At 71.9% G+C, this 57671-nt stretch carries 49 protein-coding genes (2 of these 49 running past the window's edge); 30 read left to right on the plus strand and 19 right to left on the minus strand.

Annotation, left to right across the window (positions count from 1 at the left end; genetic code table 11):
- The 5 genes from ACWEV3_RS03140 to ACWEV3_RS03160 form a co-directional block, all read left to right on the plus strand.
- A protein-coding gene (locus ACWEV3_RS03140; protein ID WP_452612293.1) for a purine-cytosine permease family protein crosses the window boundary here: on the plus strand, nucleotides 1-45 show its end. 1344 nt of this gene lie to the left of the window's left edge; the window shows 45 of its 1389 coding nt (coding positions 1345-1389); the start codon falls outside the window, past its left edge; its stop codon occupies nucleotides 43-45.
- Between the two features lies 1 nt (nucleotide 46).
- Nucleotides 47-835 (plus strand): IclR family transcriptional regulator, encoded by a 789-nt coding sequence (locus tag ACWEV3_RS03145; protein ID WP_452612294.1) that lies wholly within the window; start codon nucleotides 47-49, stop codon nucleotides 833-835.
- Nucleotides 836-947: 112 nt separating this feature from the next.
- A complete protein-coding gene (gene hutU / locus ACWEV3_RS03150; protein ID WP_452612295.1) occupies nucleotides 948-2603 on the plus strand; it encodes a urocanate hydratase in 1656 nt (551 codons plus the stop codon).
- A 220-nt stretch (nucleotides 2604-2823) separates the two neighbouring features.
- A complete protein-coding gene (gene hutG, locus ACWEV3_RS03155) occupies nucleotides 2824-3774 on the plus strand; it encodes a formimidoylglutamase (RefSeq protein ID WP_452612296.1) in 951 nt (316 codons plus the stop codon).
- Nucleotides 3775-4373: 599 nt separating this feature from the next.
- Nucleotides 4374-5768 carry an APC family permease gene (locus ACWEV3_RS03160; protein WP_452612297.1) on the plus strand — a complete coding sequence of 465 codons (1395 nt, stop codon included), beginning with the start codon at nucleotides 4374-4376 and terminating at the stop codon, nucleotides 5766-5768.
- Between the two features lie 42 nt (nucleotides 5769-5810).
- Here the strand turns inward: ACWEV3_RS03160 and ACWEV3_RS03165 are convergent, their stop codons facing one another.
- Nucleotides 5811-7430, minus strand: a complete 1620-nt coding sequence (locus ACWEV3_RS03165) for an ABC-F family ATP-binding cassette domain-containing protein (RefSeq protein ID WP_452612298.1) — start codon at nucleotides 7428-7430, stop codon at nucleotides 5811-5813.
- A 347-nt stretch (nucleotides 7431-7777) separates the two neighbouring features.
- Nucleotides 7778-9046 carry an amidohydrolase family protein gene (locus ACWEV3_RS03170; RefSeq protein WP_452612299.1) on the minus strand — a complete coding sequence of 423 codons (1269 nt, stop codon included), beginning with the start codon at nucleotides 9044-9046 and terminating at the stop codon, nucleotides 7778-7780.
- Nucleotides 9047-9317: 271 nt separating this feature from the next.
- Here ACWEV3_RS03170 and ACWEV3_RS03175 point away from each other — a divergent pair, with 271 nt between their 5' ends.
- The 7 genes from ACWEV3_RS03175 to ACWEV3_RS03205 all read left to right on the plus strand — a co-directional run bounded on the left by ACWEV3_RS03175 (nucleotide 9318) and on the right by ACWEV3_RS03205 (nucleotide 16800).
- Complete coding sequence (locus ACWEV3_RS03175) at nucleotides 9318-10235, plus strand: alpha/beta hydrolase (RefSeq protein ID WP_452612300.1); 918 nt, start codon at nucleotides 9318-9320, stop codon at nucleotides 10233-10235.
- 357 nt (nucleotides 10236-10592) lie between these two features.
- A complete protein-coding gene (locus ACWEV3_RS03180) occupies nucleotides 10593-11888 on the plus strand; it encodes an MFS transporter (protein ID WP_452612301.1) in 1296 nt (431 codons plus the stop codon).
- Between the two features lie 40 nt (nucleotides 11889-11928).
- Nucleotides 11929-12405, plus strand: coding sequence for a nucleoside deaminase (locus ACWEV3_RS03185; protein ID WP_452612302.1), 477 nt, complete (start codon nucleotides 11929-11931; stop codon nucleotides 12403-12405).
- Entirely contained in the window at nucleotides 12402-13346 is a 945-nt protein-coding gene (locus ACWEV3_RS03190; RefSeq protein WP_452612303.1) for a polysaccharide deacetylase family protein, read from the plus strand. Before ACWEV3_RS03185 ends, ACWEV3_RS03190 begins: the two co-directional genes overlap by 4 nt.
- On the plus strand, nucleotides 13343-14710 hold the full coding sequence (locus ACWEV3_RS03195) for an amidohydrolase family protein (protein ID WP_452612304.1): 1368 nt from the start codon (nucleotides 13343-13345) through the stop codon (nucleotides 14708-14710). Before ACWEV3_RS03190 ends, ACWEV3_RS03195 begins: the two co-directional genes overlap by 4 nt.
- Before the next feature lie 20 nt (nucleotides 14711-14730).
- The gene (locus tag ACWEV3_RS03200) at nucleotides 14731-16089 is read left to right on the plus strand and encodes an amidase (protein ID WP_452612305.1); all 1359 of its coding nucleotides are present in this window, start codon (nucleotides 14731-14733) and stop codon (nucleotides 16087-16089) included.
- Between the two features lie 24 nt (nucleotides 16090-16113).
- Nucleotides 16114-16800, plus strand: a complete 687-nt coding sequence (locus ACWEV3_RS03205) for a GntR family transcriptional regulator (protein WP_452612306.1) — start codon at nucleotides 16114-16116, stop codon at nucleotides 16798-16800.
- On the opposite strand, the gene ACWEV3_RS03210 is transcribed toward ACWEV3_RS03205, so the two are convergent.
- Nucleotides 16797-17807, minus strand: a complete 1011-nt coding sequence (locus tag ACWEV3_RS03210) for a hypothetical protein (protein ID WP_452612307.1) — start codon at nucleotides 17805-17807, stop codon at nucleotides 16797-16799. The genes ACWEV3_RS03205 and ACWEV3_RS03210 overlap by 4 nt on opposite strands.
- A 124-nt stretch (nucleotides 17808-17931) precedes the next feature.
- On the opposite strand from ACWEV3_RS03210, the gene ACWEV3_RS03215 reads away from it, so the two are divergent.
- On the plus strand, nucleotides 17932-18726 hold the full coding sequence (locus ACWEV3_RS03215; RefSeq protein ID WP_452612308.1) for a hypothetical protein: 795 nt from the start codon (nucleotides 17932-17934) through the stop codon (nucleotides 18724-18726).
- The gene (locus ACWEV3_RS03220; protein WP_452612309.1) at nucleotides 18716-20548 is read left to right on the plus strand and encodes a hypothetical protein; all 1833 of its coding nucleotides are present in this window, start codon (nucleotides 18716-18718) and stop codon (nucleotides 20546-20548) included. The genes ACWEV3_RS03215 and ACWEV3_RS03220 overlap by 11 nt, the downstream gene beginning before the upstream one ends.
- A gap of 126 nt (nucleotides 20549-20674) precedes the next feature.
- Here the strand turns inward: ACWEV3_RS03220 and ACWEV3_RS03225 are convergent, their stop codons facing one another.
- Nucleotides 20675-21379 carry a TetR/AcrR family transcriptional regulator gene (locus ACWEV3_RS03225; RefSeq protein WP_452612310.1) on the minus strand — a complete coding sequence of 235 codons (705 nt, stop codon included), beginning with the start codon at nucleotides 21377-21379 and terminating at the stop codon, nucleotides 20675-20677.
- A 175-nt stretch (nucleotides 21380-21554) separates the two neighbouring features.
- Here ACWEV3_RS03225 and ACWEV3_RS03230 point away from each other — a divergent pair, with 175 nt between their 5' ends.
- Both ACWEV3_RS03230 and ACWEV3_RS03235 read left to right on the plus strand, forming a co-directional pair.
- Complete coding sequence (locus tag ACWEV3_RS03230; RefSeq protein ID WP_452612311.1) at nucleotides 21555-24257, plus strand: MMPL family transporter; 2703 nt, start codon at nucleotides 21555-21557, stop codon at nucleotides 24255-24257.
- Between the two features lie 18 nt (nucleotides 24258-24275).
- On the plus strand, nucleotides 24276-26231 hold the full coding sequence (locus ACWEV3_RS03235; RefSeq protein ID WP_452612312.1) for a YhgE/Pip domain-containing protein: 1956 nt from the start codon (nucleotides 24276-24278) through the stop codon (nucleotides 26229-26231).
- Nucleotides 26232-26366: 135 nt separating this feature from the next.
- Here ACWEV3_RS03235 and ACWEV3_RS03240 read toward each other — a convergent pair whose 3' ends face one another.
- Nucleotides 26367-26813, minus strand: coding sequence for a universal stress protein (locus tag ACWEV3_RS03240; protein WP_452612313.1), 447 nt, complete (start codon nucleotides 26811-26813; stop codon nucleotides 26367-26369).
- Nucleotides 26814-26872: 59 nt separating this feature from the next.
- Complete coding sequence (locus tag ACWEV3_RS03245) at nucleotides 26873-28336, minus strand: phosphatase PAP2 family protein (RefSeq protein ID WP_452612314.1); 1464 nt, start codon at nucleotides 28334-28336, stop codon at nucleotides 26873-26875.
- Nucleotides 28337-28403: 67 nt separating this feature from the next.
- Between ACWEV3_RS03245 and ACWEV3_RS03250 the strand changes: the two genes are divergently transcribed.
- Nucleotides 28404-31514, plus strand: a complete 3111-nt coding sequence (locus ACWEV3_RS03250; RefSeq protein ID WP_452612315.1) for a BTAD domain-containing putative transcriptional regulator — start codon at nucleotides 28404-28406, stop codon at nucleotides 31512-31514.
- Here the strand turns inward: ACWEV3_RS03250 and ACWEV3_RS03255 are convergent.
- Nucleotides 31456-32616, minus strand: coding sequence for an FAD-dependent monooxygenase (locus tag ACWEV3_RS03255; protein WP_452612316.1), 1161 nt, complete (start codon nucleotides 32614-32616; stop codon nucleotides 31456-31458). The genes ACWEV3_RS03250 and ACWEV3_RS03255 overlap by 59 nt on opposite strands.
- A 110-nt stretch (nucleotides 32617-32726) precedes the next feature.
- On the opposite strand from ACWEV3_RS03255, the gene ACWEV3_RS03260 reads away from it, so the two are divergent.
- Nucleotides 32727-33164, plus strand: coding sequence for a MaoC/PaaZ C-terminal domain-containing protein (locus ACWEV3_RS03260; RefSeq protein WP_452612317.1), 438 nt, complete (start codon nucleotides 32727-32729; stop codon nucleotides 33162-33164).
- A gap of 43 nt (nucleotides 33165-33207) precedes the next feature.
- The gene (locus tag ACWEV3_RS03265; protein WP_452612318.1) at nucleotides 33208-34002 is read left to right on the plus strand and encodes an MBL fold metallo-hydrolase; all 795 of its coding nucleotides are present in this window, start codon (nucleotides 33208-33210) and stop codon (nucleotides 34000-34002) included.
- 5 nt (nucleotides 34003-34007) lie between these two features.
- On the opposite strand, the gene ACWEV3_RS03270 is transcribed toward ACWEV3_RS03265, so the two are convergent.
- From ACWEV3_RS03270 to dctA, 3 genes are all read right to left on the minus strand, one after another.
- A complete protein-coding gene (locus tag ACWEV3_RS03270; protein WP_132483773.1) occupies nucleotides 34008-34418 on the minus strand; it encodes an archease in 411 nt (136 codons plus the stop codon).
- The gene (locus tag ACWEV3_RS03275; RefSeq protein ID WP_452612319.1) at nucleotides 34415-35827 is read right to left on the minus strand and encodes an RtcB family protein; all 1413 of its coding nucleotides are present in this window, start codon (nucleotides 35825-35827) and stop codon (nucleotides 34415-34417) included. The genes ACWEV3_RS03270 and ACWEV3_RS03275 overlap by 4 nt, the downstream gene beginning before the upstream one ends.
- A 74-nt stretch (nucleotides 35828-35901) precedes the next feature.
- On the minus strand, nucleotides 35902-37239 hold the full coding sequence (gene dctA / locus ACWEV3_RS03280; protein ID WP_358574241.1) for a C4-dicarboxylate transporter DctA: 1338 nt from the start codon (nucleotides 37237-37239) through the stop codon (nucleotides 35902-35904).
- Between the two features lie 314 nt (nucleotides 37240-37553).
- On the opposite strand from dctA, the gene ACWEV3_RS03285 reads away from it, so the two are divergent.
- Nucleotides 37554-38042: a GtrA family protein gene (locus tag ACWEV3_RS03285; RefSeq protein ID WP_452612320.1), complete on the plus strand. Its 489-nt coding sequence runs from the start codon at nucleotides 37554-37556 to the stop codon at nucleotides 38040-38042.
- Between the two features lie 157 nt (nucleotides 38043-38199).
- On the opposite strand, the gene ACWEV3_RS03290 is transcribed toward ACWEV3_RS03285, so the two are convergent.
- From ACWEV3_RS03290 to ACWEV3_RS03305, 4 genes are all read right to left on the minus strand, one after another.
- Nucleotides 38200-39006 (minus strand): IclR family transcriptional regulator, encoded by an 807-nt coding sequence (locus tag ACWEV3_RS03290; protein ID WP_452612321.1) that lies wholly within the window; start codon nucleotides 39004-39006, stop codon nucleotides 38200-38202.
- A gap of 64 nt (nucleotides 39007-39070) precedes the next feature.
- A complete protein-coding gene (locus ACWEV3_RS03295; protein ID WP_452612322.1) occupies nucleotides 39071-40354 on the minus strand; it encodes an MFS transporter in 1284 nt (427 codons plus the stop codon).
- 40 nt (nucleotides 40355-40394) lie between these two features.
- Entirely contained in the window at nucleotides 40395-41162 is a 768-nt protein-coding gene (locus tag ACWEV3_RS03300) for an SDR family NAD(P)-dependent oxidoreductase (protein ID WP_452612323.1), read from the minus strand.
- Nucleotides 41163-41191: 29 nt separating this feature from the next.
- Entirely contained in the window at nucleotides 41192-42025 is an 834-nt protein-coding gene (locus ACWEV3_RS03305) for a sugar phosphate isomerase/epimerase family protein (protein WP_452612324.1), read from the minus strand.
- Between the two features lie 136 nt (nucleotides 42026-42161).
- Between ACWEV3_RS03305 and ACWEV3_RS03310 the strand changes: the two genes are divergently transcribed.
- Nucleotides 42162-43034: a LysR family transcriptional regulator gene (locus ACWEV3_RS03310; protein WP_452612325.1), complete on the plus strand. Its 873-nt coding sequence runs from the start codon at nucleotides 42162-42164 to the stop codon at nucleotides 43032-43034.
- Here ACWEV3_RS03310 and ACWEV3_RS03315 read toward each other — a convergent pair whose 3' ends face one another.
- Entirely contained in the window at nucleotides 43035-43910 is an 876-nt protein-coding gene (locus ACWEV3_RS03315; RefSeq protein WP_452612326.1) for a nuclease, read from the minus strand.
- A 221-nt stretch (nucleotides 43911-44131) separates the two neighbouring features.
- Between ACWEV3_RS03315 and ACWEV3_RS03320 the strand changes: the two genes are divergently transcribed.
- Nucleotides 44132-47308, plus strand: a complete 3177-nt coding sequence (locus ACWEV3_RS03320) for an arabinosyltransferase domain-containing protein (protein ID WP_452612327.1) — start codon at nucleotides 44132-44134, stop codon at nucleotides 47306-47308.
- Between the two features lie 187 nt (nucleotides 47309-47495).
- Entirely contained in the window at nucleotides 47496-48416 is a 921-nt protein-coding gene (locus ACWEV3_RS03325) for an AEC family transporter (protein ID WP_452612328.1), read from the plus strand.
- A gap of 54 nt (nucleotides 48417-48470) precedes the next feature.
- On the opposite strand, the gene ACWEV3_RS03330 is transcribed toward ACWEV3_RS03325, so the two are convergent.
- Nucleotides 48471-48986: a lytic polysaccharide monooxygenase auxiliary activity family 9 protein gene (locus ACWEV3_RS03330; RefSeq protein ID WP_358574220.1), complete on the minus strand. Its 516-nt coding sequence runs from the start codon at nucleotides 48984-48986 to the stop codon at nucleotides 48471-48473.
- Nucleotides 48987-49316: 330 nt separating this feature from the next.
- On the opposite strand from ACWEV3_RS03330, the gene ACWEV3_RS03335 reads away from it, so the two are divergent.
- From ACWEV3_RS03335 to ACWEV3_RS03345, 3 genes are all read left to right on the plus strand, one after another.
- On the plus strand, nucleotides 49317-49616 hold the full coding sequence (locus tag ACWEV3_RS03335) for a hypothetical protein (RefSeq protein WP_452612329.1): 300 nt from the start codon (nucleotides 49317-49319) through the stop codon (nucleotides 49614-49616).
- Nucleotides 49613-50458, plus strand: coding sequence for a PhzF family phenazine biosynthesis protein (locus ACWEV3_RS03340; protein ID WP_452612330.1), 846 nt, complete (start codon nucleotides 49613-49615; stop codon nucleotides 50456-50458). The genes ACWEV3_RS03335 and ACWEV3_RS03340 overlap by 4 nt, the downstream gene beginning before the upstream one ends.
- A gap of 111 nt (nucleotides 50459-50569) precedes the next feature.
- Nucleotides 50570-51001 carry a protein-tyrosine phosphatase family protein gene (locus tag ACWEV3_RS03345; protein WP_452612331.1) on the plus strand — a complete coding sequence of 144 codons (432 nt, stop codon included), beginning with the start codon at nucleotides 50570-50572 and terminating at the stop codon, nucleotides 50999-51001.
- Nucleotides 51002-51005: 4 nt separating this feature from the next.
- Here the strand turns inward: ACWEV3_RS03345 and ACWEV3_RS03350 are convergent, their stop codons facing one another.
- Nucleotides 51006-51281 carry a hypothetical protein gene (locus ACWEV3_RS03350; protein WP_452612332.1) on the minus strand — a complete coding sequence of 92 codons (276 nt, stop codon included), beginning with the start codon at nucleotides 51279-51281 and terminating at the stop codon, nucleotides 51006-51008.
- A 116-nt stretch (nucleotides 51282-51397) separates the two neighbouring features.
- Complete coding sequence (locus ACWEV3_RS03355; protein ID WP_452612333.1) at nucleotides 51398-52243, minus strand: hypothetical protein; 846 nt, start codon at nucleotides 52241-52243, stop codon at nucleotides 51398-51400.
- Between the two features lie 263 nt (nucleotides 52244-52506).
- Here ACWEV3_RS03355 and ACWEV3_RS03360 point away from each other — a divergent pair, with 263 nt between their 5' ends.
- The 3 genes from ACWEV3_RS03360 (at nucleotide 52507) to ACWEV3_RS03370 (ending at nucleotide 55757) form a co-directional block, all read left to right on the plus strand.
- The gene (locus tag ACWEV3_RS03360) at nucleotides 52507-53706 is read left to right on the plus strand and encodes an MmgE/PrpD family protein (protein WP_452612334.1); all 1200 of its coding nucleotides are present in this window, start codon (nucleotides 52507-52509) and stop codon (nucleotides 53704-53706) included.
- A 28-nt stretch (nucleotides 53707-53734) separates the two neighbouring features.
- On the plus strand, nucleotides 53735-54904 hold the full coding sequence (locus tag ACWEV3_RS03365; RefSeq protein WP_452612335.1) for an acyl-CoA dehydrogenase family protein: 1170 nt from the start codon (nucleotides 53735-53737) through the stop codon (nucleotides 54902-54904).
- Nucleotides 54905-55007: 103 nt separating this feature from the next.
- Entirely contained in the window at nucleotides 55008-55757 is a 750-nt protein-coding gene (locus ACWEV3_RS03370; protein ID WP_452612336.1) for a GntR family transcriptional regulator, read from the plus strand.
- Between the two features lie 40 nt (nucleotides 55758-55797).
- Here ACWEV3_RS03370 and ACWEV3_RS03375 read toward each other — a convergent pair whose 3' ends face one another.
- Nucleotides 55798-56760: a LysR substrate-binding domain-containing protein gene (locus ACWEV3_RS03375; protein WP_452612337.1), complete on the minus strand. Its 963-nt coding sequence runs from the start codon at nucleotides 56758-56760 to the stop codon at nucleotides 55798-55800.
- A 135-nt stretch (nucleotides 56761-56895) separates the two neighbouring features.
- On the opposite strand from ACWEV3_RS03375, the gene ACWEV3_RS03380 reads away from it, so the two are divergent.
- On the plus strand, nucleotides 56896-57671 hold the 5' portion of the coding sequence (locus ACWEV3_RS03380) for a PrpF domain-containing protein (protein ID WP_452612338.1). It continues 343 nt past the right edge of the window; 776 of the gene's 1119 nt are visible here — the first part of the coding sequence; its start codon is at nucleotides 56896-56898; the stop codon falls past the right edge of the window.

Below are 57671 nucleotides of genomic sequence, written 5' to 3' on the forward strand. Positions count from 1 at the left end.
CGCAACCGGATCCGCGAGAACCGTCCCGTCGCGGGAGGTGCATGAGGTGGCCGAGTCGAGCGCGTCACCGGCCGTCGGGCGAGCGCTGGACGTCCTCGTCCGGCTCGCCGAAGGACCCGGGCCCGTGCGCGCGGCGAGCCTCGCCCGGGATCTCGGCATTCCGCGCTCGTCGCTGTACCACATCCTTTCCGTCCTGGTGGACAAGGGATTCGTGGTGTACCTGGAGGCGGAGCAGGCCTACGGGCTCGGGGTGGTGTCGTTCGAGATCGGCTCCGCCTACCTCCGGCACGAGCCGCTGGAGCGGCGGGCCGCGCCGATCCTGCGCCGGCTGGCCCGCAGCCTCGGGCAGACCGTGCACCTCGGCATCCTGCACGGCGCGGAAACGGTGTACCTGCTGAAGGAGCAGCCGACCTCCGGCGCCGACGTCTCGCTGATCACCGACGTCGGGGTGCGGCTGCCCGCGCACCTGACCGCCAACGGCCGCGCGATCCTCGCCGGCAGCACCGAAGCGCAGATCCGCGCCCTGTTCCCGCACCGCAGCGACTTCATCACCCGCACCGGCCGCGGTCCCCGGACCCTGGCGGAGCTGGGGGAGGGGCTGGCGGTCGACCGGGAGCGCGGCTGGTCGGAGGAGGTGGAGCTGGTCGCGCCCGGCCTGCGCTCCGTGGGCGCCGCGGTGTTCGACCACAGTGGACGGCCGGTGGCGGCGTTGAGCACCACGTGGAGCCGGTTCCACGAGCGCCACGAACCGGCCGTGGTCGGCGAGGCGATGCGCGGCGGCGCCGCCGCGCTGACGGCGGCCATCTCCGGCCGCGAGCCGCGCCCGGTCGCCTGAGCGCCGGAAGCAGGTGTCTCGGATCCGAGAAAGACCCGGCTCCGTGCTGTCGGCCGGGCGCGGTGCGGGGTCTGATGGGACCAACGAGAACGGCTCGAACCTGGAGCAGCACATGACCAACGAAGACGCCCGCACCGTCCGCGCCCCGCGCGGCACCGACCTGAACTGCCGCGGCTGGCAGCAGGAAGGCGCCCTGCGGATGCTGATGAACAACCTCGACCCCGAGGTCGCCGAACGCCCCGACGACCTGGTCGTCTACGGCGGCACCGGCAAGGCGGCGCGGAGCTGGGCGGCCTTCGACGCGATCACCGAGACGCTCAAGACCCTGGAGAAGGACGAGACGCTGCTGGTGCAGTCCGGCAAGCCGGTCGGCGTGCTGCGCACCCACGAGTGGGCGCCCCGGGTGCTGATCGCCAACTCCAACCTGGTGGGCGACTGGGCGAACTGGGAGGAGTTCCGCCGCCTCGACTCCCTGGGCCTGACGATGTACGGCCAGATGACCGCCGGGTCGTGGATCTACATCGGCAGCCAGGGCATCCTGCAGGGCACCTACGAGACCTTCGGCGCGGTCGCCCGCAAGCGCTTCGACGGCACCCTCGCCGGCACCATCACGCTGACCGCCGGGCTCGGCGGCATGGGCGGCGCGCAGCCGCTGGCGGTGACCATGAACGAGGGCGTGGCGATCTGCGTGGAGTGCGACCCCTCGCGCATCGAGCGCCGCATCGCCCACCGCTACCTCGACGTTCGCGCCGACGACATCGACGACGCGCTGCGGCTCGCGGTGGAGGCCCGGGACCAGCGCAAGCCGCTGTCGATCGGGCTGCTGGGCAACGCCGCCGAGGTGTTCCCGAAGCTGCTGGAGATGGACGCGCCGATCGACATCGTCACCGACCAGACCTCCGCGCACGACCCGCTCTCCTACCTGCCCGTGGGCGTCGAGCTCGACGAGTGGGCCGCGCTGGCGGAGCAGGACCCGGCGGCGTTCACCGAGCGGTCCCGCAAGTCGATGGCCGCCCAGGTCGAGGCGATGGTGGGCTTCCTTGACAAGGGCATCGAGGTCTTCGACTACGGCAACTCCATCCGGGACGAGGCCCGCAAGGCAGGCTACGACCGGGCCTTCGCGTTCCCGGGGTTCGTGCCCGCGCACATCCGGCCGCTGTTCGAGGAGGGCCTCGGCCCGTTCCGGTGGGCGGCGTTGTCCGGTGACCCCGCGGACATCGCGGCCACCGACAAGGCGATCATGGAGCTGTTCCCGGAGAACGAGCACCTGCACCGGTGGCTGACGATGGCCGGCGAGCGGGTCGCCTTCGAGGGCCTGCCCGCCCGGATCTGCTGGCTGGGCTACGGCGAGCGGCACCGCGCCGGCCTGAAGTTCAACGAGATGGTCGCCTCCGGCGAGCTGTCCGCCCCGGTCGCCATCGGCCGCGACCACCTCGACTCCGGTTCGGTCGCCTCGCCCTACCGGGAGACCGAGTCGATGCTGGACGGCTCCGACGCGATCGCCGACTGGCCGCTGCTGAACGCGCTGGTCAACACCGCCTCGGGTGCGTCGTGGGTGTCGATCCACCACGGCGGCGGCGTCGGCATGGGGCGCTCGATCCACGCCGGGCAGGTCTGCATCGCCGACGGCACCGAGCTGGCCGCCGAGAAGCTGACCCGGGTGCTCACCAACGACCCGGGCATGGGCGTGCTGCGCCACGTCGACGCCGGCTACCAGCACGCGACCGACGTCGCCAGGGAGCGCGGCGTGCGGATCCCGATGCTCTAAGAGGGTCTCCGGGCTCGTTTTGCGCGGCGGTGCGGGTAGCGGAACCTCAGAGGCCGCCTCGGCTGTGGGATCCCCGACTTGCGTATGTCCAATACGCGGCGTCGGGGCTGGCCTCGCGAGGCGACCTCTGAAAACCCGCGGCTGCGCCGCTTGCCCGACGCCGGCCTGCGGCTTCGCTGAGTGCGGCCCTGGTACACATTGGACTTGCAGGAGTGGGAAAGTGATCGTTGAGGCGGTGAACCGCGCGCCGCAGCGCTGGAGCGGCCGCGACGACGGACCGGGGCCCGAACACCTCAGGTGGCACCACGTCGTCGGCGCCGGGGGAGCGGCGGACGTCGCGTTCCTCGGGTTCCGCAGCGATGAAGGCGTCCGCCGCAACAAGGGCCGCCAGGGCGCGGCGGACGGCCCGCGCGCCATCCGCGAGGCGCTGGCCTCGATGGCGCTGCCCGCGCCGGCGCGAGCCGTGGACGCGGGCGACGTCGAGGTCACCGGCGGTGCGCTGGAAGCCGGGCAGGAACGGCTCGGCCGGGCCGTGACGGACCTGCTCGACGACGGCCGGTTCGTCGTCGTCTTCGGCGGCGGCCACGAGATCGCCTACGGCAGCTACCTCGGCATCGCGGAATCGGCGCGGGTGCGCTCCGGCGCGAAGCTCGGCGTGCTCAACCTCGACGCGCACTTCGACCTCCGCGCCGACGAGACACCGAGCTCCGGCACGCCGTTCCGGCAGATGGCCGACCGGGAGCGGCAGCGTGGCGAGCACCTGCACTACGCGGTGCTGGGCATCAGCCAGCCGAGCAACACCAAAGCCCTGTTCGACACCGCCGACGAGCTGGGCGTGGACTACCTGCTCGACGACCACTGCGGCCCGGCGAACCTGGCCGCCGTGGACGGGTTCGTGGACCGGTTCCTGACCGGCTGCGACGTGGTCTACCTGACGATCGACCTCGACGTGCTGCCCGCGGCGGTGGCGCCCGGCGTCAGCGCCCCGGCGGCCTACGGCGTCCCGCTGGAGACGATCCAGCACGTGTGCGAGCGGGTGGCGGCCAGCGGCAAGCTGGCGCTCTGCGACGTCGCGGAGCTCAATCCCGGGCTCGACATCGACAACCGCACCGCCCGGACCGCGGCCCGCCTGGTCCACCGGACCGTCACCGCGCGACGCACTCACCAGTAGGGGGAGGAATGCCAGAGCACGAAACCGCGGATCCCCGCGAACTCTCCGACGAGGCGTTCACGACCATGCTCGAAGAGGAGCAGGGCACCGTCCAACGTGGACTGGAATAGCGGCCGGGGAGGCGGCTGCCGTGCCCGCGCACGATGCGCTCTGCATCGCCTACCTGGTGCGGTCGAAGATCATCACCGCCTCGGGCTCGTACCACGTGGACGTGGAGACCAACGGTGACCGGACGCTCGGTCAGCGGCACCCGTCACCGCCGCGGCCGACGTCTTCGGCGAGGGGCTGCGCGCCGCGTTCGGCAACACGGTGCGTGACCTGCGGGGTTCGACTAGCTAGACGCCGGGCGGCGGAGGACTATTTCCGGTATCCGCGTTCACGAAATTGGTCCGGGTGCCCGACTTGTTCGTGAGCGAACGGGACCGGTTCGCGGGGCGTCGCCCGGCGTTCGGCTATCCGTTCGAGCGCGAGCGTGAACCCACGGCCGACCCGGTCCGAGTCCGACCGAGGGGGCCGCGATATCCACTTCGGACAGCAAAGCCGGCAGCGACGACGCGCGGCTGAGCGAGCTCGGTTACGCCACGGAATTCCGCCGGGACATGAGCCTGTGGGCGAACTTCGCCCTCGGGTTCACCTACCTGTCGCCGGTGGTGAGCACCTACACGCTGTTCGGGGTCGCGCTGGCCGCCGGCGGGCCGCCGATGATCTGGAGCTTCCTGCTCGCCGGCGCCGGGCAGTTCCTGGTCGCCCTGGTGTTCGGGGAGGTCGTCGCGCAGTACCCGCTGGCGGGCGGCATCTACCCCTGGTCCCGGCGGCTGTGGGGAAAGCGCTGGGCGTGGATGTCCGGCTGGGTCTACCTGATGGCACTGCTGGTGACGATCACGAGCGTCGCCTACGGCGCCGGGCCCTACATCGCCCTGCTGTTCGGCTTCCACCCGACGGTCATCAACAACGTGCTGTGCACCGTCGCGCTGATCGTGGTGGCCACCCTGATCAACTACGGCGGCACGAAGGTGCTGTCGATGGCCGCGATCATCGGGTTCACCGCCGAACTGCTGGGCGCGCTGTTCGTGGGCGTCTGGCTGCTGACGACCCACCGCTTCCACGGCCTGGGGGTGCTGTTCGACAACTTCGGCGCCGGCGGGTCCGGCCCCTACCTGCCGGTGTTCCTCGCGGCCGCGATCATCGGCTTCTACCAGTACTACGGCTTCGAGGCGTGCGGCGACACCGCCGAAGAAGTCCCGCACCCGGGCCGCAACGTGCCGAAGGCGATGCGGCGCACCATCTACATCGGCGGTGCTGCCGCGACGTTCGCCTGCCTGACCCTGCTGCTGGCGGTGCCCGACTTCGGCAAGGTCATCTCCGGCGAAGACGCCGATCCGCTGATCAACGTGCTCAACAGCGCCTTCGGCGAGACGGGCGCGCGGGCGGTGATGAGCGTGGTGCTGATCTCGTTCCTGTCCTGCACGATCAGCCTGCAGGCGGCGGCCGGGCGGCTGACCTACTCCTACGCCCGCGACGAGATGATCATCGGCTACAAGCTGCTGCGCCGCTTCTCCCACGCCCGTCACGTGCCGCCGTACGCGCTCCTGCTGGCCGGCGTGGTCCCGGCGCTCATCGCGGTGGGGTCGCTGATCTCCACCGACGCGCTCACCAAGATCGTCTCGTTCGCGATCCTGGGGATCTACCTGGCGTTCCAGATGGTCGTGTTCGCCGCCCTGCGCGCGCGGCTGAAGGGCTGGCGGCCGACCGGCGAGTTCACCCTCGGCCGGTGGGGGCTCCTGGTCAACGTCGTGGCGCTGGCCTACGGCATCGGCGCGATGGTGAACATCTCGTGGCCGCGAACGCCGCAGGCCGCCTGGTACGACAACTACATCGTGCTGCTCTCCGGCGGAATCGTCGTCGGCATCGGCGTGATCTACATGTTCACCACGCACCACTACGGCCGCAGCAACGCCCCGGCCGGTGACGCCGTGCCCGCGGACAAGCGGTGAGGCGCGGCTCCACCCCGGTGCGGGTGGAGCCGCGCGAGGCGGTCAGAGCTGCAACCGCGGCCAGTTCGCGGTGTCGCGCAACAACTGCCTGTCGTGGGTGGCGACCACGATCGCGGCCGTGGTCGTGGTCAGCGCATCCGTGAGCTCTTCGACCAGCGTCATCGACAGGTGGTTCGTCGGCTCGTCGAGCAGCAGCACGTGCGGCCGTGCGGCCAGCGCGATCGCGAGCTGCAGCCGGCGTTGCTGACCGATCGACAACTCGGCGACCGGCCGGCCGGCGGCGGCATCGGGCAGCAGCCCGAGCTCCGGCAACGGGATCGCGTCGCCGTCGATCAGCCCGGACACGGCGAGCTCGTCGACGGCCCGCTGGTACGCCTCGCCGGCGGCCAGCCGTGCCGCAGCCGGCGATTCCTGCGCGAGCCACGAGACCCGCGCGGCGGCGTTGCGCACCACGGCACCCGACGTCGGCTGGAGCTCACCGGCCAGCAGCGAAAGCAGACTCGACTTCCCGGCCCCGTTGCGGCCGGTGACGACGAGGCGATCGCCGGATCGAAGCAGCAGCGACCGGGGGCGCTCCAACCGCCCGCGCAGGGTCACCTCGTCGGCGTGCAGGAGCGGAACCCCTGGCATGTTCCCGAGTTCCGGGGCCTGGAAGCGCAGTGGCGGCGCGGGCACGTCCACGCGGTGTGCGTCGAGGTCTTCCTGCCGCCGGTGGACCGCCCGCACGAGCGCGGGCGCCCGCGTGGCGCGGGTGTGCTTGCCGGTGCCCTTCTCCGGTCGCCACCCGGTGGACAGGCGGTCCTGCGCCGCCGAGAGGTCGTCGGCGAGCCGCTGGTGTTCGCGTTGCTGTGCGCGGTATTCGTTCTCCCAGCGCTCGCGTTCGGCACGCTTGTCCTGCTGGTAACCGGCATACCCGCCGCCGTAGGTCCGCGGGCGTCCGTCCCTGGTCGGGTCGAGGTCGAGCACCGAGGTGACGACGTCGGCGAGCAGCGCGCGGTCGTGGCTGACGAGCACGACGCCGCCCGGGTGTTCCCGCAGCCGCGCCGTCAGGTGTTCGAGTCCGGCCGCGTCGAGGTGGTTCGTCGGCTCGTCGAGCAGCAGCAGGTCGTGCCCGGCGCCGAGGAGGCAGGCCAACCGCACCCGGTAGCGCTGGCCGACCGACAGCGCGGCCAGCGGCCGGGCGCGGTCGGCGACGGCGCCGAGCGCGGCCAGCGAGATGTCGACCCGGCGCTCGGCGTCCCAGGCGTTGAGGGCCTCCGCGGCGGCCAGCGCTTCGGCGTACTGCTCGTCGGCGCCGGGACGCTCCTCGACCAGTGCCGCGGTCGCCGCTTCGAACTCCTGCTGGGCTCGGCGCGCGTCGGCGAGCTCGATGCCGATGAGGTCGCCGACGGTGCGCCCGTCGTCGACCGGGATCTCCTGGTCCGCGACGCCGAAGGTGCCGACCCGGTGCACGGTGCCGCTGTCGGGAACGAGGTTCCCCGCGAGCACTTGCAGCAAGGTGGTCTTGCCTGCGCCGTTGCCGCCCACCACGCCGAGCCGGTCACCCGGGGAAACCGCCAGGTCGACGCCGGTGAGCACGGCGCGACCGCCGCGGGCGAGGTGGATTCCGGCTGCGCTGAGGTGGGTTCGGGCGCGGGCCGGTAGGACGATGCGAGTGGACACGGTTCCTCCGAGACGGATCCCGCGAACACCGGGCACGGTCCAGCGCCGGGCGATGGGGGATCCGGAAAAGAAGTGCGTTCAACGACCGATGCGCTCAGCGCGGACCGGCCGAAGGCCGTCCGCCGCCGAGGTCGGCGCTCTCAGAGGAAGTAGTGGAATCGCACGAGCCGACTCTAGCAGGACCACGTCGCGGTTCGCCCGTGATTTCCGACTCGCGGGTCATGTCGAAGGACCGGCGGCCGTCCCGCGTGCACGTGCCGGAACCGTCCACAAAAGACGCCACGCTGCCGGAACGCCGTGGCGGGCCGGGGAATCGACCACGGCCCGCCACGGTGGAAGCGGTAGGACTAGACGACCAGCCCCGAACGAACGACGTGCACCGGCGACATCAGGACGGACAGGTCGCGCTGCGGGTCGCCCGAGACGACGATCGCGTTGCCCTGGAAGCCTGCGGTGAGCCGCCCCGCTTCGCGCTCCACGCCGAGGAGCCTGGCGGCGGAGGTCGTCGCGGTGCGGATGGCGTCGAGCGCGGGCAGGCCGGCCTCGTGCATCAGCTGCACCTCGCGGCCGATCGGGTCGACGGTGCCGCCGGAGGAGTCGGTGCCGGCGGCGAGCGGCACGCCCATCTCGTGGGCGGCGCGGACGGCGTCCTTGAGAATGGGCAGGTAGGTGCGCCCGCGTTCGGCCAGGACCGGGTTGGTGGACTCGGCGAGACCGGCCATCGCGGTGAGCGTCGGGGTGAAGTAGGTGTCCCGGCGGCGCATTTCATGCAGGGTCCGCTCGCCGACGAAGACGCCGTGCTCCAGCGAGCGGATGCCCGCGGTCACCGCGTCGTGGCAGCCCTTCTCGCTGTAGCTGTGGCACAGGACGCCCTTGCCGCGCTTCCGGGCCGCGCCCACCACCTCGGCGAGCTGCTCGTAGGAGTAGACCTGGGTCTGCGGATCCTGCTCGGGCAGCCCGGCCCGCTCGTTGACCCGCGTCTTGATCACGTCGGCTCCCCGGGCGAGGTTCACCTCGACGACGCGGCGCAGCGCCTCCGGCGAGCGGACGCCCTCCTTGAGCCGCGCCAGCGGCGTGAGGTCGGGGTCAGCGAGGACGGTGTCGCCGAGATCCGGGGTGACGAAGACGCCCGCGGCCTTCAGGTGCGGCGCCTGCTGCGGTGCCTGCCACGCCAGCTCGCGCACGGCGATGTCCTGGTAGAAGTTCGTGGAACCGCTGCGCGCGCTGGTCGCGCCCTTGCGGACCGCGTCGGCGGCCTCGGTCGCCGTGTTGAGGTGGATGTGCGCGTCGACGAGGCCGGGCAGGACCCACTTGCCGCGCGCGTCCAGGCGCGGGGCGCCGGCGGGTGCCTGGACGCGGTCGCGGGAACCGGCCGCGCGGACGATGCCGTCGCGGATCACGACGACGCTGTCCTCGATGACCTCACCGGTCGCCGGATCGAGCAGCGAGCCGCCCTCGATGACCAGGTCGCCGCCGTTCGAGCCGGGTCGCGGAGCGGCCTCGGCCGAGCGGGGCGCGGTGGTCAGGGCGGCAGTTCCGGCCAGCACGGCGGCTGCGGCGAGCACCCCGCGACGGGTGACGCTGCTGGGTGGCGGCGGGGTTGGGTCGAGGCACATCACGAGCTCCTAGAAGTCCAAGCTTGGGTGTTCTGTATACCAAATCATCCCTCAGGTTCGGAACATCCAAGAGAAGGAGTCGCCTCAACTTGATCGGATTAGCATTTGGTATACCCTCGACTATCGGGACGCGTTCCCGGGCCGCCGCGTCGCGAAGACTTCGCGCGCGAGCTCCAGGAGGTCCGGGATGGCCGGGTGCCCCAGCCGCCGCGGTGGCCGGGGCGGCCGCTCTGGCCGCACAATGCGGTGACGTCGGCGAGGGGGTGACGACGTGCACTTGGATCCCGAGCTCGCGGCGGCCCTGCCTGCGCTGCCCGATCTGCACATCCAGGACCTCGCCGGGGCTCGCGCCCGGATGCGGCAGCTGGCCGAGGGCGCGGCGCCCGGCGGGGTCGTCATGACCGACCACGCGGTGCCCGGCCCGGACGGCTCCGTGCGGGTCGGGGTCTGCCGGCCGCCCGATGTCACCGGCCCGCTTCCCGCCTTGTTGTTGTTGCACGGCGGGGGATTCGTGATGGGTGGCCTGGAGACGGTCGCCGCGCAAGCCGCGGAGCTGTGCGCCCAGGTGCCCGCGGTCGTCGTGGCCGTCGACTACCGGCTGGCTCCGGAGCATCCGTACCCCGCCGCCCTGCGCGACTGCGAGGCCGCGCTGCGCTGGATCGCATCCGAAAGCGGGGCGTTGGGCGTCGATGCGGGACGGATCGGGGCGTACGGGATGAGCGCAGGGGGCGGTCTCGCCGCCGCGCTCACGCTGCTCGTCCGCGACCGTGGCGGGCCGCCGCTGTGCTTCCAGCTGCTCGACGCGCCCGAGGTCGACGACCGGCTGGACACCGCCTCGATGCGGGCGTTCGACGACACTCCACTGTGGAACCGGCCCGACGCGGTGCTGAGCTGGCGGTACTACCTGGCGGACTGCGGCGGGGTCGTCCCGCCGTACGCCGCGCCGGCGCGCGCCGATGATCTCTCCGGCCTCCCGCCCGCGTACGTGTCGGTCTACGAGAACGACCCGCTGCGCGATGAGGGCTTGTCCTACGCGTCCGGCCTGTTGCGCGGCGGCTCATCGGTCGAGCTGCACCTGTTCCCCGGCACGTTCCACCGGTCTGCCGTCATCGCGAGCGCGGCCGTATCCCGCCGTCAGATCGCCGAAACCCTCAATGCTCTCCGCCGCGGATTGAGCCGGTTCGAATAGATCTGTAACGAAACAGATGGCGCCGGAAATGGCGCCCTTCTCGTTTTGTTTCTACTGGTGGATGCGATGTTTCCGGCTAGCGATCTTGCGTGAACGGATGGTATCCGGGATACGAAAATATTGACAGGGATCCGGGTCACTGCGAGTATCCGGGATACCAAATCTTCCTCTCAGTCCGGTGTACCAGTTCACCGCAGGACCTCCCGAACGTCCGGGATCCGGAGGCGGCATCGCCGTCGGCGCCGGTCCGCAGTTCTCGCGCCAGGTATCCACCTATTCGTTCTGCGCCGGGTCGCGGAACGACCGTTCCTCGGAGTGAGCATGACTTCTTCCTCGGACACGTCACAAGCACCTGCGATGGTTCGGCAGCGGGGTTCGTTTCGTCGTGTCATCGGGGCGAGCGTCGCCGGCACGACCCTGGAGTGGTACGACCACTTCATCTACGGATCCGCGGCAGCGCTGGTGTTCCCGGCCCTGTTCTTCCCGGCGGGCAATCCCGTCGCGGCGACGTTGTTGTCCCTCGCCACGTATTCCGTGGCCTTCGTGACCAGGCCGCTGGGGGCGGTGATCTTCGGCCACTTCGGCGACAAGCGCGGCAGGAAGGCGGTGCTGGTCGCGACGCTGGTGATCATGGGTGCGGCGACGACCCTCATCGGTGTCGTCCCCACCTACGGCCAGGTGGGGATCTGGGCGCCGGTGCTGCTGGTGGTGCTCCGCTTCGTCCAGGGCATCGGGCTCGGCGGCGAATGGGGCGGCGCGGCGCTGATGGTGGGGGAGAGCAGCAAGGACGGGCGGCGCGGCTTCTTCGGCGCGCTGGTCCAGATCGCCAGCCCGGTCGGCCTGCTCATCGCCAACGGGGTCTTCTCGCTGGTCACGTTCCTGGTCTCCGACGAGGCGTTCTTCGCGTGGGGCTGGCGGGTCCCGTTCCTGGCCAGCGGGATCCTCGTGCTCATCGGCCTGTGGATCCGCGTCCAGGTGCACGAGTCGCCGATCTTCGAAGAGGCCGGCGGCCGGCACGAGCAGTCGCGCGTGCCGCTGCTCGTCGTGGTGACCGAGCATTGGCGCACCGTGGCCATCGCGGTCGGTTCCCGCATCGGCAGCGACGTCACCTTCTACGTGTTCAACGTCTTCGTCCTGGTGTACGGCACGACCCAGCTGGGCGCGTCCCGGCAGCTGCTGCTCAACGCCGTGCTGCTCGGCGCCGCCGCGCAGGCCCTCGCCATCCCGGTGTGGGGCCACCTCGCCGACCGCCTCGGCCGCCGGCCGGTCCTGGCCATCGGCGCGCTCGGCTCCGCCGCGTGGGTGTTCGCCTTCTTCTCCTTCCTGCACAGCGGTTCCACCGTCCTGATGCTCCTGGCGCCGGTCGTGGGGAACGTGCTGATCGCGGCCATGTGGGGACCGCTGGCGGCCTACGTGCCGGAGCTGTTCCCCACCCGCGTGCGCTACACGGGCGCGGGTCTCGGCTTCCAGCTGGCCGGCGTGTTCGGCGGGGCGCTGGCCCCGATCATCACCGCGTTCTTCATCGCGCAGTTCGGCTCCTGGATCCCGGTGGCCGTGTACCTCGCCGCGCTGCTGGCGCTGATGGTCGGTTGCGTCCTGGCGGCCCGGGAGACGGCGCACGTGGACCTGCGCACGGTCGGGGAGGCGGGGTGACGTGCTAGCCGGGATCGATGCGAAGCCGGGAAGGAGCGACGTGGAACTCGACACGCAGCTGCTGTTCATGGAAGAAGCGCTCATCGAGGCGCGCGCGGCAGGCCGGCGCGGCGACCTCGCCGTCGGGGCGGTCGTGGTCGTGGGCGAGCGGATCGTCGGGCGCGGCGGCAACGAGGCGACCTCGTCCGGCGACCCCACGGCCCACGCCGAGGTCGTGGCCCTGCGCGACTTCGCCCGCCGGACGCCGGAGGCGATGTCCGCCGCCGCCACCATGTTCACGACGTTCGAGCCGTGCCCGATGTGCCTGGGCGCGTGCCTGCTCATGCGGCTGGAGGCGGTCGTCATCGGAGGCCGGCGACGCGCCGGCGACCGCGCCTGGGGCGACTACCGGCCCGAGCTGCTCGCCGCCATGTCCGCGACGGGCGGCCCGAGGCTGCAGGTGGGCCAAGGCCCGCTGGCCGACGAGTGCGTGGCGACCCGCGGGCCGGGCGGCCCGGGAGCGGAGGTTCGCAAATGACGGGCGAAGGCCGGGACCTCGTCGGCTACGGCCGGGCGGGGCTCCAGGTCCGGTGGCCGAACGGCGCCCGGGTCGCGATCTGCCTCGTGATCAACTACGAGGAGGGCTCGGAGTACTCCTACGCCAACGGCGACGGGCGCAACGAGATCCCCCAGGAGTTCGACTACCCGCCGCTGCCGGTCCGCGACCTGGGCAACGAGACGATCTTCGAGTACGGCGCACGAGCCGGGATCTGGCGCCTCCAGCGGATGTTCGACGAGCTGCGGCTGCCGGTCACGTTCCAGGCGTGCGCCACGGCGCTGGAGATGAACCCCGAGGTCGCGGCCTGGATCAAGGAGGCAGGCCACGACGTGTGCTGCCACGGCTACCGCTGGGAGAACGTGTCCACACTGGACCGCGAGACCGAGCGGCAGCGCCTGCGCATGGCGATCGAGTCGATCGCGGAGACCTGCGGCGAGCGGCCGCGCGGCTGGTACTCCCGGCAGCCGGCGTCGGTGAACACCAGGGAACTGCTGGTCGAAGAGGGCGGCTTCCGCTACGACAGCGATTCCTTCGCCGACGAGCTCCCGTACTTCGTGCCGGTGCTCGGCCGGGACCACCTCGTCGTGCCGTACTCCTTCGCGCTCAACGACGGCCGGTTCCTGCCGGGCCAGACCCTGTCGGGCCCCGACGCGTTCCTCGACCACTGCCGGCGCTCGCTGGACTACCTGTGGGAGGAGGGCGCCACCCGCCCGAAGCTGATGTCGATCGGGCTGCACCCGCGCATCATCGGCCAGCCGGCCCGCGCCCACGCGCTGCGGGAGTTCCTCCGGGAGGCGGTGGACCGGGGCGAGATCTGGTGGGCGCGCCGGCAGGACATCGCCGAGTTCTGGTGGGCGAACCACGCGCCCGCCACCGATCCGCGTAGACGCAATCTCAAGGACGAGGAAGGCGAGAAATGACCAAGCTGATCAGTGGCGCGACAGTCGTCCCCGTCGATGCCGAGCGCTCCGTCATCCGGGACGGCGCGGTCGTCGTCGCGGACGACGGCCGCATCGCCGACGTGGGCAAGCGGGCCGTGCTGGAGGAGGCGCATCCGGACGCCGAGCGCATCGATGCCCGCGGGCAGTTGCTCCTGCCCGGTTTCGTGAACCTGCACGTGCACTGCGCGCTCGCGGTCACCCGCGGCATCGGCGACGACATGGGCGGGGCACCCGTCTACCGCAAGGACATCCCGCAGGGCGTGATCCTCGGCCCGGACGACACCTACGTCTTCTCCCGGCTCGGTGCCCTGCAGGCGCTGGCGTTCGGTTCGACCACGATCGTGGAGAACTACATCCACTCGCTGTCCAACGTGAAGGCGCTCGCCGAGCTGGGGATCCGCGCCGTCGTCAGCGAACGCGTCCACGACGCGGACCTGTTCACGGTCCGCGGCGGCGAGTACAGCTACGACGCCGATCTGGGCAAGCGGCTGCTGGAGACCAACGCCCAGCTCATCGAGGAGTGGCACGGCTACGACGGCGGCCGCATCACCTGCCAGGTCGGACCGCACGGCCCGGACACGGCGTCGTCGCGGCTGCTCGAACAGGCGGCCCTGCTGGCCGAAGAACGCGGTGTCGGGATGTTCATGCACCTCGCCCAGACCGCGGGGGAGGTGGCACAGGTCCGGCGGCTCACCGGCCGGAGCTCCGTCCAGCACCTCGGGGACCTGGGGATCCTGGGGAGCGGGCTGATCGCCGGCCACTGCGCCTTCCTCGAGGACGGCGACGCCGAGCTCCTCGCGGAGTCGGGCACCAACGTCTGCCACATCCCGGTGGTGAACGCGAAGAGCGGCTGGATCGCGCCCGCCGCGCGGCTGCGCAGGCTGGGCGCCGTGGTCGGGCTCGCGACCGACAACATGGTGCACGACATGGTGGAGGCGATGCGGTTCGCGCTCTGCGTCAACCGCGTCGCCGACGGAGGGCCCACCGGCATCAAGGCGATGGACGTGCTCGAAATGGCGACGATCCAGGGGGCGCGGGCCATCGGCCGGGAGGCGGACCTCGGCTCCATCGAGCCCGGAAAGATCGCCGACCTGGTGTTCGTGGACCTCGAACGCCCGCACCTGGCGCCGCTGCTCGACCCGGTGGCGAACCTCGTCTACGCGGGCCAGTCCAGCGACATCCACAGCGTGATGGTGAACGGGGAGTTCGTGGTCCGGGACCGCGCCGTGCTGACGGTCGACACCGGCGAAGTCATGGCCGCGGCCCAGGAACGCGCCGAGGACCTGTGGCGTTCGGTCGCGGGCTGGGAGCCCGCCGACCGGGCGGTCTGCGGCCAATGCTGACCCCGGGAGGTGATGGGCCGGTGGAGTCGCTCGCAGATCTGACCATCGTCGGCGCTGCCGCGGAGCTGCGCGCGGGCCGGGTGAGTGCCGTCGAGCTCGTGGAAGCGGTGCTGAGCCGAGCCCGCGCGACCGAACCGCACGTGAACGCCTACGCGCACCTCGACTGCGACGCGGCGCTGTCGGCCGCGCGCGATGCCGACCGGAAGTGGTCCGACGGGCAGATCTCGGGGCCGCTGCACGGCATTCCGATCGGGATCAAGGATCTGATCGCCACCCGGGGGATGCCCACCGAGGCGGGGTCGGACGTGCTCGCCGGCAACGTGCCCAACGTCGACGCGGCCGTGGTGCGCCGACTCCGGGCCGCCGGCGCGATCATCACCGGCAAGCACCGGACGCACGAGTTCGGCATCGGCATGAACGCGCCGCCGACCCGCAACCCCTGGGACCTCACCCGGTACCCGGGCGGTTCCACGGCCGGTGGCGGGGTGTCGGTGGCGGTCGGCTCCAGCCTGGCCGCCATCGGGACCGACGGCGGCGGTTCCATCCGCAAGCCGGCGGCGATCAACGGGGTGGTGGGCCTCAAACCCACGTTCGGCGTGGTGGACGCGGACGGCCTGGTCCCGGGCGGCACCTCGGTGGACCACATCGGATGGCTGACCAGGTCGGTGGCCGATGCGGCGCTGCTGCACGACGTCCTGTCCGATCGGCCGGGCTCCGGCCGGCCGGTCCGGGCGGCCCGCCCCCGGATCGGCTGCCCGGCGTACTTCTTCGACGGCATCGAGAAGGGCATCGCCGAGGTCGTGCAGCGTGCCGTCGAGTCGCTGGCCGAGCGCGGCGCCGAAGTGGTTCTCATGGACATCCCGGGAATGAGCGAGACGCCGAGGGCGCACACCCTGCTCGTGTCGTGGGAAAGCGCGCAGCTCCACCGGGAGTGGATGGCCACGTGCCCGCAGCGGTACCACCCGGCGAGCCTGCGCGCCCTGCGGGCCGGGGCGCGGGTCGCGGACGCGGACCTGCAGTGGGCCCGCGACCAGCGGCGCCGGGTGCGGATCGCGATCGACGACGCGATGGACGAGCACGACCTGGATGCGCTGTGCACTCCCGCGCTCGCGCTCGCGCCGGTCCCGATGTCGGAGATGGATCCGGAGCGGCTGCTGCCGGAGTACTGCCGGCTCACCCTGCCGTTCAACCTCAGCGGTCATCCCGCGGCGAGCGTCAACTGCGGCACGAGCCCGCTCGGGCTGCCGGTGGGGCTGCAGATCGTGGGGCGCCAGTACTGCGAGCCGACCGTCCTGCGGCTGGCGGCGATGGCCGAGCTCCCGGCCGTGCGGCCGCAACCGTTGCCCGGGGTGGCCGAGGACCGGGCCGCTATTGTCTGAACTGGACGGAGAGGAGCCCGCAGAGTGGCCAAGCCGCGGACACCCCGAGTGATCGGCGCGCAGGACTACCCGCTACGCGAACAGGTTCGCGACGAGCTGCGCGCGCGCATCGCGGACGGGCGGATCGGCCCGGGCGACCGCATGGTCGAGCAGGCGCTGGCCGACGAGTTCGGGGTGTCCCGGATCCCGGTGCGCGAGGCGCTGCGCATGCTGGAGACCGAAGGCCTGGTCCACAACGTGCCGCGGCGGGGCGTCATCGTCTCCGAGCTCACCCGGCCCGACATCGAGCACCTCTTCGACATCCGGGAAGCGTTGGAGGTCCTGGTGTTCCGGCTGGCGGCCGACCGCGCGACCCCACGCGACGTGCGGCGCCTGGAGAAGCTGCTGGAGCGTGCCAAGGCCGCGATGGCGAAGGAGCGCCACAGCGACGTCACGCAGATCAACGCGGATTTCCACGAGGCCGTCACGGACCTGGCCGGAAACCCGTTCCTGCACGGCATGCTCGAACCGCTCACCGGCCGCCTGCGGGTGCTGATCGGCCGGAGCCACGAGTACGAACGCCAGGCCGCGGAGCACGCGGGCCTCGTCGAGGCCCTGGCCGACCGCGATCCCGACCGGGCGGCGGCGCTGGCGCTGGCCCACATCCGGACCAGCCGGGCCCACGCCCTGGCGCAGTACGACGCCGCGCACGCGCAGGAAGGCTCGGCCTAGCTCCCCTCCACCAGGAAGACCTGCGCGAGGTTGCCGTCGCAGCGGTCCTGGATGAGCTGCACGCCCGGCTCGGTGCGGTGCTGGAAGACGCCGATGCACCACTTGGAACCCGGCACGGAGTGCATCCGGTAGCCGTTGGCCGGGGAAGCGACCGATTCGAAGGTGAACCGCTGGTCCGGGCGGCCGTCCTCGCATTCCTCCCCCGAGAGCAGCACCTCGGCGTGCTCGCCGCCGTAATCGGTGGTCACGCAACCAAGCCCGTTCTCCGAGGAGTTCAGCAGCAGGCGAAAACTCCCGTCCGGGGCCGCCTCCACACCGATCGGGGGGCCGGCCGACGCGCAGTCGTGCTGGCCGAGCACGACTCGGCCGGAAGCGGTGAACTTCTCCGGTCCTTCGCCCAGGCACAGTCCGGTGTGCGCGAGGCGGATCCGCTGGACCGAGGCGAGCGGGCCGGCTGCCTTCTCGTCGAGCGGCAGCGGTGGCGTGATGGGCGATGCCTGCCGTTGCGCGGGTGGTGCCGGCGTTTCCGGCTGTCCGAAGGCCAGGCTCAACGCGATGATCGCGGCCGCCGCGCCGACGGCCGCGACCGCGACGACGGCCGCCCGTCGCCAGGTGGCTCGACTGGTCGGGGCCGGCACGAACTCGGCTTCGACCGCCGGTTCCACCTCGTCCCCACCTGCTGATTCGGGTGGGCCCTCGGCCCTGGCTGCCAGCTCGTTGCGGGCCGCGACCCAGGTCTCGATGGTCGGCTCGTCGCCGCCGCAGGCTCGGACGAACGCGGCGACGAGATCGGCGCGGGGCAGCTTGTCGCGGGACAGCGCCGCGTTGACGGTCGAACTCGGCAGCACGTCACCGGCCCGCTCCGCGCGGCGTTCCAGCGCGCGGAAGCTGAGGTCGGCCCGCACGCGCAATTGCCGCAATGCGGCGACGAAAGCGGCGGTGTCGTCGATGTTCTTCGGATCGGGCCAGTCCTGCGGTACCGGAGCTTCCTCCCCAGCGGAACTCATGCGTCCACCTTATTGCGTCCCGGGCGGTGTCCGGGACTGTTCCGGACAGCCCGGAACCTTGTTCCCCGAGGTGGCAGCGGATTGCCTCGGTGGTGCATCCACAGCGATCGACAGGGAGTTCGCAATGCCGATTCGACGAATGAGCCGCCGCCGGCGGCGGAGCCGGGGAACGTTGGTCTGCGCGGGGTTCGCCGGGGGAGTGACGATGGGGGCGCTCGCGGTCGGGCTGGTGACCGTCGGGTACGGGAGCCGGATGGTCGCGAGCGAGGCACCGGAGCCGGCGGCCGCGGTGCTCCCCGCGGATCTCGGCCGACTCATCGATGAGTACCTCGAACGGAAGGGATACGTACCGGAGGCGGATCTGCTGCTGCCGGAGCTCACCGAGGTTCCCGCCGCACCGGTTCCCGCCCTGCCGGAACCGGTCGCACCGGCGAACGTCCCGCTCTCGCAAGCGGTGCCGGTCCCGCTCCGCTCCCGGGCGGAGCAGGTCGAGATCGTCGACATCCCCGCGCAGGTGGACGTCGCGATCGGGGAAGCGGTGCCGGAGGTGGTCGGTGCGATCGAGGAAACCGCGCCGGAGGCGGTCGACGAGGTGGCCGCCGAGCTCATCGACGCAGCAGAACCACCCCCGGTCGTTCTCCTGGGATCTCCGGCGGAGGAGGGCCAGGAGGCGGAGGAACTCATGACGGCTCCGCAACCGGTGTCCGTCGAGCCGGAATCCGTTCCGGTGCAGGAAGAACCCGTGACCGCGTTGGTCGTGTCGGAGCCGCGGCACCGGGGTGCGGAGGACCGACCGGCGGAGATGTGGGGCGAGATCGCCGAATCGGAGGCCTTGATCGGTTCGAGCGCGGCGGAGTACGAGCCCGCGCCGATGCGAGTGGAGCCCTACGCGGTGGCGGGGGTGGCCGGTGAGTACTGATCAGGCCAAGCTGGAGGAGGCGCGTCGACGGTTGCGCAAGCTGGGTGTCCAGGTGCTGGTGGGCGCGACGATGGCGACCGGGGTGGCGCTGGTCGGGCCGGCGGCGGTCGCTTCGGCCGAACCTCCGCCGGCGAGCGCGACACCGAATCCCGGCCAGGGACAGCCGGGCGGTGCCCGGAAGGTGATCCAGAAGATCAAGGGCGTCATCTACGAAATCCGCTACCCCGACACGCTGGATCCCGGCGACCCGCGCCTCCGCGAGAAGGTCATTGCCAGCGTCGTGGTGCGGCGCCTGGAAAAGGGGCTGAGCACGGGGAAGACCTCGGTGTCCATCGCCGACGCCCCGGATCTGGCCGACGACGTCGCCGAGGCCATCAGGCGGACGGGCCGGACCACCGAAAGGCTCAAGAAACGGCTCAACGGAGCCGAGGAGCGCATCACGAAGCACAAGGATCAGTTGGCCAACGCCAAGACGCCGAGGGCCAAGGCGACGGCCGCGCGGAAGCTGGAGCAGGCGCGCAACAGGTACAACAGCGTCTTCCGCGAGTACATGAAGGCGAAGAAGGCGGCGGAGCCCTTCGACTGGGACAAGGAGGTCAACCGCCTCACCAACCGGCTCAAGGATTTCGAACGGGCGGCCAAAAGCCCCCGGCTGACCGCGCACGGCCGTCAGCAGGCGGAGAAGCAGGTCGACGAGGCGCGTGCGGAATTGGAGCAGGCGCGGGAAGACCGTGATCGGATCCGCTCGGCCGGTCGGGACGACGACGAGGGCGGGGACACCACGGGGACCAGTGCCAAGCCGAAGAAACCCGACAACGGTGGCACCGACGGGACCACCGCCGAGCGGCCGAGCACCGGCAAGGTGCGGACGCAGGGCCGCCTGGGCAGGCTCGGTACCCGGCTCGGCACCATCCGGATGCCGCGCGGCTACCGGGGCGGAGGCACCGGCCTGAGCCAGGTCTACGGCGAACTGCTCGGGCAGGCGTACGCCGACCACGTGGCCGCGGAGCACCAGGAAACGCTGCGGAAGGCGATGCGGGATCCCGCACTGCGCAAACGCATCATCGATGACTACAACGACATCAAGGACAACAACCACCTGGAGACCTTCGGCCGCGCTTTCGACACGTCCAAGGGGTTCACCCAGGGCACCACCCGGGACATCGGCCCGAAGCTGGTCGAGTACCAGAAACAGCTCGACACGACGAGGAAGAACGCGGACGAGTCCAACGCCGACCCGCTCTACCGGCAGGCGCGGCACGAGTGCGGCGGTTACGACACCTGCGTGACGGAGCGGACGAAGCGGCTGCGGGACCGCAACGCCCGCGAGGTGGCGGATTCGACGAAGAAGGCGCGCACGTCGAATGCCGATCCGAGCTATCAGCAGGCGCGGCGGGAGTGCGGTGGCTACGACACGTGCGTGACGGAGCGGACGAAGCGGCTGCGGAAGGAGGAAGAACGCAAGGCACGGGTCGTCGCGCCCGTCACGAAGAAGGCGCGCACGTCGAATGCCGATCCGAGCTATCAGCAGGCGCGGCGGGAGTGCGGCGGTTACGACACCTGCGTGACCGACCGGACGAAGCGGCTGCGCGACCAGAAGAAGACCAACGACCGGGCTGTCGCGGATGCCACGAAGCAGGCCCGCCGCTCGGCCAACGACCCCCTTTACCAGCAGGCGCAGCGGGAATGCGGCGGCTACGACACCTGCGTCCAGAGCCGGGTGAAGAAGCTGCGGTCCGAGAAGACCGCCCGCACCGACACCAAGACGCCGAAGACCAAGGCGCAGACCAAGAAGTCGAGCCGGGTGAAGGTCGCCAGCTGATCCCTGCTCTGGGGCCCTTCGCCGGCCGGAGTTGCACCGCACGCGGGATCGCCCCTCGACGTCGAGGGGCGATCTTTCGCCGTGCTCACGTGTCCCTCCACTGAGGACGGTGTGCTCGGTGGCGGGTCACTGATCCGCGGGTTCGCGGACCTCGGCGAGGGTGTGCACCAGGCGTGGCAGGGTGAGCATGATGTAGTCGCGGACCGTTCGCACCGGGTCGTCGTCGCCGGAGAGGATCGCGTCCTGCATCGCCGACTCGAACTGGGCGAGCAGGAGCCGCGTCAGGTGCATCGAGTCGATCGCGAAGCGCAGTCCCACCGATTCCAGCGCGGCGTCGATCATGTCGGACAGCTGCTGCTGGAACGCGCGCGTGGACTCCAGGAAGCGCGGCGCGATCTGCGGTTCGCGCATCGCGAGCAGCCGGAACTCGCTGTTGAGCAGGCACCACTGCCGCTCCTCCGGGAGGAACGCCAGCAGGTCCGCGAGCGCCTCCTCGATCAGCTCCGGGCCGGGCTTGCCCTCGGTTCGGCCGAGCGGGGCGACCGCGTCGTCGAACCTCTCCCGCAGCGCCTCCAGCCGCAGGCGGTTCTCCCGCTCGGCCAGCGCCACGAACAGCTCTTCCTTGCTCGCGAAGTTGGAGTGGAAGGCGCCGCGCGTGAACCCGGCCGCGTCCGCGATGGCCTCGATGGAGATGCCGTTGATGCCGTGCTCGCAGAACTGCTCGTACGCGGCGTCCATCAGCCGTTCCCGGGTCTTGGCCCGCCGGGTCGTCTCCCGATTGCCGGGCCCGGTTGTGCCGCCCGCCGTCGCGGCCGACCTGGTCTTGCTCACGCGAACTTTCCCTCCCCGCAAATGGTTCCGTGATCTTTCGCACGCGCCCGGAACCTACCCCATCGTAGTCGATACGGACCGGTATCGGATACCGTGACGTATCCGATACGGCGCGGTATCGGTTCTCGTCCGGTGACATCGACATCGTCCGGCCAGACCGGCGACAGGAGTCTGCGTGTCCTCCTTCCTCTACTCCGTCGGCCGCAGAGCGTTCGCGGCCCGCAAGGCAGTGCTGGCGCTGTGGCTGCTGGTCCTAGCCGTCGCAGGTGGTGCCGCGGGCCTGTTGAACAAGGGCCTGGACAACTCCATCAGCATTCCCGGCACCGAGTCGCAGGAGGCGCTCGACCGGCTGTCGGTGACGTTCCCGCAGACCAGCGGCGCCTCCGCGCAGATCGTGGTGGTGGCACCGGGCGGCATGCGCGATCCGGCCGTGCAGCGCGAGGTGGAGCGGGCGGTCGACGAGCTCAACGACGTGCCGCAGCGGTCCCAGGTCGTCTCGCCGTACCAGGCGGAGTTCGGCGGGGCGATCAGCGAGAACGGCCAGGCCGGGCTGATCATGGTCCAGCTCGACGGCGAGATCTTCGCGATCGGCGAGCCCGCCAAGGACCGCATCGTCCAGATCACCCACGAGCTGCAGGAGCGCCTGCCTGCGGGATCGCAGGTCTCCTACGGCGGCCAGCTGTTCTCGCAGAAGCTCCCCGGCGTGACCGTCACCGAGGCGCTCGGCCTGGTGATCGCGATCGTGGTCCTGATGATCACCCTGGGTTCGTTCCTCGCCGCCGGGATGCCGCTGATCAACGCGCTGGTGGGCGTCGGCATCTCCATGACGCTGATCTTCATCGCGACCGCGTTCGGGCCGATCACCGCGACCACGCCGCTGCTCTCGCTGATGCTGGGCCTCGCGGTCGGCATCGACTACGCCTTGTTCATCGTGTCGCGCCACCAGCAGGAACTCGCCGGGGGAGCGTCGGCGCAGGAGGCCGCCGCGCGCGCCAACGCCACCGCGGGCTCGGCGGTGATCTTCGCCGGGCTGACGGTGATGATCGCGCTGGTCGGGCTCGGCGTCGCGGGCATCCCGTTCCTGACCACGATGGGCGTCGCGGCGGCCGTCGGCGTCGGCGTCGCGGTGCTCGTCTCGGTCACCCTGATGCCCGCGCTGCTGGGCTTCGCCGGCGACCGGATGCGCCCGCGCCCGCGCAAGCGGCGCACCAAGCCCGCCTTCGGGGAGCGGTTCTTCGGCGCCTGGGTGCGCGCGGTGACCCGCTTCCCGATCGTCACCGTGCTCGCCGTGATCGCGGTGCTCGGCCTCGCCGCGGTGCCCGCCGCCGGGCTGCGGCTCGCGCTGCCCGACGCCGGCGCGCTGCCGAAGGACGAGCCCGCCCGCGTGACCTACGACCTGATCGACGAGCACTTCCCGAAGGGCTTCAACGGCCCGCTGATCGTGACCGCCAACATCGTCACCAGCACCGACCCGCTCGGGCTGATGGCCGACCTGAAGGCGGAGATCGAGCGGCTGCCCGGCGTGGCCGACGTGCCGCTGGCCACCCCGAACCCCACCGCCGACACCGGGATCGTGCAGGTGGTCCCGGAAGGCGAGCCGGACTCGCCGGAGACCAAGCAGCTGGTGGACGACATCCGGTCGCTGCACGGGCACTTCAAGGACACCTACGGCATCGACATCGCCGTCACCGGCTTCACCGCGGTGGGCATCGACGTGTCGGCCAAGCTGGGCTCGGCGCTGCTGCCGTTCGGCGTGGTCGTCGTCGGGCTCTCGCTGGTGCTGCTGACGATGGTGTTCCGGTCCATCGCGGTGCCGATCAAGGCGACGCTGGGCTACCTGCTGAGCATCGGCGCGTCCCTGGGCGTGGTGAAGCTGGTGTTCCAGGACGGCTGGCTGGCCGGCGCGTTCAACGTCGAGAACACCGGGCCGGTCATCAGCTTCATGCCGATCGTGCTGATGGGTGTCCTGTTCGGACTGGCCATGGACTACGAGGTGTTCCTGGTCGCCCGCATGCGCGAGGAGTTCGTGCACACCGGTGACGCGCGCGGCTCGATCAACTCCGGGTTCGTCTCCTCGGCGCGGGTCGTGACGGCCGCGGCGGTGATCATGTTCGCGGTGTTCATCGCGTTCGTCCCGGAGGGCGATGCGAACATCAAGCCCATCGCGCTCGGGCTCGCGGTCGGCGTGTTCGTCGACGCCTTCATCGTGCGCATGACGCTGGTTCCCGCCGTGCTCGCGCTGATGGGCGACAAGGCGTGGTGGATGCCGCGGCGGCTGAACCGGGTGCTGCCGTCCTTCGACGTGGAAGGCGAGAACCTCCGCGAGGAGCTGGCGCTGGCGGACTGGCCGCGGCCCGGCGCCGACGACGCGATCGCCTGCGACGGCCTGCGGCTGGCCGACCCGTCCTCGGGGCGCTCGATCTACGCGGGCGTCGGTTTCTTCTTGCCGCGCAGAGGAGTGCACGTCGTCCGCGGCGGCGCGGAGCCGGCGGTGACGGCGTTGCTGCTGACCCTGTCCGGACGGCTTAAGCCGGACGCGGGCAAGTTGAAGGTGCTCGGCCACGTCCTGCCCGCGCGGGCCGCGGCGGTGCGCTCGCAGGTCGCCTACGTCGACGCGGGCGAAGGCGGCGCGGAGGCGGTTCGGCTGGCGCTCCGCGAAGAACCGGCCGTGCTCGTCCTCGACCGCACCGACCGGGTTTCCGATCCCGGCGAGCGGCGAGCGATCCGGGGCCTGCTCGCCGGAACCGGCATCACCGTGGTCGCGGGCACCACCGGCCTGGCCGAGGTGGGCGACGTCCTGCCGGACTCGCCGTGGGCCACCGCCTCCGACCTCCGCCCGGCCGGGCAAACCCGCATCCTCTCCGGCGCGATCCGCTAGAAAGCAGAGGTAATCGCAGTGCGTTCGTGGAACAACGGCCGGTCCCGCTTCCGGCTCCCGGTGCTGGCCGTGGTCGGCCTGCTGCTGGTGCCGCTCGCCGTCGCGGGGCTGCTGACGTGGTCGCTGGGCAAGCCCGAGGACCGGCTGAGCGGCGTCAAGGCCGCCATCGTCAACAACGACGAGCCGGTGGAGATCAACGGGCAGCTCACGCCGCTGGGGCGGCAGTTGTCGGCGAAGCTCGTCGGCGACGAGATCGAGAGCAACTACGCCTGGGAGTTCGCCACCGAGCAGACCGCGGCCGACGGCCTGCGGGACGGCACCTACGCGGCCGTGGTGACCATCCCGAAGAACTTCTCCGCGGCCGCCACCTCCTTCTCCGGTGACCCGGCGAACGCCACGCGGGCGACGATCGACGTCACCACCGGCGACCGCGGCCGCCTCGTGGACGAGACGATCAGCCGCGCGGTGACCACCACCGCGGCGAACCTGCTCGGGCAGCAGCTGACCACGACCTACCTGGACAACGTCTACGTCGGGTTCAACACGTTGGGCGACAAGCTCGGCGAGGCCGCGGACGGCGCGACGTCGCTGGCCGACGGCGCCAAGCAGCTCGCCGGCGGGACCGACCAGCTCGCCGGCGGCGCCGACCAGCTGGCGAGCGGCTCGAAGGCGCTCGCCGACGGCCTCGGCAAGCTCGACGACGGTGCGGCGCAACTGACGCAGGGCACCGGCGGGTTGTCCGACGGGCTCGCCGCGATGCGCGACCAGACCAAGAACCTTCCGCAGCAGGCCGCGACCCTGGCCGATGTCTCGGCGAAGGAGGCGCAGGGCGTGCAGCAGCTCAACACCGGCCTGGAGGGCCTCGCGCAGAGCCTGGAGGAGTCGGCGAAGGAATGCGGGGTCGCCGTGCTGCCGAGTTGCCAGAAGCTCGCGGGGCAGGCCGCGGCGGCGCGGGCGCTCAGCGACGGCGCCGGACAACTGCAGCAGGCGAGCCAGGGCGTGGCCGGCGGCCTCGACGCGCTCGCCGGGCGCACGCCGGCGTCCGGCGGCGGACTTCCCGCGCTGTCCCAGGGCATCGACCAGCTGGCGGGCGGCGCGGCCCAGCTCGACGGCGGCGCGACGAAGCTCGCGGACGGGCTTTCGCAGACCCGCGGCGGAGCCGACCAGCTCGCCACCGGTGCCGAGCAGCTCGCCGGCGGGGTGCGGCAGCTCGGTGACGGCGCCCGGCAGCTCGGCGACGGCTCGGGGCAGCTGTCCTCGGGCTTGGGCCAGGCCGTGGACCAGTTGCCCAGCTACCCGGACGGCGACCGGGACAAGCTCGCGCAGGCGGTCGCGAACCCGGTCACGACCGCGAACGGCACGACCCTCGGCTTCGGCTCCTCGGGGCCGTCGCTGTACGCGGTGCTGGCGCTGTGGATCGGCGCGATCGCGACGTTCCTGGTGCTGCGGCCCTTGCCCGAGCGGGTGCTGGGCTCGACCCGGTCGTCGTTGCGGCTCACGGCGCGGCAGTTCGCCCTCCCCGCCGGGATCGCGGCGGTGCAGGGGCTGCTGGTGACCGCGGTGTTCGGGATCGCGCAGGACCTGTCGGTCGGTCAGTGGTTCGGCGCCGCCGCGCTGCTGGTGCTGATCGCGGTGGCGTTCGCCGCGATCAACCACGCGCTCGCGGCGTTCGGCGGAGCCGGGCGGTTCGGCGCGATGCTGGTGGCCGTGCTGATGCTGGCGAGTGGATTCGTCGCCGCCGTACCGGAAGCACTGCGCGCGGTCTCGGGGGTGCTGCCGACGGCGACCGCGCAGGACGCGTTGCGCGTGGTCGTGGAAGGGGCCGCCCCGAGCGGCGGGCTGATCGCGGCGCTGGTGGCCTGGGCGCTGTGCGGTCTCGTGGTCACCTTCCTGGCCATCGAGCGCGGGCGCACGGCCCGCGCCACCCGGCTGCGCCCGGCCCACGCGCTGCGCGGCGACTTCGGGACGGCGTGATCCCAGGGCCGGCCGGTCGTGAACGGCCGGCCGGCCCTTTCCCCGCCGATCAGCCCGGATTGCCCCGAACGTCGCCGGTCGCCCCGCCGGTGTCCGCAACGATTTTCGGATGCCGTCTTCGTGCGCGAGACCGCGTCAGGACTTCTGCTCCTCGGGCTGCCGGACCACGACCACGGGGCAGCGCGCGTGGTGCACGACGTGCTGGGTCACCGAGCCCAGCAGCGCCCCGGTGAATCCGCCGTACCCGCGATTGCCGACGACGATCAGATCGGCGGCGGCATCCTTGGCCGAGTCCAAGAGGGCACCCGCGGGATGCCCTTGCGCCACTTCCATGTGCACCTCGGCAGCCGCGTCGCCGAGGGCTTCGTTGATCACGCGGTGCAATTCCGTCGCGGTCTGGCGCGCGAAGTTCTGATCACCGGGCGGTTCCCAGTTGTAGATCATCGGCATGTCCCAGACCATGATCGCGGTGACGCGCCCGCCGACCAGGCCCGCGTGCCAGACGGCCCAGCGCAACGCGGCAGCCGAGGACGGCGATCCGTCCACCCCGACGACGACTGCGTACTGGTGTTCGCTGCTCATAACGGCCTCCCCAGCTGTGCCCGCCCCCAGGATGTGCCGCGCCCGGAGGACGCGCACGGTCAGTCGGCGGCAGGCGCTTCCGCAGGGCGGTAGACGTGCAGGGCCGCGTCGTGGACGGCGAAGGCGAAGCTGTGCCCGGTCGCCATGACCTCGCCGTCGCAGGCGAGCGCCAGCGGCTCGCTGAGCACTTCGAGGTGCAGCGCGGTCCGCTCCTCCTGCACGTAGGTATGGCTGTTGAACAGCGCTCCGGACAGCGCCGCGAAGGCGAACCGGATGCGGGACAGCGACACGTCGGCCCGGATGTAGCGGACGTCCAGCACGCCGTCGTGCAGGCACGGGCGCCACGCCGGCGCGAAACCCTTCGGCTGGTAGCCGCTGTTGCCGACGAACAGCAGCCAGATCTTGCGGGTCCGGCCGTCGATGCGGACCGTGATCGGCTCGGCCTCGGCCAGGACCCGGACGAGCGCGGCGGCGGCCGCGGGCCACTTTCCCCAGCGGTGCTCCCACTTCTCGCGCAGCCGGACCATGTCGGGATAGCCGCCGAGGCTGGCGGTGTTGATGAACCACCGGACCGGCCGGCCGTCGACGCGCACCGCGCCGAGGTCGACCTGGACCGCGGCCCCGGCAGTCACCGCCCGCGCGATGTCCTGCGGGTCCTCCACGCCGAGGTCGCGGGCGAAGTGGTTCAGCGTGCCGGCGGGGACGACGGCGAGCGGGAGCTCGCGGGCGGCGGCCACGGATGCCGCGGCGGCGATCGTGCCGTCGCCGCCCGCGACGGCCAGCGCGCGCACCCCGGCGCCGGCCGCGTCGAGTTCGCGGTGGAGTTCCGCGACAAGATCGCTTTCCGGATCCGGGTGCAGGCGCTTGGCGGCCGGCCACAGCGCGGCCAGCTCGGCGGACGGATCGTGGTCGGCGTCGCCGGACGAGGAGTTGACCACCAGCGCCAAGCCGTCTCCCGAGGTCATCTCGGCGACGTGCTCGCTCGGCCGCGCCAGCGCCGGGGTGGACGGGCGCACCGGCCACCACCGCCGGGTGGCCAGGCCGACCCCGACGCCGATGGCCGCTCCGACGGCGACGTCGGTCGGCCAGTGCACTCCGGTGTGGACGCGGGAGTAGGCGACCGCCGCGGCGACGGGGGCGATGATCGCGCCGGCAGCGGGGGATTCCATGCAGACGGCGGTGGTGAACGCCGCGGCGGAGGCCGTGTGTCCGGACGGGAACGACGAGGAATCCGGTGGTGCCACGAGGCGCCGGTGCCTCGGCAGGAGATTCGTCGCCGGGCGGCGGCGCGGCAGCAGCGGCTTGGCGATGGCGTTCGTGACGGCGCTCGACGCGGCGATGGCCGCGACGCCGCGCAGCGCCGCCCGGCGGGTGGGGCCCTTCTTCGCCGCCAGCACCGCCGCGACCGCGAACCACAGCTTGCTGTGGTCGGCGAGCATGGTGAGCGCCTTCAGCGCGGGATCCGCGGCCGTCCGGGGAAACTTGGCGGACCACTCGACGAACTTCCGATCAGCGTTCTTCATTCCCTCGCCTTCGCGTGTGCTGCCCCCGGATTGTCCACGACCGCCCGCGCGAACGCTGCCATGCCGGGTGAGCGAGAATCCTCGGGTGTTGTTCGGCATCCTGGGCTCGGTCGAGATGCGCGGCCCGGACGGGGTGGCCCGGGGTGTGGACGCGCCGCGAACGCGCGCCCTCCTGACGTTGCTGCTGCTCGACGCGGGCCGGATCGTCCCGTCGGAACGGCTGGTCGACGGCCTCTACGGGCAGCGGCCGCCGAACGACGCGGGCAACGCGCTGCAGGCGCAGGTGTCGAGGCTGCGCCGCAAGCTCCGCGAGTGCGGATCGACGGCGGCGGTCGAATTCCACCCGGCGGGATACCGGCTGGTGGTCGACCCGGACGAGGTCGACGCGCACCGCTTCGCCCGACTCACCGACGCCGCGCGGCGGGCCGCCGAGCCCGGCGAGCGGGTGGCGTTGCTGGACGAAGCCCTCGCACTCTGGCGCGGCCCGGCACTGGCGGACGTCGCGGAGGAACCATTCGCCGCGCAGCAGATCGCGCGGCTGGACGAAGCACGGCTGGCCGCGATCGAGGACCGGGCAGAGGCGCGGCTGGAGCTCGGCACCACCGACGTGGCGGAGCTGCGCGTCGAGGCGGACGCGCATCCGTTGCGCGAGCGGCTGCGCGGGCTGCTGATGCGCGCACTGCACGCGGAGGGCCGAAACGCCGAGGCGCTGGCGGAGTTCGCCGCCGTCCGGCAGCTCCTCGCCGACGAGCTCGGCGCCGACCCCTCGGCGGAACTGGCCGAACTGCACCTCGCACTGTTGCGCGCCGACGAACCCCCGGCGACGCGGGTCCCGGTGCCGCTGACCGGTTTCGTCGGGCGCGGCGTGGAACTCGACCGGATCGGCCGGCTGCTCGCCTCGGCCAGGCTGGTGACCGTGCTCGGGCCGGGCGGTGCGGGCAAGACCCGGCTCGCGCTGGAGGCCGCCGCCCGGCATGCCGGCGAGGTCGCGTTCGCCGACCTGAGCCAGCTGCGCGACGGCAGCCAGCTGCCGCGGGCGGTGCTGACCTCCCTCGGCTTGCGCGAGACCCTGCCGGTGGCGCCGGTGCAGCGGCTGCTCGAAGCGCTCGCCGGCCGCGATCTGCTGCTGCTCCTGGACAACTGCGAACACCTCGTCGCCGATGTCGTCGACCTGGTGCACCGGTTGCTGGCCGGCTGCCCCGGCCTGCGGGTCCTGGCGACCAGCCGGGAGGCGCTGGGCATCACCGGCGAAGCGCTGTGCCTGCTGGGCCCGCTGCCGGTCCCGGAACCGGCCGCCGCGCCGGGCGTGGCCTTGGCGTTCCCGGCGGTGCGCCTGTTCACCGACCGCGCGACGGCGGTCGATGCCGAGTTCCGGCTCACCGAGGACACCGCAGGCCAGGTGATCCGCATCTGCGCCGCGTTGGACGGGTTGCCGCTGGCGATCGAGCTCGCCGCCGCCCGGCTGCGCTCGTTGCGCCTCGACGACATCGAGGCACGCCTGTCCGACACCGGATTCTCCTTGCTGTCACGCGGGAATCGCGCGGCCGCCCCGAGGCACCAGAGCCTGCGAGCGGTCGTGCAGTGGAGCTGGGACCTCCTCGACGCGGACGAGCAACGCCTGGTCCGCCGCCTGACGGTGTTCGCCGGCGGCGCGACCGCGCGGTCCGCGGCCGAGGTCTGCGGGCTCCCGCCGGACGCCGCCGACGAGCTGCTGGCCGGACTTGTCGACAAGTCGCTGATCACCGGGCGCGGGCGCTACCGGATGCTGGACACGATCCGCGCGTTCGGCGCCGAGCGGCTCGACGAGGCCGGGGAGCGGGCGCAGATCTCCCGTGCCCACGCGGAATACTTCCTGGCGCTGGCCCGCGCCGCCGACCCGCACTTGCGGCGCGGCGAGCAGCTCGAATGGCTGGCGGCGCTGCGCGACGAGCACGCGAACACGACCGCGGCGCTGCAGTGGGCGGTCCGCAACGACCCCGAGCTGGCCCTGCGGCTGATCGGCGCGTTGTCCGGCTACTGGTACCTGCACGGGGTGCGCAGCGACATCGCCCCGCTGGCCGCGGAACTGCTGGCGGTGGTCGGCGCCGATCCGCCGCAGCTGACCGAGGAATACGTCCTCTGCGTGCTGCACGCGGTGTCCACCGGCGCGGCACCGCAGCTGGAGCGGCACCTCCGGCGCGCGGAGGTGATCATGAACGGCCTGGACGCGCCGGTGCGGCAGCCGTTCGTGCTGTCGGCCTGGGCGGTGTTCGCCGGGCCGCCGGGGCGGGGCGCGCCGAGCCATCCGGGGGAGGAGCAGATCCGCGCGGCCACCGATCCGTGGGTGCGGGCGATCATCGGGTTCGGCGACGGTTTCTCCCGCTGGCTGGTGCACGGCGACCTGGCCGCGGCCGAACGCGAGGTCGCCGGGGCGCTCGCGACGTTCCGCGAGTTGGGCGAGCGGTGGGGGATGGCGCAGGCGCTCGACGGGCTGGCGATGCTGGCGGACGCGCGCGGAGCGTCGGCGGAAGCGCTGGTGCTGACCGATGAGGCGCTGGACCTCGTCGACCAGCTCGGCGCTCGCGAGGACTCGGCCGATCTCCGCTGCCGGCGGGCCGACCGCATGCTGGGCGCGGGTGACCTCGCGGCGGCGGAAGCCGACTACGAGCGGGCGATGGCGCTGGCCCGCGCCACCGGCCTCCCGTCGGTGCTGGCGGCGGCTCGGCTCGGCCTCAGCGAGATCGCCCGGCTGCGCGGCGAGTTCGCCACGGCCCGCGAGTGGTGCGACCAGGCGTTGGAAGCCTGTGCGCGGGATTGGACCAACACCGCCGTCCACGCGACCGTGCACACAGCGCTGGGCAGGCTCGCGGAGGTCGACGGCGACCTCGCGCGGGCGGCGGAGCACCACAGCACCGCCGTGGCAGCGGCGCTGGCCAACCGGACGATGCCGGTCCTGGCGACGGCGGTGGAGGGACTCGCCGGGCTCGCGGCGCTCGACGGCGACGGCGAGCGCGCCGCGCTGTTGCTCGGGATCGCGACGGCCCTCGGGGGCCGCGCCTCGGACCACGTCCCGGACGGGGAGTTCGACGCGGCGTTCGACCGGGGCGCGGCGCTCGGCTACGAGCAGGCGATCGAGCTGCTCACCGGAGAAATCGCGAGTAGTCGGCGAGTCGGATCGCATTCGCCGCCTTCGTGGTGATCTTGTTGAACGGCTTCGCCATGCCCGGCAGCGACAACACCCGGTACATGAGGTTGCGCTGCCGGATCTTCGCCGGCGTGGCAGGCGCCATGAACGGCCCGGCATTGCCCGCGATCTTCTGGCAGCCGCGCGCGAAGTCCTTGATCTGGTGCTCGTATCGGGCGTAGGCGGCCCGGTGATCGCCGCCCGCCGCCGCCAGCTCTCCGGCGAGCACGTAGGCGGTGACCAGCGCCTGACCCGCGCCCAGCCCGCCGAGGGTGGCGCCGTAGCCGGCGTCGCCGAGCAGCGCGATGCGGCCCGAGCTGAAGCGGTCGATGTGGATCTGGGCGATCGGGTCGAAGAAGAAGTCGGGCGCCGCCCACATCGCCTCGATGATCTCCGGCGCCCGCCAGCCCATCCCCTGGCACGCGTCGGCGACCAGCTTCTTCTGCTGCGCGACGTCGTGGCGGTCGTAGTCCAGCTCGTGGGAGGCGAACACCACCAGGCCCGGGCTGACCATCCGTCCCGGCTCGCTGTACATCCGCACCTCGCCCGGCGTTCGCAGCTCGTCGGGCACGCTGAACCCGGCGATGTAGTGGTCCAGGAACCGCCGGAACCGGCTTTCGGGGCCGAAGGCCAGCGCCCGCACGCCGGAGTGCAGGCCGTCGGCGCCCACGACGAGGTCGAAGGTGCGCGGCGGCGCGTCGTTGAACGTCACCCGCACTCCGTCGGCGGTCTCGGTCAGCGAGGTGATCCAGTCGCCGAAGACGTATTCGGTGTCGTCGCGGGTCAGGTCGTAGAGCAAGGCGGCGAGGTCGCCGCGCAGGATCTCGACCTCGCCGCCGGCGAACTCCGCGGGCAGCGCCGCCCGTGGCCGCCCGGCGGCGTCGATCACCACCATCTTGGTGCGCTCGGTCTGCCTGCGGCGCACCTCGTCGAGGACCCCCATGCGGCGTAGGACGGTCAGGTGCGCGGTGCCGCGGAAGTCGACGGCCTGCCCGCCTTCGCGCAGCGCCGGGGCGCGTTCGACGATGGTCGGCCGGAAACCGTAGCGGCGCAGCCAGTGCGCCAGCGCCGGCCCGGCGATACCCGCCCCGGAGATGAGGATGTTCTCGTTGTGCATCGTCGCTCCCTGCTCTGTCGTGGTTGACGGAGCAGAGCTTCGGCGACGGCGCTGACCGCACGCTGACCGGAGGCTGACGGCCGGGCGCGCCGTGGCGGATGATGGGCGGCATGGCCGAGGAAACGACCGTCGAGTTGCCGCCCCTGAGCCTGCCGCCCATCAGCCGCGCCGGGCTCGCGCTGTTCGCGGGGGCTTCCGGCGACCACAACCCGATCCACATCGACCTGGACAACGCGCGCAGCGCGGGCTTCGACGACGTCTTCGCCCACGGCATGCTGTCCATGGCCTACCTGGGGAGGCTGCTGACCGGCTGGGTGCCGCAGTCGGCGCTGCGGTCGTTCTCGGTGCGCTTCGTCGCGATCACCCCGGTCCACGGCCGGCCGACCTGCACGGGCGAGGTCACCGGGTTCGAGGACGTCGGCCGCGAGCGTCGCGCGCACCTGGACCTGGCGGTCGTGCTGGCCGACGGGACGGTGACCCTGCGTGGTGACGCCGTGGTGGCGGTGCCGCCGGATTCTCCGGTCCGCGCGGCGGATACCGCGCGGTAACCTGACTGCTCGCACGTCAGAGGACGAAGGGACCGCAACGACCATGACCGCGATGCCGATCTGCGCCACCTGCGGCACGCAGTACGCCCGGCCCCGGCCGGACTGCCCGATCTGCGAGGACGAACGCCAGTACGTGCCGCCGGGCGGTCAGCAGTGGACGGACCTCGCAGGGGTGCGCGCGGACGGCCGCACCGCGCTGATCCGCGAGGAGGGCGAGGTGCTCGGGATCGGCTGCGAGCCGAGGTTCGCCATCGGCCAGCGGGCGCTGCTGCTGCGCACCGAAGCGGGCAACGTGCTCTGGGACTGCGTGTCCTATTTGGACGACGAGATCATCCGCACCATCAACGACCTCGGGGGCCTGATCGGCATCGCGATCAGCCACCCGCACTACTACACCACGATGGTCGAGTGGGCCCGCGCCTTCGACGTGCCGGTGCACCTGCACGCCAACGACCAGCAGTGGATCGGCCGCCCGGACCCGGCGATCCGGCTGTGGGAGGGCACCACCAGCGAGCTCGCTCCCGGGCTCACCCTGATCAACCTCGGCGTGCACTTCGCCGGCGGCACGGTGCTGCACTGGGACCACGGCGACGGGAAGCTGTTCACCGGCGACATCGTGCAGGTCATCCCGGACCGCGAGCACGTGGCCTTCATGTACAGCTACCCCAACCTGATCCCGGAACGCCCGAACGTCGTCCGCCGCGCCGCGAAGATGCTCGAACCCTACCGCTTCGACGCGCTCTACGGCGCGTGGTGGGACACGGTGATCCCCACTGGTGCGCACGAGATCGTCCAGCGCTCCGCCGCCCGCTACCTCCGCTTCCTCTCCGAGGACTGAGCGGCTCAGACGTCGACGGTCGCGGCGCAACGCCATCCCCGGTCGCCGTGGCCGATGTGCAGGCCGTGCAGCGCAACGGCTTTGGGTGTCGCGCCGACGATCTCCGCCCGCGCCACGGCGACAACGCCCAGCTCCAGCGCGATTCCGGCGGGCCGCGGCGCGACGCCGATGTCCAGCGGCACCACGCCCTCGGCGTCCAGCAGGTAGATGATCTCGTCGAGCACCGCGAGCAGGAGCTGCTCGTCGGTGCCGGCGAGTTCGGCTGTTCTGGTGCTTTCCGGCGCGCCCGCGGGGAATTCGGCGAAGGAGGCCACCAGGGCGCGGGCCGCGGCGGCCAGGCAGTCGTCCCGCGTCGAGCCCCACGCCTCGAACCGGATGTCGGCGGTGTGCGGCAGGAAGCGGAAGCCGCCGGTCACCCCTTCACCACGCCCAGCGGCACGAGCCTGGCGATCCGGCGGCACAACCCGGCTCCCTCGGCGACGGCGACGACCGCATCGACGTCCTTGTAGGCGGTCGGCGCCTCCTCGGCCAGCCCGCGAGCGGAGCTGCCGCGCACGACGATGCCGTCGTGCTCCAGCTCGCGGCGCAGCCGGTGGGCATCGATGGTGCGGACCGCCTGGTGACGGCTCTGCGTGCGCCCCGCGCCGTGGCACGTCGAGAAGAACGCGTCGCCGGTCGGCACGCCCGCGAGCACGTACGACGCGGTGCCCATCGAGCCGGGGATCAGCACCGGCTGCCCCGCCTCCCGCAAGCCCGGCGGCAGTTCCGGGTGCCCGGGCGGCAGCGCCCGCGTCGCGCCCTTGCGGTGGACGCACAGCGTTCGCCGCCGGCCCGCCACCTCGTGCGCCTCGATCTTGGCGAGGTTGTGCGAGATGTCGTAGACCAGGTCGAGACCGCAGCCGGTCACCTTCTCCAGCACCTCGCCGGCGGCCACGCCGAGCACGTGCCGGTTCGCGCGGGCGTAGTTCGCCGCGGCCGCCATCGCGCCGAGGTAGGCGCGGCCGGCCGGCGAGTCGACCGGCGTGCAGGCCAGTTGCCGGTCGGGCACGACCAGGCCGTGATCGGCCATGCTCTCGTCCATGCTCCGCAGGTGGTCGGTGCAGATCTGGTGGCCCAGCCCGCGCGAACCGCAGTGGATCATCACGCACAGCTGGTCGAGGCGGAGCCCGAACACCCCGGCGATGCCCTCGTCGTAGATCTCGGCGACGGCCTGGACCTCCAGGAAGTGGTTGCCGGAACCCAGGCTGCCGAGCTGCCCCAGGCCGCGGTCCCGCGCCCGCGCGCTCACCCGCCCCGGCTCCGCGTCGGCCATCACGCCGCCGTCCTCGCAGCGCTCCAGGTCGCGCGGCGTGCCGCGCCCGCGCGCGACGGCGTAGTGGCAACCCTCTTCCAGCACTCGTTCGAGAGCCTCGCGGGGCAGTTCCCACACCGCGCCGCGACCCGCCCCGCGAGGCGTCGCCCGGCTGAGCCCGTTCATGATCCGCTCCGCCACGCGGCGGAAGTCCGACCGGTCCAGCTCGGCGGCCAGCAGCCGCACCCCGCAGGAGATGTCGAAGCCGACGCCGCCGGGCGAGACGACGCCGCCGGCGCGGACATCGGTGGCGGCGACGCCGCCGATCGGGAACCCGTAGCCCCAGTGCATGTCCGGCATGGCGTAGGACGCGCCGACGATGCCGGGCAGCGTCGCGACGTTCACGACCTGGTCGAGCGCGCCGTCGCCCTTCGGCGGCAACAGCCGCCGCGAGGCGAAGACGACCCCCGGCACGCGCATCTCGCCGTGCCGTTCGATCCGGAACCGGTACGGCGTCTCCTCGACGAGTTCCACCCGGACCTCCCCGCGTCGCCCGCCTCGGCAATACCCACCGGAGCCCGCCCCGACACGCGCCCGGCGCGGACAGGTCAGGCCTTGGCGGGTTCGTCCTCCTCGCGGGGGAGCGGGGGTGCGGACGCCGGGTCGGCGAGGGTGGCGACGGCCCGGTCGCGATCGAGCGCTCCGTCCCACTTGGACACGATGAACGTCGCCACGCAGTTGCCCAGCAGGTTGGTCACCACCCGCATGGTGTCCATGATCCGGTCCGCGCCGAGCATCAGGGCGACCGCGGCCACCGGGATGACGCCGACCGCCGAGGCCGTCGCGGACAGCGCGATGAACGCCGAGCCGGGGATGCCGGCCATGCCCTTGGAGGTGAGGATCAGCACCAGCACCACGGTGATCTGCTGCCCGATGGTGAGGTCCACGCCGACGGCCTGGGCCATGAACAGCGTCGCCAGCGACAGGTAGATGGACGCGCCGTCGAGGTTGAACGAGTACCCGGTCGGGATGACGAGTCCGACCGCTTCCTTGCGGCAGCCCGCGCGTTCGAGCTTCTCCATGATCCGCGGCATCACGACCTCGCTGGACGCGGTGCCGATGGCCAGCGCGAATTCCTCCCGCGTGTAGCGCAGGAACTTCAGGATGCTCAAGCCCGTGAAGGCCTTGAGCAGCGCGCCGAGCACGACGCAGAACAGCAGTGCCGCGCCGTAGCAGGCGCCGATCAGGGTGGCGTAGGTGCTCAGCGAGGACAGCCCGTACTGGCCGATGAGGTAGGCCATCGAGCCGAACACCGCGATCGGGGCCAGCCGCATCACGTAGCCGATGATCTTGAAGATGATCTCGCCGGTCTGCTCGATGAAGGCGAACACCTGCGGCGCGCGCCCGATCCCGATGTGCAGCAGCCCGGCGGCGAACAGCACCGCCAGCAGAAGGACCTGCAGCAGCTCGTTGTCGGCGAAGGCCGCCACCGCGCTCTCCGGGATCATGTGCAGCACGAACTCGGCCGGACCGGGCATCTGCTCGCCGTGCGTCTTGGCGGTCACGCCGGAGGTGTCCAGCGTCGCCGGGTCGATGTCCAGCCCCGCGCCGGGCTGGACGAGGTTGCCGGCGACGAGGCCGAGGGCGAGGGCGGCGGTGGTGACCACCTCGAAGTAGATCAGCGCCTTGAGCCCGATCCGCCCGACCGAACGCATGTCCCCGGCCTTGGCGATGCCGACCACGACCACGCAGAAGATCAGCGGCGCGATCACCATCTTGATCAGCCGGATGAACCCGTCGCCGATCGGTTTGAGGGCACCGCCGAACTCGGGCCAGAAGTGGCCGACTGCGATGCCGATGACGGCTGCGATGAGCACCTGGACGAACAGCGAGGACAGCACCCTCGACACGCGGCCGCGCCGGACCGGCGACGCTGGCTGAGCCACGTCGGCCTCCCAATTCCTCAATGTGGAAGTATACTTCGCAAATTTCTGGGAGTGTGCGTGTCCGGTCGGCCGGAGTCAAGGGGCCGGATCGCGATCGGTCCGCCGCCGAACGGCGTCCTCGCTCGTCGGCCCCAAGATCACCAGATCGGTCGAATCATGATCTGTGACGAGTCGATCACAATGGGTCACATGCACCGGTGGGCCCGGGAGGGCGGCCGCCGTTCCCAGCGTTCTCCCAGGTTGTTCATGCGGCCCTCCCGCACGGCCGAACTAGCTTGACCGCAGATCTGAACCGTCGCGTTGGAGTGGGGTCGATGAAGGGCGTGGCTGCGCGCGAACCGAAGGCGGTCACCCCCGGTGCGGTCGATCGGATTCGCCCGGCCAAGCGCGACGACGTCGTTGGCCAGGCCGCGCTGTTCGCCGTCGTCGGCGTGCTCGCCACCGCGGCGAACGCGGTGCTCTACGTGCTGCTGCGGGGCATCTTCCCGGTTGGTGCGTCGAACTTCTGCTCGCTGCTGATCACGACCGCGGCCAGCAGTGCGGCGCACCGGCACTTCGCGTTCGCCGCCCGCGATGAGCACCGGGCCCGGATGCACCTGCAGACCCTCGCGGTGTTCGCCTTCTACTGCGTGTCCAACAACATCGCGCTGGGCCTGCTCGGGCTGGCCGTCGAAGATCCCTCCAGCGTCGCGGAGGCCGCCGCTGTCGCCGCGCTGAGCGTCATCGGCGGCACCACCCGCTTCGCCGTGATGCGGCTGTGGGTGTTCAGCCGCTCAGCCGGTCACCGCGCCAGCTGGGAGTAGCGCGAGGCGTCGCCGCTGCGGACACCGTCGATGCGCACCGGACGTCGCCGGCGGGGGTGACCCGGTGCCGCCGGCGCGGCTGGTCGGGAATCAGGGTCACGGGTGGGGCACTTCGAGCACGTCCGCGACCGCTGGTCCTCCGGGCCGTGGCGGGGACTCACGGCCCGGAGCGTTCGTGGGTGGCCGTCGGGGGCAGGGCTGCGGCTCGGGGAGAGCCGAGGGCCCGGGAGAGACCGCGGGCGGCCGCCCGGACCACCGGGACCAGCGTCATCGGGTCGCTGGTCTCGGCCGGGACGACCAGGGACAGCGCCGCGATCACGTTGTCCGCATCGCCGCGGACCGGGGCCGCCACCGAGAGGGTGGACAACTCGATCTGCCGGTCGCTGATCGCGAAGCCGTTCTTGCGGACGTCGGCCAGCACCCCGCGCAGCCGTCGCGGGTCGGCGAGCGTCAGATCCGTGAACCGCTTCAGCGGCCCTTCCAGCACCGCCTCCTGCAACTCGCGGTCGGCGTGCGCGAGCAGGACGAGGCCGACGCCGGTGGCGTGCAGCGGCAGCCTGCCGCCCGGCCGGGACACCACCGGCACGGCATCCCGTCCGGAAATGCGCTCCAGGTAGACGACCTCGTGGCCGTCGAGGACGCCGAGCTGCGCGTTCTGCCGGGTGGCCTCGTAGAGGTCGCCGAGGAACGGCATGGCGACCTCGCGCAGGAACGTGCCGCGCGGCGTCAGCGCGGCGAGCTCGTAGATCCGCAGGCCGATGCGGTAGCAGCCGTCGTCGTCGCGTTCCAGCGCGCCCCACCCGGCGAGCTCGCCGACCAGGCGGTGCGTCGTGGTCAGCGACAGGCCGCTCTGGCGGCTGATCGCCGACAGCGTCAGGGACGGCCGCTCCGGCGAGAAGGTCTCCAGGATCCGGAACAGCCTGGAGGCCACGCTCGGCGCTCCCGCCCCGCTGCGCTCGCCCACGACATCCCCCCTGGTGCTCCGACCGGCCCATTCTCGCCCGGCCGGAGACACGAGGCGGAACCCCCTACCGGGCGATGCGCCGCACATCGCGCTCCGGGTTCACCAGCAGCGCGAAGCACAGCCCGCCGAGGGCGACGAGACCGCCGAACACCAGGAACGCGAGCGTGTAGCCCGCCTGCGGGGTTTCGGCCACGTCGAGCAGCTTGCCGGTGAAGATCGGGCTCAGCACGCCCGCGCTCGTGCCCAGCGCGGTCAGCACACCGAGGGCCCCGGCGCGCTGACCCGGCGGCACGATCTCGGCGACCACCGGGTTGCTGACCGTCTGCACGGTGGTGGACACGCCGTAGCCGATCATCAGCGTGATCACGGCCAGCACCGGGCTGTGGACCCACGGAAGCAGGCACAGCACCAGCCCGGCGAGCACCAGGCACGCCCCGCCGAACAAACCCCGCGCGACGCGGGAGCGCACACCCCGGCGCAGCATCCGGTCGCTGACCGCGCCCACCGCCAGCAGCGCCACGATCGCCATCGCGCTCGGCAGGCCGAACAGCGAACCGGAGACCGCCGCGGAGAACCCGAGCCCGTGCTGGAAGTACGACGGCAACCAGGTGAAGATCACCGCGGCGAGCGCGCCCTGCGTGAAGTAGGCGAGCAGCGCGCCGATGAACGTGCCGCTGAACAGGAAACGACGCCACGGAACGCGTTCGGCGGGAGCCGCGGCGGCGATTTCCGAGGCGGTGGAGTACGGCCCCATCTTGCCGACGGCCAGCCAGGCCGCGCTCCACACCAGCGCGAGCAGCCCGACCGTGACGAATCCGGCGCGCCAGCCGAAGGCGACGATGATCAGCGTGACCACCGGGGCGAACGCGATCTTGGCGATGGCCGCGCCGCTGGTGATCAGCGACGCGGGCAGGCCGCGCCGGTGGTTGGGGAACCAGGAGTACGCCGTGACGTGCGACATCGGCTGCGCCGGGCCTTCCGCCGCGCCGACCGCCAGCCGGCTCGCGAACAGCACGCCGCCGGTCACCGCGAACAGGGCGGGCACCTGGCCGAGCGCCCACATCAGCCCGCACGCGAGCAGCACCCAGCGCGGCGAGATTCGGTCGGCGAGGAAGCCGACGACCAGGCAGGTGATGCCGAACAGCAGGTAGGACGCGCCGCTGATGGAGCCGAACTCGGCCGACGAGAGGTGCAGCTCCTGCTTCAGCGGCTGCGCCACCAGCCCCAGCAGGGCCTTGTCCAGGAACACGACCACCGAGCAGGCCACCACCACGGCCAGCACGGTCCAGGCGCGCCGCCTGCTCGGTTCGACGGCCACGGCCGGCCGCTGGTCTTGGGTTGTCGTCACAGTGGTTCCTCCACGTTGAGGGTTCGGGTGCTGGATCCGCTCACGGGGCGGGAGCGAGCTGCGCGCCGCCGCAGACGTGCAGCACCTCGCCGGTGATGAAGCCCGCCTGCGGGGAGGCGAGGAAGGCGACCGCGCTGGCCACGTCCTCGGGCGTGGCCAGCCGCCGGATCGGCGTCATCTTCTGGTGGCGCGCGAGGAATTCCGCGAATTCCTCGTCGCTGCGGCCCTGCCTGGTGAACGGGGTCACGACCATGCTCGGGGCGACCGCGTTCACGGTGACGTCCAGCGGCGCCAGCTCCAGCGCGAGCGCGCGGGTCAGGCCGACCACGCCCGCCTTGGACGCCGTGTAGGCCAGCGGCCCGCCGGAGAGCCAGGTCCGCGAGGAGATGTTCACGACGCGGCCGGCCCCGGCGGCCCGCCACAGCGGAACGGCGGCCTGGCACAACGCCGTCGGGCCCCAGAGGTTGACCCGCATCACCGGATCCCAGTCCCGCGGGCCGACCGAAGTCAGATCGGCGCGCCGGTTGACCGCGGCGTTGTTGACCAGCTGGTCGAGCCGGCCGAACTCGTCCCGCAACCGCGCCATCGCGCGCTCAACGGAATCCACATCGGACACATCGGCGGCCCAGCCCTCGACGCGGCGGTCGGTACCGGACCGCAACCGGGCGGCCTCGCGCGCGACGCCATCGGCGTCCACGTCGAGCAGCACCACGTCGGAGCCGTCGGCGGCCAGTCTGGCGGCGATCGCGGCGCCGAGCGCGCCGGCGCCACCGGTCACCAGCGCAACGCGCCGGTCAGCAGCATTCATCTCTTCCGAATCCTTCGGGTCGAACTGGATCAGTGCGCGAAATCGCCGTGGTGGCGCAGGAATTCCGCGTTGTGCCGGAGCGCCTCGACCGGTGCCCGGTCGGTGCTGAAGTCCTCGACGGACACCCAGCCGTCGTAGCCCGCATCGGCGAGCACCCGCAGGAGCGCGGGCACGTCGAGCACACCGTCGTCGATCGGCGTCCACCGCGGCCGCCAGACCCCGCCGCCGTCGGGGCGGGTGAACGCGGCGTTCTTCACATGCACGTGCGCGAGGTGCGTGCCCAGCAGCTCCACGGCCATCCGGTGGTCCTCGTAGCCTTCGAGGACCAGGTTCCCGGCGTCGTAGATGACGCCCACGCAGTCCGGGTCGAAGCGCGAGACCAGCCTTTCGGCCAGCGAAGCGCTCGGCGCGATGCTGCGCTGGTGGATCTCCAGCAGCCCGCGAACCCCGGTCCGCCGGGAAAGCCGCTCGACACCGGAGAAGAACTCGACGGCGCGGGCGAACAAGTCGCTGAACGGCTCGTCGTTGCGCCACGGCGCGCGAAGGCGGATCCACGGCGCGCCGCAAGCCCGGGCCAGCGACATCCCGTGCGCCACGCCGTCGAGGTCTCCGGTGTCCACATAGGTGCCCAGCCCGATGACGTGCAGCTGGGCTGCTTCGCACAGCGCAGCCGCGCGGGCGACGGCGTCGTGCGTCGGTGCGACGGTGCACCGGTTGTTGGTGAAGAAGTCCGGCACCCCGGCGTCGCCGGGCGGAGTGCCGATGCGCCATTCGATTCCCGAATAAGTGGCGGCCTTCGCCTCGTACACCGCCTGCGCCGGGGTCAGGTCGGGCAGGCAGATCGAGTACACGCCGAGCTTCATCGAAATTCCTCGTCTTGCGCTTGTTCGTGCGGCGCCGGAGGGGCGCGCCGACTCATTAGAAGCCATCCCGCTGAGCCCGGTCCAAGTCCTAACGCGTATCCCCAGTTATGCTCCAGCGCTATAACCGGGAGGTGACATGGACTTTCGGCAGCTGCGCTACTTCCTCGCGATCGCCGAGCAGGGCTCGTTCAACAAGGCCGCCGCACACCTCCTGGTCTCGCAGCCTTCGCTGACCCGGCAGATGGCGGCGCTCGAACGGCAACTCGGGCAGGCGCTGTTCGAGCGGACGCCGCGCGGCGTGACGCTCACCGCGGCGGGTTCGGCGCTGCTCGGGCACGCCCGGCAGCTGCTCGCGCTGGAGCGCTCCACCCGGGACGTCGTCGCCGGGGCGCAGCCCCCGCGCGAGATCGTGGTGATCGGCGTGCCGCCGGGTGTCCCGGACGACTGGCTGGTGCGGCTCGTCGGCGAGCTCCAACGGGAGGTGCCGCGCTGTGACCTGAACTACCGCGAAGCGGGCAGCACCGAGCAGCTCCTGCTGCTGCGGCAGGGCCGGCTCGACATCGGCATCGTGCACCAGGCGCCGCCGGCCGAGTACGACTCCAAGCTGCTGTGGCAGGAACCGCTCGGAGTCGCGGTCCGGCCGACGCACCCGCTGGCCGGCGACGACGACTGGCGGCTCGCCGACCTCGACGGGCTGCGGGTGCTGGTGCACTCCCGCGAGCAGGTGCCGACCCAGCAGGACAGCCTGACGGCCGCGGCCACCGCCGCGGACGTGCGCCCGCAGTGGATGTTCCAGCACTTCGTCGCGCACGCGCGGGCCTGCGCCGAGGCGGCGCGGGCCGACGCGGTGCTGGTCGGCAGGCACACCGCGGCGCAGCAGCTGCCCGACTGGCCGTGGCGGCGGTTGCGGGACCTGTCGCTGGCGATGACCACCTGGCTCGCGCGACCGGTGAACACCCGCACCGTCGTGCAGGACGTCGCCGACGCGTTGATCGGGATGGGCCGGTGATCAGGCCTCGGTGAAGACGATCCGCTCCGGCTCGACCGTCAGGCGGATGTTCTGGCGGCGGACCTCGACGAGGGTCTCCAGTTCGGTGGCGTGGCCGTCGGGGACCGTGAACAGCCGGTCGTCGCGGGTGTCGAGGTACTCGGCGAAGCCACCCAGCGACGCCCCGCCGGACTCCTCCAGTTCGAGGTAGTCGGCCAGCCGCCGGAACAGCTTCGGCAGCAGCACCGCCTCGTCCTGGAGCTGCTCGCGGGAGCGCACCCGCAGCCCTTCCAGCGTCGCGTCCGCCGCCCACACGCCCTGCTTCGCGTCCCTGGCGGCGATCGCGGCCTCCGCCATGCTCTGGCGCAGGTCGGGGAACAGCTTGGAGTAGAAGGTCGGGTACACCAGGCCCGCGGTCAGCAGCGCGTGGTTCGCCGACGCCTGCAGGCCCTTCGGGTCCAGGTGGACTTCGCCGCCATCGGTGGAGCGGCCCGGTCGCCGGCCGGGGAAGGCGAAGGCCACCGCCCGGCCGTACTTGTCCGCGAACCGGGTCAGGATGTGGCCGGGCGCCTCTTCGGGGGTGCTCGCCGTGACCGCACCATCGTCGTTGCGCTCGAAAGCGGTGAAACCCAGGTGCCGCAGCAGCGCTTCCGAGGCGGCGTTCGCCAGTTCGGCCGGCTGGTGCCACATCTCGCTTCCGCGCGCCTGCGGCCGGTAGTGCGTCTCCAGCGCGTCGATGCCCTCTAATCGGAGCTGGGCGCCGCCGCGCGAGTTCAGCCGCACGGACAGGCCCGCCTTGGCGAACGCCTTCGGGTCGGTGGGGTAGAAGCGGATCGAGTCGCCGTCGGGCGAGGCGCCGATGATCCGGAAAGTGCCCTTGATCAACGTGAAAGTCATGCTGATCACGGTAATGAAGGCGTCGTCCGCAGTGGACCGCTTCCACCCGGACAGCCCAGCCCCCGAGAACCGCCTCACAGCCACCCGCGCCAGCGGGAGGATCGCGCTGCGTACCGGTCCGGGTGCATAGCGCGAAGAGGTTCCGCCGGTTGTCGGTTCGTCGGCGCGCCTCTCTAAGCTCTTCGGGTTGGGACTTTTCGGAAAGCAGAGGTGGCGGTCGCGTGACTGAGCGGTCCGTGCAGGTCACGCGTCGTGGACCGGCGTCGAAATCGGCGCGCCGCTGGGCGGCCGTGCTGGGCCTGTTCTCCGCGCTGCTGGCGCTCGCGGTGCCGTTCCTGCCCGTCGAGCACGAAATCACGACGCTGCGGTGGCCGACCGCGCGGGGCACCGAACCGGTGTCGGCGCCGCTGGTCGGGCACGCGCCGCTGTGGCTCGCGGCGGAGGTGCCGTGCGCGGCGGCGCGCAGCCTGGACGCGCGCATCGACGGCCCCGGCGTGCTGGTCGCCACCAACGCGCCGTCATCGGAGTACGGCGGGCTGACCGGGCTCACGCTGCAGGTCGACGGCGGGCAGGTCGCGCTGTGGTCCAGGGGGCATCAGGCCGGCACCGCCGCGCTGCCGGCGGGCGACTGCTCGATCTCGGTGCGCTCGGACGCCGCCGGCATGCAGGCCGCGGTGGGCGGCGTCGCGCTGGCCACCGTGCCCGGCGACACCCGGCCGCAGCTGACCGGCATCTACTCGCAGCTCGACGCGGCGGCCGACGACGTCCGCGGCCTGTCCTTCGAGGCGCGGGTGGACAACCGCTTCGCGACCCAGGCGACGCCGCTGAAGGTCGCCGTGATGGTGCTGGCCGTCCTGGCGTTCCTCGGCTCGATGGTGGCGTTGCGGCGCATGGAGGTCCGCCGCGCGCCGCGCTGGGCGCCCGAGCGGTGGTGGCGGCCGAAGGTCCGCGACGTGGTCGTCCTCGGCGCGCTGGGCGTGTGGTGGTTGATCGGTGCGATGACCGCCGACGACGGCTACATCCTGACCATGCTGCGCGCCTCCGACAGCGCCGGGTACGTCACCAACTACTTCCGCTGGTTCGGCAACCCGGAATCGCCGTTCGGGTGGTTCTACGAGCTCTACGCGCTGTGGGTGCAGATCTCGCCCGCGACGCCGTGGGTGCGGTTGCCCGCGTTGTTCCTCGGCGTCGTCAGCTGGCTGCTCGTCAGCCGCGGCGTGCTGCCGCGGCTCGGGCAGCAGGTGCGCCGCAGCGAGTCCGCTGGCTGGGCCGCCGCCGCGGTGTTCCTGGCCTTCTGGCTGCCGTACAACAACGGCCTCCGCCCGGAACCGGTCGTCGTGGCGTTCTTCCTGCTCGCGCTGTGCGCGGTCGAACGCGCCGTGGCCACCCGGCGGCTGACGCCCGCCGCGCTCGGGCTGCTCGCGGCGGCGCTGGGCCTGGGGGCGAACCCGCACGGCATGGTCGCGATCCTGCCGTTCGTCGTGGCCGCCAAGCCGCTGCTCCGGATGCTGTGGCAGCGGGTGCGGGAACGCGGCGCGCTGCCGGTGCTGGCTCCCGTCGCGGCGGCCGGGCTGGTGATCCTGGTCGGCGTCTTCTTTGACCAGACGCTGCAGTCCGTGCTGGATTCGGTGGCGCTGAAGACCAAGTTCGGGCCGAACGAGCAGTGGTTCGAGGAGCTCAGCCGCTACGACCGGCTGTTCGGGCCGTGGCCGGACGGGTCGCTGACGCGCCGGTTCCCCGTGCTGCTGCTCATCCTGTGCATCGTGGCCAGCGGCGTCGTGCTGCTGCGCCGGCACAAGATCCGGGGCGCCGCGCTCGGCCCGAGCCGCCGCGTGCTGGCGGTCGCCGCGCTGAGCTTCGTGGTGCTGGCCATGACCCCGACGAAGCACACGCACCACTTCGGGATGCTCGCCGGGATCGGCGCGGTGGTGGCCGCGCTGACGGCGCTGGCGACGAGCGAGGCGGTGCTGCGGTCCCGGCGCAACAGGGCCGGGTTCTTCGCCGGCCTCATGGTCATCTGCGCGTTCTCGGTCACCGGCACGAACTCGTGGTGGTACGTCTCCGGCTGGGGCGTGCCGTGGTTCGACCGGGCGCCGAGCCTCGACGGGCGCAGCGCGAGCACGTACTTCCTGGTGGCCGCGGCGATCGCCGGCATCGTCGCCATGGTCGAGCACCTGCGGCACGACGAACTGCCGGTGATCACGCCGGAGGCGCGGCGGCGGGTGCTCAGCCTCGGCGCCGCCCCGCTGACGTTCACCTGCGCGGTCCTGCTGGTCGGCGAGGTGGCGCTGTTCGCGGCGGGCATGCAGCGGCAGCGCGACGGCTACAGCCTCGGCGCGGACAACATCAAGCAGCTCGCCGGTTCCAGCTGCGGGCTCTCCGACTACGTCGGCGTCGAGACCGATCCGCGCAGCGGCGTGCTGGCGCAGTCGCACATCCAGCCGCGGACCGAGAGCGCGGTGTCGGCGAGCCGCCGCACCGAGCAGAAGTCCGGCGACTACCTCGCAGCCACCGCAACGGGTTTCCACCGCTTCGGCTACCCGGAGGGCAAGCACTGGACCCCGCCGTTCAGGTTCGGCGGCGACGACGCGCCGGTGTGGGGCACCTACGCCGCAGACGGGCCGCTCACCGGCGAGCTGCGCACCCCGTGGTTCGACCTGCCCCCGCAGGCCACCAGCGGCGAGGCCCCGGTGGTGCTGTCCTTCGGCGGCGACGCGACGGGCGTGAACGCGCTCGGCGTCGAATGGGGCCGGGACACCCCGGAGGGCTTCGAGATCCTGGGCCGCGTCGACGTCGCCCAGCTCAGCGGCATGTGGTTCGACCGCCGGTTCGTCGTGAGCGACGCGACCAAGGTCCGGGTGGTGGCCGTGGACCGCAAGATCGATTCCGGCGGCTGGATCGCCGTCAGCGCGCCGCGCGTGCCGCGGCTGACCAGCATGACGCAGGTGGTCGGCGACGCGCCGACCTTCGTGGAGTGGACCGCCGCGCTGGTGCACCCCTGCCTGAACCTGGCGCGCCTGCACAACGGGGTCGCCGAGCTGCCGCGGTTCCGGGTGGCCGGCGGCGGGATCATGCGCGACATGGGCCAGAGCTGGTCGGCGCCGGGCGCCGGCGGCCCGTTCGGCTGGCTCAACGTGGCGGGCAGCGTGCGGACGATGCCGACCTATCTCAAGGGCGACCTGCACCGCGACTGGGGCACGCTGTACCTGGTGGACGCCTACGAGGCGGACGCGCTGCCGGCGGAGGCCGCGATGGAGGTCCACCGCGAAACGCATTGGGGGCTTTGGAGTCCGGGCCCGCTGACGAAGGCGGTGAAGCTGCCCGGCGGTGCGCCCAGTTCGACCGGGCGCACCGACATCCGCCCTCTCGAGGAGATTCCGGCCGGCGACGCCGCGTGATCGGCTGTGAGCATCGCCATTCCGGCGGGGTAGCGGCGACCTAGATCGCTTAGGATCGCTAACCAACCAGTCGGAACCAGCCCGGAAGACGAAGCATGCCTCGCGCTCGAGAGCGGGTGGCCCGGCGCCGCCCGGCCGCCATCATCGTCCACTGTGGAATTCGCTCGCACCGGGAAGCGGAGGCGTCGTGTCCGGTGTGATCCAGGGCTTCGGCGTCATCGCCGCCATCGTGCTGATCGGCTACCTGCTGGGTCGCGGTGAGCTGCTCGGCGAGAACGCGCGCGAGGCGCTGACCCGGTTGTCGTTCTACGTCGGAACTCCCGCGCTGCTGCTGCAAATGCTCTCGGAATCCGACGTCTCGATCATCTTCTCCACCCCGCTGCTGGTCAGCGCGCTGAGCACGTTCGCCGCGGCTGGCCTGTTCGTGCTGGTCGGCCTGCTGCGCAGGTGGAACATCCGGCGCACGACCATCGGCGCGCTGTGCTCCAGCTACGTCAACGCCGGCAACCTCGGCATCCCGATCGCCGTTTACGTGCTCGGCGACGCGAGCCTGATCGCGCCGGTGATGCTGTTCCAGCTGCTGGTCATGACGCCCATCGGGCTGACCGTGATCGACTTCTCGCAGGGCGGGGAGCGTTCCTCGGCCTGGCTGCGGATCCTCGCGCCGTTCCGCAACCCGATCGTCATCTGCTCGCTGATCGGCGTCGCGATCTCGTTGAGTGGCTGGCGGATTCCGGCCCCGGTGCTGGAGCCGATCACCCTGCTCGGGCACCTGTCCGTGCCGACGGTGCTGCTGGCGTTCGGCATCTCGTTGCGCGGCAGCTCGTTGCCCGCGGGCGGCGCGGAGCGCTGGCCGGTTCTGCTGTCGGTGGGCCTGAAGTCGGTGGTGCACCCGGTGATCGCCTGGGCGATCGGCGCGGGCCTGTTCGGGCTGGAGGGCGCGACGCTGTTCGCGGCGGTGGTGGTCTCCGCGCTCCCGGCGGCGCAGAACCTCTTCGTCTACGCCTCGCGCTACAACGTGGGCGTGCGGCTGGCGCGCGAATCGATCCTGCTGTCCACGATCCTTTCGGTGCCGGTGCTTTTCGCCGTCACGGCACTGCTGGGCTGACGTGCCCGTGCGCCTCCGGGCGGCACCCCGGAGGCGCACGGGCCCCCTCGCCGGTCAGCCCACGTTGAGGTCGACGCAGGCGTAGAAGGCGTTGGCGGTGTCGGCGATGTTCCAGACGGCGAGCAGCTTCTGGCGGCCGCTCACCCCGCCGAGGTCGACGGTGTGGGAGAAGCGGTCCGGCGGCTGGGCGCCGTGGTCGTCGAACACCGCGACCCGGTTGCCGCCGATGAAGTACTCCCACGTCGTGGTGGAGTGGTTGGCGGTGATCGTCCAGTTGAAGTTCACCGTGTTGCCGACCTGCGTGGCCTTCCAGCCCTTGCCGTCGTCGTCGAGGTCGGAGAACCGGCCGTTCCCGCCGCTGCAGCTGGTCAGGCCCTTCGGGCCCTCGACGCTCTGCGGCTCCCACTTGATCTCGCCGCAGGGCACCGTCCCGGCGGCGCACTGGGCCTGGCGGCTCGGCGGCGAGTCGATGTAGCCGTGCGCGCCGGCGGTGCTGGTGGGTATCGCCACCAGGAAGGGCGCGATCGCCGCGCCGACGGCAGCGGCGGCGAGCTTTCGCTTCGAGTTCATCTCAGCTCCTTGTCGGTGCGGCCGGTGTTCCCGGCCGGCGTACCCCCCGAAATCCGGATCGGCGGTCGGCGGAGCCGCGCTCGGCGCCGGAGGAGCGGGAGGAGACCGGCCCGTCGACGACCGCTCATCGACTGGGCCTTCCCCGGAGTGCAGTGTGGTCTGGACCATACTGAGGCGGCGGAATCCGGTCAACGCCTGCGAAAACAGTCACCGCGATGGACCAGGACCACTCCGAGAAGTGGTCCGCCGGCGGGAATCGCGAAAATTGTCAGGGGTGCGCGGGAACATTCGGGTGTTCGCCGAAGTCGGGCCGTCGAGGGGGCGACCGGCATGAACCCGCAACAGCACATCGCCAATGCCCGAACCGCGCTGGGCGCCGCCGATCTCGGCGCGGCCGGTGATCCGGTCGTCGTCCTCGCCGACCTGGCGGCGATCGCCGAACTCCTCGGCCGCCTGGCCGAACAGGCCCGCCGGGACCTGGCGAGCTGGGCGACCGTCGGCCCGCACCTGGCGCAGGCCGGAGATCACGCCGCCGCGCTGGCGCGCAGCCTGCAGCACGCGGGCGGCACCCTCGCCTACAACACGTCGCCGCCGCGCGCGGCGGCGCTCCTGCGAGGATGGGAGGCGTGACAACTTCTGGCGCTACAGCGCGGCCTTTCGCCCAGGTCGATGTGTTCGCAGGCCCCGCCTACACCGGCAACCCGCTCGCGGTCGTGCTGAACGCGGAAGGCCTGAGCGACGACATGATGCAGCGGTTCGCCAGGTGGACGAACCTCTCCGAGACGACGTTCCTCCTGCCGCCGACCGAGTCCGGCGCCGACTACCGGGTGCGGATCTTCACGCCGTCCGGCGAGCTGCCCTTCGCTGGGCATCCCACCCTGGGCAGCTGCCACGCCTGGGCGAGCAGCCGCCCGGGTCCCGTTCCGGACCGGATCGTCCAGGAGTGCGCCGCGGGGCTCGTCGAGGTCCGCCGGACCGATGCCGGATACGCGTTCGCCGCCCCGCCGCTGCTGCGCTCCGGCCCGGCCGACGAGCGGCTTCGGGACGAGTTGGCGAGCGCGCTGAGCCTTGCGCCTGAAGCGATTCGCGACGCGCAGTGGGTCGACAACGGGCCGGGATGGGTTGCCGTCCTGCTCGACAGCGCGCAGTCGGTCCTGGACGTCCCGCTGCCCTCGGGAACGCACAAGATCGGCGTTGTCGGGCCGCATCCGGCGGGTGCGCCCTACGACTTCGAGGTGCGGGCCTTCTTCCCGGCGCCGAGCGGGGTGATCGAAGATCCCGTCACCGGCAGCCTGAACGCGGGGATCGCGCAGTGGCTGATCGGCACCGGGCAGGCCCCCGAGCACTACACCGCCCACCAGGGCACCGCGGTGGGCGCGGACGGCCGCGTCGTGATCGATCGCGACCCGGACGGCACCATCTGGGTCGGCGGCGCGGCGGTCACCCGCATCCAGGGCGAAGTGCGGCTCTGATCCCGCTGCGGCAACGGGGATCCCGATTGGCCACTGTGGACAGCGATGTGCTCGAGGGGCGAATCCGGATGGCTCACCACGAGTAGTTCGCCCGCCGCGTAGGGTGGCCGGGTGGGTGATTTGTGGGATCCCGCCGGGGCTGGAGTGCTCCGGTTGCCGTCCGGCCGCCTCGTCAGGGGGCGCGGCCTGCGAAATCCGCTGCCTTCCGGGGCGGCGCCGTCCTTCGGCGTCTACCTGCTCGGCAAGCCGCCGCCGGAGGTCGAGTGGGAGAGCTGCTGGCTGCGCTGGCCGGACTTCCGCCTGCCCGGCGACCGGGCGCAGGCGCGCGAGGTCCTGCGCGAAGCGTGGGAACGCGCCGATGCCGAGCGGGTGGAGCTCGCGTGTGCCGGCGGGCGGGGCCGGACCGGCACGGCGCTGGCCTGCCTAGCAGTCATCGACGGCGTCCCGGCGGGCGAGGCGGTCGCCTACGTCCGGGAGCACTACAACTCGCACGCGGTCGAGACGCCCTGGCAGAAGCGCTACGTCGCCCGCTTCTCCGCCTGATCGATCAGCCGGGGTCCTCCTGCCGCGTTTCCGCGATGAGCTTCTCGCACAGTTCGAGGCCGACCCTGAGGACGTCGGCGGGCAGCTGGCCGCGGCCGGCGGCGAGCGCCAGCTCGTCCAGGAAGCCGACCAGCACGTACCTGTCGGCGGGCACGATCGGCGCGCGGCCGACCGCGCTCTCGGCCTGCTGCCTGCGGGCGTGGCGGCGGACCGACTCGGCGGCCTGCGCGATGCGGTCGTGGTCGGCGCGGCGCTGGTAGAGCTGTCGTTGCGTGGTCACCGCCTTCGGCCCCGCTCGGGCGAAGGTGATTGCGCAAGCAAGTACTCGAACACGCGTTCTAGTCTGGCAGGGTCGCCCCTTGATCGCATCTCGCCGCTGACCTGCGGCGAAGCGGGTCAGCGGAAGGTCACCGCCGCCTCGGCCATCACCTCGTCCGGCTCGGTCCGCACGGTCATGTTCCCGTCCGGCCCGCCGCAGACCAGCACCGGATCGCCGGCGAACACCGGGCGCCGCAGCCGGTAGGCGATGCTCGCGATCTCGCGTTCCGGCTCCCGCTGCCGGGCCAGCTCGCTCATCAGCAGCACCAGGATCGGGCCGTGCACGACCAGGCCCGGGTATGCCTCGACGTCGCGCGCGTACGGCGCGTCGTAGTGGATGCGGTGCGAGTTCGCGGTCAGCGCGCTGAACCGGAACAGTCGCACCGGGTCGCCGGTGAAGGGCTGCTGCCATGCCGCGTCCGAGGCGGGCAGCGAGGCGGGGCGCGGCGCGTCCGGGCTCTTGGCGGCGCCTTCGCCGCTGCGGTAGACGAAGTCCTGCTCCTCGACGAACCGGACCTCGCCGTCCTGCCGGTACTCGCCGCGCACCGTCACGAACGCCATCTCGCCGGAACGGCCCTGCTTGGTCACCACGTCGGACAACGACGACGTGCGCTCGGCGGGGACGCCCAGCCGCAGCGGGCCGGTGATCGCCAGGCGGCCGCCGGCGAACATCCGGCGCCGGTCGGGGATGGGCGGCAGGAAGTGGCCGCCGGCCGGATGCCCGTCCTGGCCGAGCTCGTCGTGCCGCGGCCAGCTCAGGAAGTGCACCCAATGCCAGAGCGGCGGCAGCGCCTCGGCATCGGCGAACTCCGCCGGCGTCTCCAGCACCGCGGCCAGCGCCCGCGACGGCTCGGGGGACAGCGCGTCCGCCTCCGCCAGCGGCTCGGGTCGCCAGCCCTGCAGGTAGGTGTCGAGACCGGGCACGGGTCCTCCTTCCGGTCCGGGCCTGCGCCGGCCCGGCCGCTGCGGTGATTGGGCCGTACAAACTGTGGGCAAGTCTGTGCTCACCGCCGCGCGGCGTCAACGACCAGGTTCCGGAGTCGGCGGTGATTCCGCCAACAGGTCGCGGTTTCCGGCGAATGGCGGTAGGTCTTGACCGGGCGACACATTTGGCCGTACAAAGATTGACGTCCGGCTGATCGACGTGGCGACGCCGCAGGGCGTGGCGCGCTGGCGGAAAGGTCCCAATGGCATCCATCGCTGAGTCCCTCGCGCAGTGGGCGGCCGAGCTCGAACCGAGCGCGGAGGATCTCGCGCTCGCCCAGCGCTCCCTCGTCGACACCGCCGCGGTCACCCTGGCCGCCCGCAACCACCCGCTGACCGGGATCGCGGCCGGGCTGCCGGACGCGGCGCGCTGGGCGGCCATCGGTCACGTGCTGGACTTCGACGACCTGCACATCGAGTCGACCACGCACATCAGCGTCGTGACCGTCCCGGTCGTGCTCGCCACTGGCGGCGACGCCCGGGCGTACCTGGCGGGGGCGGGCGTGATGGCGCGCCTGGGCAGCGCACTGGGCTGGTCGCACTACTCGGCCGGCTGGCACGCCACCTGCACGGCCGGCGCACCGGCCGCCGCGGTCGCGGCCGGAATCGCGCTGGGCCTGTCCGCCGAGCAGCTGGCGACCGCGATGGCGCTGGCCGTCCCGGCCGCGGGCGGCGTGCAGAACGCCTTCGGCACTCACGGGAAGTCGCTGCAGGTCGGGTTCGCCGCGCAGGCCGGGGTTCGCGCGGCCGGGCTCGCGCGGGCGGGCGCGACGGCGGACCCGAGCGCGCTGGACGCCTGGCTGGACCTGGTCGGCGGCACCGGACGGCTGGACCTGGCGGGCCCGGCGGTGCCCGGCGGCCTGGCCATCAAGGTCTACCCCTGCTGCTACGCGATGCAGCGGCCGATCGCCGCGCTGCGCGACATCCGCCACGACATCCGGGGAGCGGTGCGCGGCGTGCGCGTCAGCACGCCGGAACCGACGGTCAAACCGCTGATCCACGACCGGCCCGGCACCGGCCTGGAGGGCAAGTTCAGCCTGCCCTACGCGGTGGCCACAGCGCTGCTCGACCACTACCCGGACTTCGCCGCGTTCACCGACGACGCCGTCAACCGGGAGAGCGCCCAGAGCCTGCTGCGGCAGGTCGAGGTGTCCTACACGCCGGGCGAGGAGGGCCTGCTCACCGGCGAGGTGGACATCGAGGTCGAACACGACGGGCCGGCCCTGCGGGTGAGCCTGGCGCAGCCGCCGGGCGCGCCGTCGCGGCCGCCGACCGAAGCGGAACTGCGCGAGAAGTTCACCGCCTGCGGCGAGGACGTGCCCGGGCTGCTGGCGGCGGCGGACTGGAAGTCCGTCCGCGAGCTGCTGCAGCGGACGTTCCCCCGCACCGGAGCGGTCGAGTGAGGATCGAGCACGGCAAGGGAGCGATGCATTGAGCACATTGGACATCCTCAGCGCCGACGAGAAGCTCGCCGTGGAAACGGTGCGCGACTTCGTCGACAAGTCCGTCAAACCCGTGGTGCAGGAGCTGGAGCACTCCAACACCTACCCGGAGGCCCTCATCGAGAAGATGAAGGAACTGGGCATCTTCGGGCTGGCGATCCCCGAGGAGTACGGCGGCACACCGGTTTCCACGCCCTGCTACGTGCTGATCGTCGAGGAGCTGGCCCGCGGCTGGATGAGCCTCGCCGGCGCGATGGGCGGCCACACCGTGGTGTCCAAGCTGCTGCTGAACTTCGGCACCGAGGAGCAGAAGCGCAAGTACCTGCCGAAGATGGCCACCGGCGAGATCCGCGCGACGATGGCGCTGACCGAGCCGGGCGGCGGCTCCGACCTGCAGGCGATGACCACCAACGCCCGGCGGGAGGGTGGGGGGGAGTACGTCGTCAACGGCGCCAAGACCTGGATCACCAACTCGCGCCGGTCCGAGCTGATCGCGCTGATGTGCAAGACCGACCCGGCCGCGAAGCCCGGCCACAAGGGCATTTCGATCCTGCTCGTCGAGCACGGCCCGGGCCTGACCGTCTCCCGCGACCTGCCCAAGCTCGGCTACAAGGGCGTGGAGAGCTGCGAACTGTCCTTCGAGGACTACCGCGCACCGGCATCGGCGCTGCTGGGCACCGAGGAGGGCCGGGGCTTCGCGCAGATGATGAAGGGCCTGGAGACCGGCCGCATCCAGGTCGCCTCCCGCGCGCTGGGCGTGGGCAAGGCAGCCCTGGAGGACGCGCTGCGCTACGCCCAGGAGCGGGAGAGCTTCGGCAAGCCGATCTGGCAGCACCAGTCGGTGGGCAACTACCTGGCGGACATGGCCACCAAGCTCACCGCCGCCCGCCAGCTCACCCTGCACGCCGCTCGGGAGTACGACGCGGGCCGCCGGGTGGACATGGAGGCGGGGATGGCCAAGCTGTTCGCCTCGGAGGTGGCCATGGAGATCGCGCTGAACGCGGTGCGCATCCACGGCGGCTACGGCTACTCGACGGAGTTCGACGTGGAGCGCTACTTCCGCGACGCGCCGCTGATGATCGTCGGCGAGGGCACCAACGAGATCCAGCGCAACGTCATCGCGGCGCAGCTGGTCAAGCGCGGCGGCCTCGACGCCTGACGCCGGCGCCCAACGGAGTTCGTGAGCGCTCGCTCCGGTAAGAGCCGGAACGAGCGCTCACGAGTTTCCGCTACGGTCAGGAGCGACAAGCCGGGAGGTGGATGTGGCACAGCGGACCGATGGCCGGGAGAGCGCGTACCTGCGACTGGCGCGGGAGCTGCGGGCGGCGATCCTGCAGCACGACTACCCCGAGGGCAAGCGGCTGCCCACCGAGGCCGAGCTCGCCGAGGCGCACCGCGTCAGCAGGCAGACCGTCCGCCGCGCCTTCCAGGACCTCGTCGCCGAGGGCATGGTCTACCGGATCCCGGGGCGCGGCACCTTCGCGGCGCCGCGGGAAGAGCAGTACCTGCGCCAGTTCGGCTCCATCGACGACCTGATGGGGCTGTCGATCGACACGACGATGGAGCTGATCACCCCGCTGCGCCAGCAGGTCGACCTGGACGCCGCGGGCCGCCTGCGGCTGCAGTCCGACCGGGTGCACACCCTGGAGTTCCGGCGGCTGCACGACGATGTCCCGTTCTGCCTGACCACGGTGTTCCTGCCGCCCGCGGTGGGCAAGCTCGTCGAGTCGGTCCCGGAGCTGACCGAGCCCGGCGCACGCAGCGGCGTGACGATCATCGGCCTGCTCGACGACAGGTTGGCCGATCCGATCGCGGAGGCGGAGCAGAGCATCACGGTGGGCATGGCGACCCCGGAGATCGCCGAACACCTGGGTTGCGAGCCGCAACGCCCGCTGCTGCGCATCGACCGCATGTACCAGTCGACGACGGGCGAACCCGTGGAGCTGGCGGTCAGCTACTTCCTGCCGGAGCACTACTCCTACCGGGTCCGCCTCCGCCGCAACGTCCGCTGAGCCTGGCTGCTCCCGGTGCGCGGGAATCCATTGCTGGATTTCATGACGTGCTCCTCGCCCGGACGGTGCCGAGCTGGGCGAGGTGCAGGTTGGTGTCGGTGAACTTCTGCGACACCGCGTGCAGGATCTCCGTCATCGCCACCGTCGCCGGGGTTGGTGTTCGGTTCGCCAGCCGTGCCAACAGGATTCGTCTCGTCGGCGCCGGGACGTCGGTGGCGAAGTTGACAAGCCGCACGTCGTGGCGCCGGTTGGTCAGGGCCAGCCGCGGCGCGATCGCGATGCCGAGACCGGCCGCGACCATCGCCTGCGCCTCCTGGTAGTCGTGAGATTCGTAGGAGATCATCGGATCGAACCCCGCAAGCCGGCAGCTGCGCCGCAGCACCTCGGCCACCGGGTGGTTGTCCGCGCGGATGATCCACTTGTGCTCGGCCAGGTCCGCCAGCCCGATGGCGGGTTCGTCGAGCAGTTCCGAGTTCGCCGGCACCACCAGCACCGTCGGGTCGTCCAGCAGGTGGTCGACTTCCAGCGACGTGTCGTCGATGCGGCCCCACTCGTAGTCCCACAGCATCGCGAGCTCGATTTCGCCGGTGTGCAACAACTCCATCAGCTCGGCGAACAGCGCCGAGCGGACGCTGGTGCGCATTCCGGGGTGCTTGCGGGAGAAGCGCGTTAAAGCCAGCGGCAGCAGCGAGGCGCTGGCCGTCGGGAACGAGCCCAGCCGCAACGTGCCCTGGTCCAACCTGGCGAGTGAATCCAGATCCGCCTGCGCGCCGCGCAGTTCGCGGCGGATCGCGCGGCCGCGCTCGGCGAGCGCCCGGCCCGCGTCGGTGAGCTGCACGCCGCGGGGCAGCCGGTACAGCAGCGGTTGGCCGACCTCCGCTTCCAGCCGGGACATCTGCTGGGAGGCCGCGGAGGGCGTGATCATCAACGACTCGGCGGCCGCCGTGAGGGAGCCGCGATCGGCGGCCTCGACCAGCAACAACACGCGCCGAACGTCCAGCATGGGGCTCCCTCCCCGACCCGCCGGGCCAGCTGTTAGCGCTGCTTAAGTCAGCGTAAGGACTTGAACATTGTACTGAATGCTCGGTCTTGTCAGGGTGAACGCCGACGAACCCACCTGAGTAGGAAGAACGTTCCAGTGCACGTATCCGCAACGCTGGTGCGCGGCGGCACCAGCAAGTGCTGGCTCTTCGACGAGTCGACGCTCCCTGCCACTGTGTATTCCACTGTGGACAGCCTTGAGGGCTTGCTCGTCAACGCCTACGGGGCCGCCGATCCGGTGCAGTTGGACGGCGTGGGCGGCGCGACCCCCACCACGTCGAAGGCGGCCATCGTCCGCGCCTCCGACGCCCCCGGAGTCGACGTCGAGTACTTGTTCGGCCAGGTCGGCATCGGGATCGGGCGGGTGGAATGGGGCAGCAACTGCGGCAACTGCGCCACCGCGATCGCGCTGTGGGCCGTGGCCCGCGGCTTCGTGCCCGTGACCGGCGATCTCACCCGCGTGGTGCTGCGCAACACCAACACCGGCGCCGTCCTGGAGGCCGAAGTGGACACCGCCGGCGGCCGCGTCCACGAGTTCGGCACCCAGACGGTCCCGGGCACCCGGGCCGGGGGAGTCGCGGTCGGCCTGACCTTCCTCGACCCGGCCGGGCGCACCACCGGATCGGTCACCCCGACCGGCGAAGTCGCCGGCCAGCTGACCTGGGGCGGGCTTCCCGCGACGGTCAGCATGATCGACGCCGGGGCGCCGATGGTGCTGCTCGACGCTGCCGGAATCGGCCGCACCGCGGTGGAATCGCTCACCGAGATGCGCGAGCTCGTCGAACCCCTGCGCGCGGTCCGGCACGAGGCGGCGCGGCGCATGGGCCTGGCCGAACCCGGTGCCGAGCCGAACGACGCCGTGCCGAAGGTCGG

Source organism: Saccharopolyspora sp. NPDC003752, assembly GCF_053605825.1.

What these genes read in the sequence shown, in the direction of transcription:
- hutU (WP_452612295.1), top strand. Translation starts at nt 948, where the DNA reads ATGACCAACGAAGACGCCCGCACCGTCCGCGCCCCGCGCGGCACCGAC.
- ACWEV3_RS03160 (WP_452612297.1), top strand. Translation starts at nt 4,374, where the DNA reads ATGAGCCTGTGGGCGAACTTCGCCCTCGGGTTCACCTACCTGTCGCCG.
- ACWEV3_RS03170 (WP_452612299.1), bottom strand. Translation starts at nt 9,046, where the DNA reads ATGTGCCTCGACCCAACCCCGCCGCCACCCAGCAGCGTCACCCGTCGC.
- ACWEV3_RS03180 (WP_452612301.1), top strand. Translation starts at nt 10,593, where the DNA reads ATGGTTCGGCAGCGGGGTTCGTTTCGTCGTGTCATCGGGGCGAGCGTC.
- ACWEV3_RS03190 (WP_452612303.1), top strand. Translation starts at nt 12,402, where the DNA reads ATGACGGGCGAAGGCCGGGACCTCGTCGGCTACGGCCGGGCGGGGCTC.
- ACWEV3_RS03195 (WP_452612304.1), top strand. Translation starts at nt 13,343, where the DNA reads ATGACCAAGCTGATCAGTGGCGCGACAGTCGTCCCCGTCGATGCCGAG.
- ACWEV3_RS03210 (WP_452612307.1), bottom strand. Translation starts at nt 17,807, where the DNA reads ATGAGTTCCGCTGGGGAGGAAGCTCCGGTACCGCAGGACTGGCCCGAT.
- ACWEV3_RS03215 (WP_452612308.1), top strand. Translation starts at nt 17,932, where the DNA reads ATGCCGATTCGACGAATGAGCCGCCGCCGGCGGCGGAGCCGGGGAACG.
- ACWEV3_RS03240 (WP_452612313.1), bottom strand. Translation starts at nt 26,813, where the DNA reads ATGAGCAGCGAACACCAGTACGCAGTCGTCGTCGGGGTGGACGGATCG.
- ACWEV3_RS03245 (WP_452612314.1), bottom strand. Translation starts at nt 28,336, where the DNA reads ATGAAGAACGCTGATCGGAAGTTCGTCGAGTGGTCCGCCAAGTTTCCC.
- ACWEV3_RS03255 (WP_452612316.1), bottom strand. Translation starts at nt 32,616, where the DNA reads ATGCACAACGAGAACATCCTCATCTCCGGGGCGGGTATCGCCGGGCCG.
- ACWEV3_RS03260 (WP_452612317.1), top strand. Translation starts at nt 32,727, where the DNA reads ATGGCCGAGGAAACGACCGTCGAGTTGCCGCCCCTGAGCCTGCCGCCC.
- ACWEV3_RS03265 (WP_452612318.1), top strand. Translation starts at nt 33,208, where the DNA reads ATGACCGCGATGCCGATCTGCGCCACCTGCGGCACGCAGTACGCCCGG.
- ACWEV3_RS03285 (WP_452612320.1), top strand. Translation starts at nt 37,554, where the DNA reads ATGAAGGGCGTGGCTGCGCGCGAACCGAAGGCGGTCACCCCCGGTGCG.
- ACWEV3_RS03300 (WP_452612323.1), bottom strand. Translation starts at nt 41,162, where the DNA reads ATGAATGCTGCTGACCGGCGCGTTGCGCTGGTGACCGGTGGCGCCGGC.
- ACWEV3_RS03305 (WP_452612324.1), bottom strand. Translation starts at nt 42,025, where the DNA reads ATGAAGCTCGGCGTGTACTCGATCTGCCTGCCCGACCTGACCCCGGCG.
- ACWEV3_RS03310 (WP_452612325.1), top strand. Translation starts at nt 42,162, where the DNA reads ATGGACTTTCGGCAGCTGCGCTACTTCCTCGCGATCGCCGAGCAGGGC.
- ACWEV3_RS03315 (WP_452612326.1), bottom strand. Translation starts at nt 43,910, where the DNA reads ATGACTTTCACGTTGATCAAGGGCACTTTCCGGATCATCGGCGCCTCG.
- ACWEV3_RS03330 (WP_358574220.1), bottom strand. Translation starts at nt 48,986, where the DNA reads ATGAACTCGAAGCGAAAGCTCGCCGCCGCTGCCGTCGGCGCGGCGATC.
- ACWEV3_RS03335 (WP_452612329.1), top strand. Translation starts at nt 49,317, where the DNA reads ATGAACCCGCAACAGCACATCGCCAATGCCCGAACCGCGCTGGGCGCC.
- ACWEV3_RS03360 (WP_452612334.1), top strand. Translation starts at nt 52,507, where the DNA reads ATGGCATCCATCGCTGAGTCCCTCGCGCAGTGGGCGGCCGAGCTCGAA.
- ACWEV3_RS03375 (WP_452612337.1), bottom strand. Translation starts at nt 56,760, where the DNA reads ATGCTGGACGTTCGGCGCGTGTTGTTGCTGGTCGAGGCCGCCGATCGC.